At 40.3% G+C, this 57671-nt stretch carries 59 protein-coding genes and 1 tRNA gene (1 of these 60 running past the window's edge); 42 read left to right on the forward strand and 18 right to left on the reverse strand.

Annotation, left to right across the window (positions count from 1 at the left end; genetic code table 11):
- The coding region (locus ACTB00_RS06860) for a hypothetical protein (protein WP_463299172.1) at positions 1-342 on the reverse strand (342 nt) is incomplete at its 3' end.
- A gap of 441 nt (positions 343-783) precedes the next feature.
- Between ACTB00_RS06860 and ACTB00_RS06865 the strand changes: the two genes are divergently transcribed.
- The 8 genes from ACTB00_RS06865 to ACTB00_RS06900 all read left to right on the forward strand — a co-directional run bounded on the left by ACTB00_RS06865 (position 784) and on the right by ACTB00_RS06900 (position 7783).
- Positions 784-990, forward strand: coding sequence for a DUF2061 domain-containing protein (locus ACTB00_RS06865; RefSeq protein WP_463299173.1), 207 nt, complete (start codon positions 784-786; stop codon positions 988-990).
- A 55-nt stretch (positions 991-1045) separates the two neighbouring features.
- Positions 1046-1996 (forward strand): sensor histidine kinase, encoded by a 951-nt coding sequence (locus ACTB00_RS06870; protein ID WP_463299174.1) that lies wholly within the window; start codon positions 1046-1048, stop codon positions 1994-1996.
- Positions 1993-2637 carry a response regulator gene (locus tag ACTB00_RS06875; protein WP_463299175.1) on the forward strand — a complete coding sequence of 215 codons (645 nt, stop codon included), beginning with the start codon at positions 1993-1995 and terminating at the stop codon, positions 2635-2637. Before ACTB00_RS06870 ends, ACTB00_RS06875 begins: the two co-directional genes overlap by 4 nt.
- Before the next feature lie 113 nt (positions 2638-2750).
- Positions 2751-4067 carry an alginate export family protein gene (locus tag ACTB00_RS06880; RefSeq protein ID WP_463299176.1) on the forward strand — a complete coding sequence of 439 codons (1317 nt, stop codon included), beginning with the start codon at positions 2751-2753 and terminating at the stop codon, positions 4065-4067.
- A gap of 23 nt (positions 4068-4090) precedes the next feature.
- On the forward strand, positions 4091-5029 hold the full coding sequence (locus tag ACTB00_RS06885; protein ID WP_463299177.1) for a PstS family phosphate ABC transporter substrate-binding protein: 939 nt from the start codon (positions 4091-4093) through the stop codon (positions 5027-5029).
- A gap of 225 nt (positions 5030-5254) precedes the next feature.
- On the forward strand, positions 5255-6097 hold the full coding sequence (gene pstC / locus ACTB00_RS06890) for a phosphate ABC transporter permease subunit PstC (protein WP_463299288.1): 843 nt from the start codon (positions 5255-5257) through the stop codon (positions 6095-6097).
- Positions 6094-6948: a PstA family ABC transporter permease gene (locus tag ACTB00_RS06895; RefSeq protein WP_463299178.1), complete on the forward strand. Its 855-nt coding sequence runs from the start codon at positions 6094-6096 to the stop codon at positions 6946-6948. The genes pstC and ACTB00_RS06895 overlap by 4 nt, the downstream gene beginning before the upstream one ends.
- Positions 6949-7012: 64 nt before the next feature.
- A complete protein-coding gene (locus ACTB00_RS06900) occupies positions 7013-7783 on the forward strand; it encodes a phosphate ABC transporter ATP-binding protein (protein WP_463299179.1) in 771 nt (256 codons plus the stop codon).
- Positions 7784-7985: 202 nt separating this feature from the next.
- Here ACTB00_RS06900 and ACTB00_RS06905 read toward each other — a convergent pair.
- A tRNA-Pro gene (locus tag ACTB00_RS06905) sits at positions 7986-8059 on the reverse strand.
- A gap of 227 nt (positions 8060-8286) precedes the next feature.
- Between ACTB00_RS06905 and trxB the strand changes: the two genes are divergently transcribed.
- Positions 8287-9285, forward strand: a complete 999-nt coding sequence (trxB, locus tag ACTB00_RS06910) for a thioredoxin-disulfide reductase (protein ID WP_463299180.1) — start codon at positions 8287-8289, stop codon at positions 9283-9285.
- Between the two features lie 82 nt (positions 9286-9367).
- Here the strand turns inward: trxB and ACTB00_RS06915 are convergent, their stop codons facing one another.
- Complete coding sequence (locus tag ACTB00_RS06915) at positions 9368-10612, reverse strand: aminotransferase class I/II-fold pyridoxal phosphate-dependent enzyme (protein ID WP_463299181.1); 1245 nt, start codon at positions 10610-10612, stop codon at positions 9368-9370.
- A gap of 159 nt (positions 10613-10771) precedes the next feature.
- Between ACTB00_RS06915 and ACTB00_RS06920 the strand changes: the two genes are divergently transcribed.
- From ACTB00_RS06920 to recN, 5 genes are read left to right on the forward strand one after another with little or no spacing between them, the layout of a single operon-like run.
- Positions 10772-11578 (forward strand): outer membrane protein assembly factor BamD, encoded by an 807-nt coding sequence (locus ACTB00_RS06920; protein ID WP_463299182.1) that lies wholly within the window; start codon positions 10772-10774, stop codon positions 11576-11578.
- A 6-nt stretch (positions 11579-11584) separates the two neighbouring features.
- Positions 11585-11920 (forward strand): DNA-directed RNA polymerase subunit omega, encoded by a 336-nt coding sequence (locus tag ACTB00_RS06925; protein WP_463299183.1) that lies wholly within the window; start codon positions 11585-11587, stop codon positions 11918-11920.
- Positions 11921-11935: 15 nt separating this feature from the next.
- Positions 11936-13144: a bifunctional phosphopantothenoylcysteine decarboxylase/phosphopantothenate--cysteine ligase CoaBC gene (coaBC, locus tag ACTB00_RS06930; protein WP_463299184.1), complete on the forward strand. Its 1209-nt coding sequence runs from the start codon at positions 11936-11938 to the stop codon at positions 13142-13144.
- Positions 13145-13190: 46 nt separating this feature from the next.
- Positions 13191-14102 carry a type IX secretion system protein PorD gene (gene porD, locus ACTB00_RS06935; RefSeq protein WP_463299185.1) on the forward strand — a complete coding sequence of 304 codons (912 nt, stop codon included), beginning with the start codon at positions 13191-13193 and terminating at the stop codon, positions 14100-14102.
- Positions 14103-14119: 17 nt separating this feature from the next.
- On the forward strand, positions 14120-15772 hold the full coding sequence (gene recN / locus ACTB00_RS06940; RefSeq protein WP_463299186.1) for a DNA repair protein RecN: 1653 nt from the start codon (positions 14120-14122) through the stop codon (positions 15770-15772).
- A gap of 61 nt (positions 15773-15833) precedes the next feature.
- Here recN and ACTB00_RS06945 read toward each other — a convergent pair whose 3' ends face one another.
- On the reverse strand, positions 15834-16994 hold the full coding sequence (locus tag ACTB00_RS06945) for an iron-containing alcohol dehydrogenase (RefSeq protein ID WP_463299187.1): 1161 nt from the start codon (positions 16992-16994) through the stop codon (positions 15834-15836).
- Positions 16995-17141: 147 nt separating this feature from the next.
- Between ACTB00_RS06945 and ACTB00_RS06950 the strand changes: the two genes are divergently transcribed.
- The 3 genes from ACTB00_RS06950 to ACTB00_RS06960 all read left to right on the forward strand — a co-directional run bounded on the left by ACTB00_RS06950 (position 17142) and on the right by ACTB00_RS06960 (position 19412).
- Complete coding sequence (locus ACTB00_RS06950; RefSeq protein ID WP_463299188.1) at positions 17142-17726, forward strand: hypothetical protein; 585 nt, start codon at positions 17142-17144, stop codon at positions 17724-17726.
- A gap of 116 nt (positions 17727-17842) precedes the next feature.
- Positions 17843-18547, forward strand: a complete 705-nt coding sequence (locus ACTB00_RS06955; protein WP_463299189.1) for a head GIN domain-containing protein — start codon at positions 17843-17845, stop codon at positions 18545-18547.
- Between the two features lie 208 nt (positions 18548-18755).
- Positions 18756-19412: a tetratricopeptide repeat protein gene (locus tag ACTB00_RS06960; RefSeq protein ID WP_463299190.1), complete on the forward strand. Its 657-nt coding sequence runs from the start codon at positions 18756-18758 to the stop codon at positions 19410-19412.
- An 84-nt stretch (positions 19413-19496) separates the two neighbouring features.
- On the opposite strand, the gene ACTB00_RS06965 is transcribed toward ACTB00_RS06960, so the two are convergent.
- Positions 19497-20549 carry a M20 family metallo-hydrolase gene (locus ACTB00_RS06965; protein ID WP_463299191.1) on the reverse strand — a complete coding sequence of 351 codons (1053 nt, stop codon included), beginning with the start codon at positions 20547-20549 and terminating at the stop codon, positions 19497-19499.
- A gap of 141 nt (positions 20550-20690) precedes the next feature.
- On the opposite strand from ACTB00_RS06965, the gene ACTB00_RS06970 reads away from it, so the two are divergent.
- From ACTB00_RS06970 to ACTB00_RS06995, 6 genes are read left to right on the forward strand one after another with little or no spacing between them, the layout of a single operon-like run.
- Positions 20691-20990 carry an ArsR/SmtB family transcription factor gene (locus tag ACTB00_RS06970; protein WP_463299192.1) on the forward strand — a complete coding sequence of 100 codons (300 nt, stop codon included), beginning with the start codon at positions 20691-20693 and terminating at the stop codon, positions 20988-20990.
- 57 nt (positions 20991-21047) lie between these two features.
- The gene (locus ACTB00_RS06975; RefSeq protein ID WP_463299193.1) at positions 21048-21287 is read left to right on the forward strand and encodes a thioredoxin family protein; all 240 of its coding nucleotides are present in this window, start codon (positions 21048-21050) and stop codon (positions 21285-21287) included.
- A gap of 2 nt (positions 21288-21289) precedes the next feature.
- On the forward strand, positions 21290-21676 hold the full coding sequence (locus ACTB00_RS06980) for a nitrophenyl compound nitroreductase subunit ArsF family protein (protein ID WP_463299194.1): 387 nt from the start codon (positions 21290-21292) through the stop codon (positions 21674-21676).
- Positions 21677-21678: 2 nt separating this feature from the next.
- Positions 21679-22380, forward strand: a complete 702-nt coding sequence (locus ACTB00_RS06985) for an aromatic aminobenezylarsenical efflux permease ArsG family transporter (protein WP_463299195.1) — start codon at positions 21679-21681, stop codon at positions 22378-22380.
- Positions 22377-23399: a permease gene (locus tag ACTB00_RS06990; RefSeq protein WP_463299196.1), complete on the forward strand. Its 1023-nt coding sequence runs from the start codon at positions 22377-22379 to the stop codon at positions 23397-23399. The genes ACTB00_RS06985 and ACTB00_RS06990 overlap by 4 nt, the downstream gene beginning before the upstream one ends.
- A gap of 14 nt (positions 23400-23413) precedes the next feature.
- Complete coding sequence (locus ACTB00_RS06995; protein ID WP_463299197.1) at positions 23414-23779, forward strand: putative zinc-binding protein; 366 nt, start codon at positions 23414-23416, stop codon at positions 23777-23779.
- Positions 23780-23847: 68 nt separating this feature from the next.
- Here ACTB00_RS06995 and ACTB00_RS07000 read toward each other — a convergent pair whose 3' ends face one another.
- The 4 genes from ACTB00_RS07000 to ACTB00_RS07015 all read right to left on the reverse strand — a co-directional run bounded on the left by ACTB00_RS07000 (position 23848) and on the right by ACTB00_RS07015 (position 29164).
- Positions 23848-25860, reverse strand: a complete 2013-nt coding sequence (locus tag ACTB00_RS07000) for a protein-disulfide reductase DsbD family protein (RefSeq protein ID WP_463299198.1) — start codon at positions 25858-25860, stop codon at positions 23848-23850.
- Positions 25861-25985: 125 nt separating this feature from the next.
- Positions 25986-27032 carry a response regulator transcription factor gene (locus ACTB00_RS07005; RefSeq protein ID WP_463299199.1) on the reverse strand — a complete coding sequence of 349 codons (1047 nt, stop codon included), beginning with the start codon at positions 27030-27032 and terminating at the stop codon, positions 25986-25988.
- Positions 27033-27096: 64 nt separating this feature from the next.
- Positions 27097-28647: an Rne/Rng family ribonuclease gene (locus ACTB00_RS07010; protein ID WP_463299200.1), complete on the reverse strand. Its 1551-nt coding sequence runs from the start codon at positions 28645-28647 to the stop codon at positions 27097-27099.
- A gap of 229 nt (positions 28648-28876) precedes the next feature.
- Positions 28877-29164: an HU family DNA-binding protein gene (locus ACTB00_RS07015; protein WP_159521808.1), complete on the reverse strand. Its 288-nt coding sequence runs from the start codon at positions 29162-29164 to the stop codon at positions 28877-28879.
- A 131-nt stretch (positions 29165-29295) separates the two neighbouring features.
- Between ACTB00_RS07015 and mutY the strand changes: the two genes are divergently transcribed.
- The 10 genes from mutY (at position 29296) to ACTB00_RS07065 (ending at position 39788) form a co-directional block, all read left to right on the forward strand.
- A complete protein-coding gene (gene mutY, locus ACTB00_RS07020) occupies positions 29296-30357 on the forward strand; it encodes an A/G-specific adenine glycosylase (RefSeq protein ID WP_463299201.1) in 1062 nt (353 codons plus the stop codon).
- A 129-nt stretch (positions 30358-30486) separates the two neighbouring features.
- The gene (locus ACTB00_RS07025; RefSeq protein WP_463299202.1) at positions 30487-30933 is read left to right on the forward strand and encodes a single-stranded DNA-binding protein; all 447 of its coding nucleotides are present in this window, start codon (positions 30487-30489) and stop codon (positions 30931-30933) included.
- A gap of 18 nt (positions 30934-30951) precedes the next feature.
- Positions 30952-32271, forward strand: a complete 1320-nt coding sequence (gldE, locus tag ACTB00_RS07030) for a gliding motility-associated protein GldE (protein WP_463299203.1) — start codon at positions 30952-30954, stop codon at positions 32269-32271.
- A gap of 27 nt (positions 32272-32298) precedes the next feature.
- A complete protein-coding gene (gldD, locus tag ACTB00_RS07035; RefSeq protein WP_463299204.1) occupies positions 32299-32862 on the forward strand; it encodes a gliding motility lipoprotein GldD in 564 nt (187 codons plus the stop codon).
- Positions 32863-32865: 3 nt separating this feature from the next.
- Positions 32866-33492 carry a 4'-phosphopantetheinyl transferase family protein gene (locus tag ACTB00_RS07040; protein WP_463299205.1) on the forward strand — a complete coding sequence of 209 codons (627 nt, stop codon included), beginning with the start codon at positions 32866-32868 and terminating at the stop codon, positions 33490-33492.
- A 67-nt stretch (positions 33493-33559) separates the two neighbouring features.
- Positions 33560-35068 carry a glucose-6-phosphate dehydrogenase gene (gene zwf, locus ACTB00_RS07045; protein WP_463299206.1) on the forward strand — a complete coding sequence of 503 codons (1509 nt, stop codon included), beginning with the start codon at positions 33560-33562 and terminating at the stop codon, positions 35066-35068.
- Positions 35069-35101: 33 nt separating this feature from the next.
- Positions 35102-35830: a 6-phosphogluconolactonase gene (gene pgl, locus ACTB00_RS07050; protein WP_463299207.1), complete on the forward strand. Its 729-nt coding sequence runs from the start codon at positions 35102-35104 to the stop codon at positions 35828-35830.
- Positions 35831-35856: 26 nt separating this feature from the next.
- Positions 35857-36261, forward strand: a complete 405-nt coding sequence (locus ACTB00_RS07055; RefSeq protein ID WP_463299208.1) for a DUF1801 domain-containing protein — start codon at positions 35857-35859, stop codon at positions 36259-36261.
- A gap of 250 nt (positions 36262-36511) precedes the next feature.
- Positions 36512-38233, forward strand: a complete 1722-nt coding sequence (locus ACTB00_RS07060) for an ATP-binding protein (RefSeq protein ID WP_463299209.1) — start codon at positions 36512-36514, stop codon at positions 38231-38233.
- A 277-nt stretch (positions 38234-38510) separates the two neighbouring features.
- Entirely contained in the window at positions 38511-39788 is a 1278-nt protein-coding gene (locus tag ACTB00_RS07065; RefSeq protein ID WP_463299210.1) for a plastocyanin/azurin family copper-binding protein, read from the forward strand.
- A gap of 61 nt (positions 39789-39849) precedes the next feature.
- Here the strand turns inward: ACTB00_RS07065 and dpp5 are convergent, their stop codons facing one another.
- Together dpp5 and ACTB00_RS07075 are read right to left on the reverse strand one after the other, a co-directional pair.
- Positions 39850-41940 carry a dipeptidyl-peptidase Dpp5 gene (dpp5, locus tag ACTB00_RS07070; protein ID WP_463299211.1) on the reverse strand — a complete coding sequence of 697 codons (2091 nt, stop codon included), beginning with the start codon at positions 41938-41940 and terminating at the stop codon, positions 39850-39852.
- 152 nt (positions 41941-42092) lie between these two features.
- Positions 42093-42773 (reverse strand): NigD-like protein, encoded by a 681-nt coding sequence (locus tag ACTB00_RS07075; protein WP_463299212.1) that lies wholly within the window; start codon positions 42771-42773, stop codon positions 42093-42095.
- A 240-nt stretch (positions 42774-43013) separates the two neighbouring features.
- Between ACTB00_RS07075 and ACTB00_RS07080 the strand changes: the two genes are divergently transcribed.
- The 6 genes from ACTB00_RS07080 (at position 43014) to ACTB00_RS07105 (ending at position 46525) form a co-directional block, all read left to right on the forward strand.
- Positions 43014-43520 (forward strand): thioredoxin family protein, encoded by a 507-nt coding sequence (locus ACTB00_RS07080; RefSeq protein WP_463299213.1) that lies wholly within the window; start codon positions 43014-43016, stop codon positions 43518-43520.
- A 144-nt stretch (positions 43521-43664) separates the two neighbouring features.
- The gene (locus tag ACTB00_RS07085) at positions 43665-44960 is read left to right on the forward strand and encodes a BaiN/RdsA family NAD(P)/FAD-dependent oxidoreductase (protein WP_463299214.1); all 1296 of its coding nucleotides are present in this window, start codon (positions 43665-43667) and stop codon (positions 44958-44960) included.
- A 29-nt stretch (positions 44961-44989) separates the two neighbouring features.
- Positions 44990-45199 carry a copper homeostasis protein CutC gene (locus ACTB00_RS07090; protein WP_463299289.1) on the forward strand — a complete coding sequence of 70 codons (210 nt, stop codon included), beginning with the start codon at positions 44990-44992 and terminating at the stop codon, positions 45197-45199.
- A gap of 191 nt (positions 45200-45390) precedes the next feature.
- Positions 45391-45627, forward strand: a complete 237-nt coding sequence (locus tag ACTB00_RS07095) for a DUF3098 domain-containing protein (RefSeq protein ID WP_463299215.1) — start codon at positions 45391-45393, stop codon at positions 45625-45627.
- Positions 45603-46166 (forward strand): RNA polymerase sigma factor, encoded by a 564-nt coding sequence (locus ACTB00_RS07100; RefSeq protein ID WP_463299216.1) that lies wholly within the window; start codon positions 45603-45605, stop codon positions 46164-46166. Before ACTB00_RS07095 ends, ACTB00_RS07100 begins: the two co-directional genes overlap by 25 nt.
- 11 nt (positions 46167-46177) lie before the next feature.
- Positions 46178-46525, forward strand: coding sequence for a hypothetical protein (locus tag ACTB00_RS07105; RefSeq protein WP_463299217.1), 348 nt, complete (start codon positions 46178-46180; stop codon positions 46523-46525).
- Between the two features lie 90 nt (positions 46526-46615).
- Here the strand turns inward: ACTB00_RS07105 and ACTB00_RS07110 are convergent, their stop codons facing one another.
- The gene (locus ACTB00_RS07110; protein ID WP_463299218.1) at positions 46616-49585 is read right to left on the reverse strand and encodes a glycosyltransferase family 117 protein; all 2970 of its coding nucleotides are present in this window, start codon (positions 49583-49585) and stop codon (positions 46616-46618) included.
- Between the two features lie 209 nt (positions 49586-49794).
- Between ACTB00_RS07110 and ACTB00_RS07115 the strand changes: the two genes are divergently transcribed.
- The 3 genes from ACTB00_RS07115 to ACTB00_RS07125 all read left to right on the forward strand — a co-directional run bounded on the left by ACTB00_RS07115 (position 49795) and on the right by ACTB00_RS07125 (position 52387).
- A complete protein-coding gene (locus ACTB00_RS07115; RefSeq protein ID WP_463299219.1) occupies positions 49795-50793 on the forward strand; it encodes a YhdH/YhfP family quinone oxidoreductase in 999 nt (332 codons plus the stop codon).
- Between the two features lie 94 nt (positions 50794-50887).
- Positions 50888-51655 carry a 23S rRNA pseudouridine(2604) synthase RluF gene (gene rluF, locus ACTB00_RS07120; RefSeq protein WP_463299220.1) on the forward strand — a complete coding sequence of 256 codons (768 nt, stop codon included), beginning with the start codon at positions 50888-50890 and terminating at the stop codon, positions 51653-51655.
- 279 nt (positions 51656-51934) lie between these two features.
- Positions 51935-52387, forward strand: a complete 453-nt coding sequence (locus ACTB00_RS07125) for a cold shock domain-containing protein (RefSeq protein WP_321289320.1) — start codon at positions 51935-51937, stop codon at positions 52385-52387.
- Positions 52388-52491: 104 nt separating this feature from the next.
- Here the strand turns inward: ACTB00_RS07125 and ACTB00_RS07130 are convergent, their stop codons facing one another.
- The 6 genes from ACTB00_RS07130 to leuC form a co-directional block, all read right to left on the reverse strand.
- Complete coding sequence (locus ACTB00_RS07130; protein WP_463299221.1) at positions 52492-53157, reverse strand: 3-keto-disaccharide hydrolase; 666 nt, start codon at positions 53155-53157, stop codon at positions 52492-52494.
- 127 nt (positions 53158-53284) lie between these two features.
- Entirely contained in the window at positions 53285-54349 is a 1065-nt protein-coding gene (gene leuB / locus ACTB00_RS07135) for a 3-isopropylmalate dehydrogenase (RefSeq protein WP_463299222.1), read from the reverse strand.
- A 14-nt stretch (positions 54350-54363) separates the two neighbouring features.
- Positions 54364-54861: a hypothetical protein gene (locus ACTB00_RS07140; protein ID WP_463299223.1), complete on the reverse strand. Its 498-nt coding sequence runs from the start codon at positions 54859-54861 to the stop codon at positions 54364-54366.
- 12 nt (positions 54862-54873) lie between these two features.
- Positions 54874-56418 (reverse strand): alpha-isopropylmalate synthase regulatory domain-containing protein, encoded by a 1545-nt coding sequence (locus ACTB00_RS07145; RefSeq protein WP_463299224.1) that lies wholly within the window; start codon positions 56416-56418, stop codon positions 54874-54876.
- A gap of 7 nt (positions 56419-56425) precedes the next feature.
- Positions 56426-57013, reverse strand: a complete 588-nt coding sequence (gene leuD, locus ACTB00_RS07150) for a 3-isopropylmalate dehydratase small subunit (RefSeq protein WP_463299225.1) — start codon at positions 57011-57013, stop codon at positions 56426-56428.
- Positions 57014-57055: 42 nt separating this feature from the next.
- On the reverse strand, positions 57056-57671 hold the final stretch of the coding sequence (gene leuC / locus ACTB00_RS07155; RefSeq protein ID WP_463299226.1) for a 3-isopropylmalate dehydratase large subunit. Its footprint extends 785 nt past the window's final position; only the last 616 of its 1401 coding nucleotides appear in the window; its start codon lies beyond the right edge, outside the window — the gene reads right to left on this strand; the stop codon is at positions 57056-57058.

A 57671-nucleotide genomic window follows, 5' to 3' on the forward strand; every position in this document is an offset into this window, starting at 1 on the left:
GTCTGCCGCAATCCGGTTGTCGGAAACCAGTTTGAAGTCGATTTTACTTTTGGGCTGGAGGTTATTGAGCACAAGGTTCAGGTTCTCACGGTCCGTTTCTGAAAAGCCCAATTCTGAAATGACGATACCATTCATGTTGGATCGGATAAAATGAAAGCACGAGTTGAGTTCATTGGCTTGCAAACGTTTTGCTTCGTAGTACGCCCCCATTAAGACCAGCAGGATGAAGAACACAACGCTTGAACCAATGGAATACATAATCGCTTTTTCGGCCGAATATCCCAGTCCCCATAACACCGTCAAGAAAAATGCCGTCAGGAAAATCCAAATTGAGACGATCATGGAGGTATGGTTTCGAAGGATCCTGTAATAAAGCAGCTTCCTGATCCTTAAATCCAACAGGTACAAAATCTACCCGGCTTTGCGTATTAGTGCATCCATTTTCGGTTCTCTTTGTTTTCAACAGCCCTGGTTACGAAGGATTAAACTTAATAAATAAAACAAATGCTGTCAAATGAAAATTCCAATGGTAGTGTGGGTTGGTGGATTTTGGGTGGAATTGATCTAAGAAATTGAAATTACATATGATCAACCGGAAATAAGTTTACAAATATTGCCTTTTACGAGTATCAACTGCGCACAAACGCTTAGGTGGGAAATAAGGTTTTAATCTTATATTTTGGTCGCCGTAGTAAGCTAAATTTGTAAAAACGGGCAAAATCTATGTCCACTCATTTTCAAAAGAAAGGCTGGACAGACTTGCAAAAACAAAATATTAAAAACATGTCTAAAACGATCGAATCAAGAAAAAGGAGCATTTTAAAAGCAGTTTCGTACCCGATTATTTGTATCATATCCATGATGGTGATTACCGTATCAATAACAAAAGATGTTAAGCAGTCGATTTATATATCGATTGTTTTTCAAGCCATTCAAACGGCATTGTATTATCTTCATGAACGGTTGTGGGCACGTTTGCCCACTGTTTGATAATTTTTATTGTCCTAAATTTGCACCTTGGCCTGATCACTTAATTTTTTTAGACATGTTGAAAATTGCCCTGTATCTTTCCATGCTCTTTCAGTTGGGAGCCACGATTTATGCCATCAGCTTAATTCGCCGGACGCGGTACAACGTCTCATGGATATTAATCTCATCGGGCTTTGTGTTGATGGCAATCCGGCGCTTGTTTGATTTTTCGAGTCTTTTTTGGGAATCGAAACTATTTCAACAAGAAGAAATCAACAGTTGGATCGGGGTACTCATTTCTGTATTGTTATTCATCGGGGTTATTTTCATTAAAAAAATATTCAATCTTCAGGATCATATTGAACAGCTGCGCCTTGACAATGAGAAAAAAACCCTTGCAGCCGTAATTGAAGCAGAGGACAAAGCCCGTCAGGCCTTTGCCCGGGAACTACACGACGGACTGGGCCCTGTTTTATCATCCATCAAAATGTGCTTGAGTGCCATTGATCCCGACAGCATGGAACAACCGAACAGACGGATTATTGAACGATCCTGCCTGGCCACCGATGAAGCGATTACCTCCCTTAAAGAAATATCCAACCTCTTAAGTCCGCATATCCTTGAAAACTACGGTTTAATTAAGGCAATCAAAGCAACTGCCAACCCGCTTTTGGAAGGAACACAAATTCAGTTTGAGATCAATTCGAATATCAGTGATCGTCGGTTTCACCGCAACCTGGAGATTAATGTTTACCGGATTGTGTGCGAATTGATCAACAACAGTGTAACGCATGCTGACCCCCGCTACATCCGGGTCGATATCGTGGAAGAGCAGCAGGTTATTTTATTGACCTACAAAGATGACGGTTCCGGCTTTGATCTGGACAATCATTTGCAAGACAAGGTGATTCCGGGGATGGGGCTGGAAAACATTTTCTCAAGAATTAAACTATTGAAAGGCCAATATCAAATTAATACCTCGCCTGACAGTGGTTTTATCATCACTTTAAAAATTCCGGTTGAATGAAAAAACTGAAGCTTTTTTTGGTCGATGACCATGACTTATTCCGTGAAGGATTAAAATTCTTATTGTCCGAATGGGACTTGATCGAAGAAATTTATGAGGCGGAGAATGGTCAGCAGTTTATTGAAAGTCTTCGGCAGCGTCCGGTTGATCTCGTTTTGCTTGATATTGAAATGCCGGTAATGAATGGAATGGAAGCGGCTAAGTTGGCCAGGGAAATTGATCCGGAATTGAAAATCATTGCGCTTTCCATGTATTCGGATGAAAATTATTATACCAGTATGATTGAGTCAGGCGCTGATGGTTTTCTGCTGAAAAATTCAAAATTTGCCACCGTAAAAAGAGCCATTGAAGAGGTTGCGGGCGGGAAGAATTATTTTTCTCAGGAAATTGTTCAACTGTTGGTCAGGCATCTCAATAAGCAGGATGTAGCAAAAGATAATCCGGTGATAACCGACAGGGAAATGGAGATTTTGGGCTTGATATGTCGTGGACATTCCAATATTGAAATTGCCGAAGCGCTTCAAATTAGCAAGCGCACGGTTGACAAGCATCGTCAGAATTTATTGGATAAAACCCAATCGAGAAATACGGTGGCCTTGGTTCTTTATGCAATAAAAGCCGGATATTTTAATGTTCGGTAGCTCTTTCACTCATTCCGCTACGCAAAATTACGTAAGCCGAGTTTAGGCTTTAAGGCTGTTCCGGTAGTTCTTGCAAGCAGGTAGTTTTGTCATGGAACAATTAACAAATTACCATGATAACAAAACGTACCCTGAAAGAAAACATCAAGCGAATCGGAAAAAAACAAAAGCATGCGATACGAACAGGTTGCTTCCTATTCGTTGGCATAACGTTTTCAACACCTCTTTTTGGCCAATTTCAAATTGATGCACAGTTTCGAAATCGCTTTGAACTGCGCGATGGCTACCGTAAGCTGGCAAACGATGGAGCTACGCCCGCCGTTTTTATTTCGCAACGGACACGCCTGTCGTTCAGTTACGAAGCGGAAGGGCTGAAAGTGAAGTTTACGCCACAAGATGTCAGGGTGTGGGGCGACGAACAACTGGCTAGCTCCACCGGCGTATTGGGCGACAACGCGTCGCTTGACCTTTTCGAAGCTTTTGTGGAGATTAGGACAGGTGCCGGGGGGTGGCTTTCGGTAGGCCGCCAGCAACTGGTTTACGACAACCAACGAATTTTAGGAGCCCGTAATTGGAACCAGAACGGAATAGCCTACGATGCCATCGTTTATAAATGGCAAGCTGAAAACCGTGCCTTCCACCTGGGAACTTGCTGGAACTCTACAGGCGAAAATACGTCTGACAACTATTACGACCCCACGCGTATCAAGTCACTAAGTTATATCTGGGCCAAAAGCAGCCTGTCCGAAAATTGGGATTTGTCTCTTTCTCATGCGACTTCGGGTGTAACGAAATCTGAAACCGACAACACCCTTTACTTTCGTCAAACGACCGGAGTTTATTCAACTTATAAAAAGGGTGATTTGAGCCTGTCGGGAAATATCTATTACCAATTCGGGAAAAACCAATCGGGGAACAACGTAAGTGCCGTTTTGGTTGATGTCGAATCTAAATACAAACTGGGAAAATTATCGCCGGGGATTGGGCTCAGCTACCTTTCGGGAAACAACAAAGCCGGTAGCAGTCAGCAAACCGATCATCTGTTTGATGTCCTCTATGGTGCACGCCATCGCTTTTTTGGGGGAATGGACTATTTCCGAAGTATTGATTCGCATACCAAGGAAGGTGGCTTGGTTGATTATTATTTCTTCCTCGATTACAAATTATTGAAGAACACCAGCCTGAGAAATACCGGTCATTATTTTCAATTGGCACAAACGAACCCGGCCACTCCGGATGACAGAAACCTGGGGTATGAAAACGACCTGGTGCTGAAATACCAATTTGCCGGCTGGGGAGCACTGGAAAGTGGCTATTTATTCGATCTGCCTACCGGCTCGCTAAAAACGATTCAGGGAGTTGAAGATGATAAGTTCTCACAGTTCTTGTACGTGCAACTAACAGTCAGCCCGTCACTTTTCAAAAATTAAAAAACAATCATAAAATAAGAGATATGAAGAATAGAAACTTAAGCTTGTTTTTGGCCATCGCCATCGTTTTTTCAGCTTGTTCATCAGGCCAGAAGAAAGAGCAAACCATCAGTCTTTCCGGGGCGTTTGCACTCTATCCGCTGGTAATTAAGTGGAGTGAAGAATACCAAAAGGAAAACCCGGAAATCCGGTTCAATATTTCTGCCGGTGGGGCGGGCAAAGGAATGGCTGACGCTTTGTCGGGTACGGTTGACCTGGGCATGTTCTCGCGCGAGATTGTCCAGGAAGAGATTGACAAAGGTGTTTGGTGGGTTGGCGTTACCAAAGACGCGGTTATCCCGACCATTAATGCGAACAGCCCGGTGTTGAGCGCCATTCACGCACGCGGGCTTACCCGCGATGAGTTCCGTAAAATCTTTATTTCGGGTGAAATAACCAACTGGAACCAACTGCCGGGGGTTTCTTTGGATGAGAAGATCAACGTGTTTACCCGATCCGATGCCTGCGGTGCAGCCGGTACCTGGGCGGCCTACCTGGGCGGCAAACAGGAAGACCTGAAAGGCGTGGGCGTATTTGGTGATCCTGGATTGGCCGATGCGGTGGTCAAGGACGAAAAAGGAGTGGGTTTCAACAACACAATTTACCTGTATGACATCAAAACCGGAAATAAAAATCAGGGGATTGAAGTCATCCCCATCGATGTGAATGAAAACGGGAAGATCGATCCTAACGAGGCATTCTACAGCAAATTTGATGAAATACTCGCTGCCATTGCCGAAGGGCAATTCCCGTCGCCACCAGCCCGCGAGTTGTACCTGGTGTCAAAAGGCAAACCGAAGAAACAAGCAACGATCGACTTTTTGAAGTGGGTGGTCACCAATGGACAAGCTTTCGTTTCCGAAGCTGGCTATGTGCCCCTCACAAAGGCACGACTGGACGAGCAGGTTAAAAAGCTGAACTGATCTTTTACCAAGTAACATTAGGGCCCGGAGTTCCCAGGCTGAGAGTTCCGGGCCTCGTACGCTATTTTGCGTATTGGATTCCAGTATATCGACGCATTTGGTTTTATAAAACATGATATACTTTTGCCGATTGTAACTTCTTAATAAAAAAGCGAATCGTTTCGTTTCAAATTGAATTATATGAACAAAATCAGGAGATTGACAGATACTATCGCCAATGTATGGATGAGGGGAGGATTGTATTTATTACTGTCCATCCCCGCGCTGATTGCGATAGGGCTTTACTGGAAGGCGGCCCTAATCTTGGCGCACCATTCGCTTACTGAGCTGATCTTTTCAGCAAAGTGGTTCCCGATGAGGGGCGAGTTTGGGTTTATGCCTTTTATTTACAGTTCTACTTACGTCACCGTTTTGTCGTTTATCCTGTCGGCTCCTTTATGCTTGTTCGCCGCGGTTTACCTCACCCAGTTTGGCAAAAAAAGACTGCTCAATGTGATGTTGCCAGTCATCGACATACTGGCGGGAATCCCATCGGTTGTTTACGGAGTATGGGGCGTAGTGGTCATTGTTCCGGCAGTTTCAGACTATGCGGCCCCTTTTTTCGGGACTAGCAGTTCCGGTTACAGCTTACTTGCCGGAGGTATTGTTTTGGCAGTCATGTGCATTCCTTATATGCTGAACATGCTCATCGAAGTGTTTCATACTATTCCGGTGGGTATGAAGGAAGCGTCGTTATCGTTGGGGGCAACCCATTGGGAAATGGTGAAACATGTCATCTTCAAAAAAGGCTTTCCGGGTATTATATCCGCATTTGGACTGGGCATTGCCAAAGCTTTTGGCGAAACCATTGCCGTGCTGATGGTGGTTGGCAACACGCTCGACATTTCCGTGTCGCCCTTCAGTCCGGGGTATCCACTTCCGGCCCTGATTGCCAACAACTATGGCGAAATGATGTCGATACCAGACTATGATTCGGCGCTGATGTTTGCCGCCTTGTTACTGTTTGTGATCATTTTAGTTATCAACCTTTTTTTCAGGTATTTCATCCATAAAACGGAGCAGTTATGAGAAAGTGGAAAATCATAGAAGAACAAATTTTCAAGGTCATCTCTTTTCTGGCTGCCTATTCGGTTATTGCCATTTTATTATTCCTGCTTTTTGTGGTGTTCAATAAGGGTGTTGGAGCTTTGTCGTGGGATACCATTTCCAAACTCCCCAAGGGGGGCTATTATTTTGGTGGTGAAGGAGGGATACTCAATGCGATTATTGGCTCCTTCTACCTTTCGGTTGGCGCTACGGTGCTGGCCGTCTTTATCGGGCTGCCGGCAGCCTTGTTTATCAACGTACAACTGATCAGGATGAAACGGGTGCAAAATACCATACGGTATCTGCTGGATGCGCTATGGGGCATTCCATCCATTGTTTACGGGGCTTTTGGATTCGCGGTCATGCTGTTTTTTGGTTTGAATGCCTCACTACTTGCCGGGATCATTACCGTTGCGTTACTGATCACTCCGATCCTCGTGCGGGCTTTCGATGAAGTGCTTAAAACCATTCCGGTGGAGTTGCAGGAGGCCTCTTTTTCATTGGGGTCAACCCGGACCGAAACCGCATTGAAAGTGTTGTTCAAACAAGGCTTTGCGGGCTTTATTACGGCTTTGTTATTGGCTTTTGGCCGTGGAATTGGCGATGCAGCCTCCGTCCTCTTTACGGCAGGCTACACCGATAATATTCCCATTACCCTTGATGAACCGGTCGCCACACTGCCGCTGGCTATCTTTTTTCAGCTGAGTTCACCCATTGAAGAAGTCCGCCAACGGGCCTATGCTGCTGCAGTCGTTCTGACCATCTTTATTCTGGTTATCAGTGTCTCCGCGCGACTGTTATCCAAACGGTATTCAAAAAATATAATTAAATAGAACGATGATGTTTACAGAAAAGTTATTCAAACAGATAAGTGTACACTCCAAATCAAAATTGAAGATGAGCAAGACGGGCATCGAAAAACCAATTATTCAGATCAAAGGCTTAAGTGTAAAAACCCGCGATAGTGAAATTCTGAAAAATATTAACCTGGATATCCCCCGAAATAAGATTGTGGTTCTGTTGGGGCCATCAGGCTGTGGCAAAACCACTTTGTTAAAAAGTTTGAACCGGTTAACCGATTTACACAAGGAGCTGATCGTCAGTGGAGAGGTGTTGATTGAGGGGAAAGATATCCTGAAAGCCTCACACGATCTCCCCATTATGCGGCAAAAGATGGGATTGCTGTCGCAGCGGCCGTTTCCTCTGCCCGTTTCAATCTACAAAAATGTGTCCTATGGTTTAAAGCTGAAGGGAGTCCGCAACAAAAAGCTTATTGCACACGCCGTGGAGTCGAATCTGAAGCGGGTGGGCTTGTGGAACGAAGTGAAAGACCGTCTGAACAGTCCGGCCACCAGCCTTTCTATTGGTCAGCAACAACGTCTTTGTCTGGCCCGTGGGCTGGCCGTAAAACCGACAATCATCCTGGCCGATGAGCCCACCTCAGCCTTGGATCCCATCTCTACCAAGACCATTGAAAAACTCTTTAAAGAACTAAAGGAGCACTACACCATCATTCTGGTAACCCACGTGTTACGGCAGGCCGTTCGTTTGGCCGACCATGTAGTATTTATGTATTATGGCGACATTATTGAACAGGGGCATCCGGATGAAATTCTGAAAAATCCGCAAACGGAAATCCTGAAAAAGTATTTGATTGATGGGAATTGAAGATAGAACCATAAGTTTACAAATCGATTTTCAAAAGTCTCCTTACATAAAAAGTTGGTGTGGATTAGATACCATCAGATTATTAACACCAAAAACATTCATTTTTGCAATCATTTTTATTTCTATTTGTTGTACCCATGTTGTACCCGTGCCAAAAAAAGAAGGAGCTAGATATTGATCTAACTCCTTGATTATTAACAAGTCGGGATGACAAGATTTGAACTTGCGACCCCTCGCCCCCCAGACGAGTACGCTACCAGACTGCGCCACATCCCGATTATTCCTGCTACCTAAAACCAAGCATATAGCTGATTTTACTGAAGCGCATGCAAAAGTATATAAAGCGACGAATTCTACAAAATTAATTTAGCCTATTAGAAATTATTTTTCGATAGGCTGCATCTATCACATCTTCATTATTATTGATTGATCAAATGTTGTAAATATCTAGATGTTGTGTAATTTTGCTAACCAGATAATAAAAAACACTAAGATACAAAGTCATGTTTAAATCATTAGATCTTAACGAAAACGAGAAACAAAACACAGAGCCTACAGGCGATGCTGAAAGAGTGAAATGCCTGATTATTGGTTCGGGACCGGCTGGGTACACAGCTGCCGTTTATGCGGCCCGCGCAAATTTAAATCCTGTGATGTATGAAGGTCTTCAGCCGGGAGGTCAGTTGACCACAACAACCGAGGTTGAAAACTATCCGGGCTACCCCGAAGGAATAACCGGCCCGGTCATGATGGAAGACTTTAAAAAGCAAGCTGAACGTTTTGGAACTGATGTTCGCTTTGGTTACGCTACCAAAGTTGACTTCTCCGGCGATATCCACAAAGTCTGGATTGATGGTAAAAAATTAATCGAAGCTGAAGCGGTAATATTAGCAACCGGAGCAACTGCTAAATACCTGGGACTGGAAGATGAACAAAAATATGCCGGTGGAGGCGTTTCAGCCTGTGCCACATGCGATGGATTCTTCTACCGAGGTAAAGATGTAGCTGTTGTTGGTGGTGGCGACACTGCGGCCGAAGAGGCGCTCTACCTTGCGGGCTTAGCTAAAAAAGTATATTTGGTTGTACGTCGTGATGTGCTAAGAGCATCAAGAGTGATGGCTGATCGTGTGAAAAAAACACCAAACATTGAAATTCTTTGGAAACACCAAACCAAAGGCCTAACTGGAGACGGTGTGGTTGAAGGAGCAATTTTAGTAAAGAACCAAGGTAAGCCTAACGAAGAAGAAATTAAAATTAAAATTGATGGATTCTTTCTGGCTATCGGTCACAAGCCTAATTCTGATTTTGTAAAAGACTTTCTTGAAACCGATGAAGTTGGCTATATCAAAACTGAAGCAGGGACCTCAAAAACCAATGTGCCCGGGGTGTTTGCCTGTGGCGACGTAATGGACTCGATTTATCGCCAAGCGGTAACTGCTGCCGGATCAGGCTGTAAAGCTGCAATGGATACAGAAAGATACCTATCTGAAAAACACGCATAGTACTTAAGTACCAATTAGATACAAAAAAAGCCGGTTGAAAATCAACCGGCTTTTTTATATGTATAGTCTTAAGTTTCTATTTCTAAGCCATATCAGGCACTTCCGTACCTTGATATTCTCCAGCCTCAAGTTTATCTCTAACTTCTTTGAATGCTTTAATAGTCATGTCAACATCGTCCAAAGTATGCATAGCGGTAGGAATCAAACGGAGAATAATTTCACCTTTCGGAATGACAGGATAAACAACTACCGAGCAGAAAATGCCGTAGTTTTCGCGTAAATCCATAACAACTTTAGTTGCCTCTACTACCCCACCCTTCATATAAACAGGAGTTACCGGCGAGTTTGTGCGCCCTAAATCAAATCCAGCTTCTTTCAAGCCTGATTGAAGACCATTAACAACAGTCCATAATTGCTCGCGTAGTTCGGGTTTTGTTCTTAGCAATTCCAAACGCTTCATTGAACCAACCACAATCGGCATTGGCAATGATTTTGCAAACGTTTGAGAACGCATATTGTAACGGAGGTAGTTACAGATATCTTTTTCGCAAGCGATAAATGCGCCAATTCCGGCCATCGCTTTTGCAAAAGTACAGAAATGAAGATCAACCTGATCTTGTACACCAAAATGTTCGGGCGCTCCGGCTCCTGTTGGCCCCATTACTCCGAACCCGTGAGCATCATCAACCAACAACCGGAAGTTGAACTCCTTTTTCAAAGCTACAATCTCATCTAACTTGCCTAAGTCTCCTGACATACCAAAAACACCTTCCGTAATAACCAAAATACCACCACCCTGCTTTTCAGCAAGCTTTGTAGCACGGGTTAACTGCACTTTTAGGCTTTCAATATTATTGTGTGGGTAGACATAGCGTTTACCCATATGCAGACGTACTCCATCCAAAATACAAGCATGTGCTTCGCTATCGTAAACGACCACATCGTTACGACCACAAACAGCATCGATAATTGACACCATGCCCTGGTAACCAAAATTCAAAAGAAAAGAATCTGGCTTTCCAACATAAGCTGCAAGTTGCTTCTCCAATTCTTCATGCTGACTGGTTTGCCCCGACATCATTCGGGCACCCATCGGATAGGCTAATCCCCACTCTTTGGAAGCTTCTGCATCCACCCTGCGAACCTCAGGATGATTAGCTAATCCAATATAATTGTTTAAACTCCAGGTTAAAACCTCTTTTCCCCTGAAATTCATTCTGGCACTGATTTCACCCTCTAACTTTGGAAACGCAAAATAGCCATGGGCTTTTGCCATGTGCTTGCCTAAGTCACCTTTATTTGATCGAAATTTTTCAAAAATATCCACTTCAAAAAGCTTTAAAAATTAACTCTGCAAATGTAATTTTTTTTAATAAGTCTACAAATTTGTTAATTTATATTAAACCAAGTCACTACTTAAGCAATTCTTGCGTAATTTGCCGCAGATTTTTAATGAAAAATGTATCTTTGCGCCATGTTTATAAAAATGAAGAATTTTCCCCTTTTTGCATTGTTTGTTATTGTTATTGCAACTTCGTGTAGCGATTACAACAAAGTACTAAAAAGTACCGACTACGAGTTCAAATACAAAAAGGCTCTTGAATACTATGAAGACGAGGAATTTGTTCGTGCTTCACAACTTTTAAATGAGCTGGTTAATATTTACCGTGGCACCAGCCGTGCTGACGAGGTGTATTACTATTACGCCAAAAGTCATTTCGGAATGCGGGACTACTTAATGGCGGGACATTGGTTTCGAACCTTAGTTAAGGATTTTCCGAAGAGTAAGTATGCCGAAGAAGCTCAATATATGATTGGGTACTGCTTTTATATGGATTCTCCCAAACCACGACTTGATCAGCAAGTATCACAAAAAGCGATTGACGCGTTGCAACTCTATGTGAATCTTTACCCCAACAGCGACCGTATTGAAGAGGCTAATCGGTTGATTATTGAACTTCGGGACAAATTGGTTTACAAGTCATTTTTAAGTGGCAAATTGTATTATGATTTGGAAAATTACAAAGCTGCCGTTGTTGCTTTAACCAATTCGCTTAAAGATTTTCCGGACACGAAGTACCGCGAAGAGCTAATGTTTATGCTTTTGAGAGCGAAGTACCTTTTGGCTGTCAATAGTATAGAAGAAAAAAAAGAGCAACGTTTAAGCGAAGCTTTGGATGAATATTTTACCTTTGTCGATGAATTTCCGGAAAGTAAAGACCGGAAAGATGCTGATAAGTTCTACGAAGAGGTAGCAAAATTATTAAATTATAACGAAGAGGCTAATTTATAAATAAATATGGATTATAAGAAAATCAAAGCAGAGAACTCAACAGTTCCAAGAGATTTAAACGATTTAGAAGACCAAACCGGAAACGTATACGAAACCGTAATGATTCTGGCTAAACGATCAAATCAGATCGCTTCAGAAATGAAAGAAGAATTGAACCAAAAGCTTCAGGAATTTGCATCTTACACCGATAATTTGGAAGAAGTATTTGAAAACCGCGAGCAAATTGAGATCTCAAAGTATTACGAACGTTTGCCAAAGCCTACTTTAATTGCTTTTGAAGAATTAAAACAAGCTCAAATTTATCATCGTAATCCTGCGAAAGAAAACCGTAAAGGACTTTAAAAAGGGACAGCCTTCATGAGGCTAAAAAATAAACATATCATATTAGGGATAACCGGAAGTATAGCTGCCTACAAGGCGGCTTATCTTTTAAGGGGCCTAGTGAAAGAAGGTGCTGATGTTCAGGTTGTGATGACCCCTGCCGCCAAAGAATTCATTACACCGGTCACCATGTCTGCACTTTCAGACAGGCCGGTGGCATCTGAATTTTTTGCTGCAAATGATGGCACCTGGCATTCGCATGTAGACATGGGACAGTGGGCTGACTTAATGCTCGTAGCGCCCGTTACAGCGGCAACGCTTGGTAAAATGGCGCATGGAATTGCCGACAACCTACTGGTAACAACATACATGTCGGCCAAATGCCCGGTTTATCTGGCACCCGCCATGGATTTGGATATGTTTAAGCATCCTTCGACTTTAAAAAATCTGGAAATCCTTCAATCGTATGGTGATGTGATTCTTGAACCGGGAGAAGGAGAACTGGCCAGTGGCTTGCACGGAAAAGGCCGAATGCAGGAACCGGAACAGTTGGTTGAAGAAGTTATCGCTTTCTTCAACTCAAAAAAAAAACTTCTGAATAAAAAGGTGCTGGTAACTGCCGGACCTACCTACGAAAAAATTGATCCTGTTCGTTTTATTGGGAATTATTCATCTGGCAAAATGGGTTTTGCTCTGGCAGAAGAATTGGCGAACCAGGGTGCTGAGGTTACTTTAATAGCCGGTCCTGTTGATTTAGAAATTTCTGATTTTAACATTCATCGGATTGATGTAGAGTCTGCCCAGGAAATGCACGCCGCTTGCCTAAGTTATTTCCCAGAAATGGATGCTGCCATCATGTGTGCCGCAGTAGCCGACTACCGACCTAAAGCTGTTGCAGATAAAAAAATTAAACGCAAAGCTGATGAGATGAATATTGAGCTTGAAGCTACTACCGATATTGCTGCAGCTATTGGAAAGCTGAAAACAGATAATCAGCTATTGGTTGGTTTTGCTTTAGAAACAAACGATGAAGAGAAAAATGCTGGGAGCAAAATGAAAAAGAAAAATTTGGACTTCATTGTGCTAAATAGCTTACAAGATCAAGGAGCCGGCTTTGGTGTTGACACCAACAAAATTACGATCCTGTCGAAAGACAATAATGCTCAGGAATTTGAGTTAAAACAAAAGAAGGAAGTAGCAGCCGACATTGTGGAAAAGCTTTCGCAGGAATTGCAAAAGCTGTAATACTTCCGCAGAATTTGATTATTTTTACTCCTTAGGTATTTTTATTATGAAGAAAATCAGCGTTGTATTTCTATTTGTTTTACTGATCGTTGCGTCATCCTTTGCTCAAGAACTTCGCTGCAACATTAGTGTTTCGGCACAACAAATAAAGGGAGCAAACCAAAATGCGTTTCGAACCATGCAAGCCGACTTGTATGAGTTCATGAACAATACAAAATGGACCGATCATGTTTATTCGATGGACGAGCGGATTGAATGTAGCATCTACATCCGTCTGACCGAGCAGGTTTCATCCAACGAATTTAAGGGTAGCATTCAGGTTCAGTTACGTCGCCCAATTTTCAACTCCGACTATGAAAGTCCACTGCTCAACATTAAAGACAATAATTTTCACGTGGAATATGTGGAATTTCAGACTATGGAATTTAACGAAACTTCGAATCGTGATAACCTGACTAATATTATGGCCTACTACGCCTATATTATTTTAGGGATGGACTACGATTCGTATTCGCCAAATGGAGGCACCGAGTATTTCCAAAAAGCACAACAAATTGTAAACAACGTACAAAATGTGCGCTATTCAGGCTGGAAAGCATACGAAAGTGAAAGGAACCGCTACTGGCTGATTGAAAATCTGTTGAATAAATCATACTCATCATTTCGTGATTGCACCTACCAATATCACCGACAAGGCTTAGATCGAATGTCAGATCAAATTGAAGAAGGACGAGCCCAAATTGCGGAGTCACTAAAGTCAATTCAAAAAGTTTTCCGGTCACGTCCTTCATTGTACATTTTACAGATTTTTTTCGATGCGAAATCGGATGAATTGGTAAACGTGTTTTCAAAATCGTATCCCGATGAACGAAACCGGGTTTTGGCAATCCTAAACGAAGTCGATCCATCGAACGGAAGCAAATACGAAAAAATAAAAGAAGCAGCTGAAGAGTTTTAACACTTAAAAACGCCCCCTTGCTACAAACACTTTATATTAAAAATTACGCACTAATCGATAAACTATCGATTGAATTAAACACCGGCTTCAATATTATAACCGGCGAAACCGGTGCCGGCAAGTCTATTTTGCTGGGAGCGCTGGGCTTAATTCTTGGCCAACGTGCCGATCTAACGGTATTGCGCGATAAAAATAAGAAGTGTACTGTTGAAGGTAGTTTTGATATCAAAAACTATCAGCTGTCCGATTTTTTTGATCAGCATGAATTGGACTATGATGATCAAACCATTTTGCGACGTGAAATTACACCTGCCGGAAAATCAAGAGCTTTTATAAATGACACTCCTGTTAACTTAAAAACGATTCGGGAGCTGGCTTTGCAACTTATCGATATCCACTCCCAGCATCAGAACCTGGAATTGGGGAATCGGCTTTTTCAACTAAAATTGGTTGATCTGGTAGCCCAAAATAGATCCATCCTGGAAAAATACCAACAATCATTTCGATTGTATTCAACGACCAAGTCAACATACAATAAACTTATTGAGCAAGCCGATCAAGCCAGAAAGGACTTGGATTATTTTGAGTTTCAATTCAGTCAACTTGATGAAGCGAAGCTAAAACCAGGCGAACAGGAAGAACTGGAAGCCGAACAAAATCAGTTGGAGCACGCCGAAGAAATCAAGCTCACCTTTGGTCAATTGAATGATGCGTTAGAAGGCGATGAAATTGGATTACTTTCCAACTTAAAAGATCAGGTAAATCGCTTAAGTAAAATGAGCGATTTCTTACCGGAGGCCAAAGAGCTTCATCAGCGACTGGAATCGTGCTATCTGGAGCTGAAAGATATTTCGGATGAAAGTGCCGGTGTTGCCGAGAAAGTTGAACATGACCCAAGTCGTATTCAGCTGGTAAACGACAGACTCGATGCCATTTATTCACTTCAACAAAAATTCAATGTCGCTACCGTTGATGAATTGATAAAAGAGCATGATGAATTGGATTCAAAAATCAACCAGATTGCTTCGTTCGATGATGAGATAGCAGAACTGGAAGACCATCTGAATAAGCAAAAAACTGAACTTAGCCAAGTCTCCGAGGAGTTGACAACAAGCCGCAAGTCAGTCACTCAGGTTTTTGGTAATTCGGTTGTTGAAATGCTTCAGAAACTAGGAATGACCAATGCTGTCTTTCAGCTAGATTTTGAGCAAACCCCACAGCACACGATTACCGGGAAAGATGAAGTTCGGTTTTTATTCAGCGCAAATAAAAGTGCTGCTCCTCAAGAGATTTCAAAAATCGCATCGGGAGGTGAAATGTCTCGATTAATGCTGGCACTGAAAAGCCTGATCACTGATAGTAAATCGTTACCGACCATTGTTTTTGACGAAATTGACACGGGAATATCGGGCGAAATTGCCGTGAAAATGGGTGACATTCTGAAGACCATTTCTACACGCATGCAGGTCATTAATATTACCCACCTACCGCAAATCGCAGCCAAAGGCGATCATCATTATCAAGTTCATAAATTTGATGAAGGGGAAGAAACCTATACTTCAATAAGAAAGTTGAATGATAACGAACGCATTGATGAACTGGCTCAAATGCTGAGTGGCGACCGCAATTCGGATACCGCACGCAAAACTGCACGCGAATTATTGAACTAAAAAAAAGGCTCCACTTTTTATTGTAAGTGAAGCCTTCTCCTATTCCATTTAACGTACCGAATTAATAGCGCTGCGCCAGTATCTCCTTAATTTCAGCAGGGCCAATATCTCCTTTTTCGCCAAACTTAAATCCTCTTTCTTCAAAGCGGGTTGAAATTCGGTCAATGGTTTCCTTGGGCACATCATAATCTGACAGGTTTGTTTTAATACCCACCGATTCGAAAAAAGCAATCGTCTTTTCAATCGTCTGATCAATCCGCTCATCAACACTTCCGTCAGTTATATTCCAAATACGCTCTCCGTACTGCAAAATTTTACCTTGTTTCTCTTTACGACGAATATCCATCATGCCGGGCAAAACAACTGCCAGCGTTCGGGCATGATCAATACCATGATAAGCCGTTAGCTCATGACCAATCAGGTGTGTTCCCCAGTCCTGCGGCACACCAACTCCAATTAGTCCGTTTAAAGCCAAGGTTGCACTCCACATAAAATTGGCTGCTGCTTCATAGTCCTTCCTATTTTCTAAAACCTTGGGGCCTTCTTCTATTAAGGTTATCAGAATACTTTCAGCAAAACGATCCTGAATAGGCGAATTGACGGGAAAAGTCAGGTATTGTTCCATCACATGCACAAAGGCATCAACCACTCCGTTGGCTACTTGCCTGTCGGGCAATGAAAAAATCACCTCCGGGTCAAGCACCGAGAATTGCGGCATAACGACCGGCGAGCCAAATGCAAGTTTCTCTTCTGTTTCCGCTCGGGTAACCACTGCATTTCCATTCATTTCAGAACCCGTTGCCGGAAGAGTCAACACGGCACCAATCGGCAAAGCTTCGGTCACACTAACTTCATTGCTTTTAGCACAAATATCCCAAGGATCATCGCCTTCATAAAGTGCAGCAGCAGCAATAAATTTCGTTCCATCAAGTACCGATCCGCCGCCTACAGCCAACAGATAATCTACATTCTTATCTTTCACTAAAGAAACGGCTTTCATCAATGTTTCGTAACGCGGATTTGGTTCAATGCCACCAAATTCAATAACATTCATTTCCTGAGTAGCCGCTTTTACCTGATCGTAGACACCATTTTTAAAAATGCTTCCACCTCCATAGGTCAGCAAAATAGTTTTGTCTTTCGGAATTTCCTGTTTGATTTTGGCAATCTCCCCTTTTCCAAATATTATTTTAACCGGATTTTTAAAATTGAAATTATACATCTCGTTTTCATTTTTTGGTTTGTATCTCAAAAATACAAAACCTATTACAGAAACACTGTTAATAAACTTAAAGCTTTAAAAAAAAGAAAAAGGATGTTACCCTCACAAAATACTGGTTCTCAATTATAACTTTTCTATTTTTGCCACATGGAAAATACAGATCTGAAAGAAAAAATTTGTTCGCTAAAAGATGAGGAATTAATAAGCTTATTGCAACAGCGCAATGGCTACCGAAAAGAAGCGATTGAAATAGCCGTACAAGAGGCGCAGAATCGAAAGATCATTGATTCGGAGGAAGACTTAAAAGCTGAACGTTTTCAGCCTGCACCCAAGCCTCCTCGATCGTTTTTTCCTCACCTCAGTACTGAAAGCCAAGTCACAAAAATATTTACCAGCCTGATACGAATATTATACCTTATTGCTATAATTCCAATTTTTTTTGGCGCCCTAAAAATTATTGAATCTCAAATTCTTGACGGCATATTTCTTATAAGTTCAGCAGCATTGTGGATTGGGATTAGTGTCCTGCTACAAAAGAAACCAAGCATTCAACTCCCTTTCATACTAGCTATTATTTTCAGCATCGTAGTGGCATTTACTTTTTATCGGGAACCCTTCTCCATCTACTTTAAATTATCAGATTGGATTGTTGTTTCCATAGCCATTTCGCTGGTTTTATATATATTGGGCTACCTCTATGTCCTACAGAATCGTAGAAACGAATCTCGTTAAACTCACATCTCTAAAACTTCATTCACCCGTAAAAAACAGACTTTCATCGAATAAATAATCTCTTCAGTTTCCATTTTAGCTAGTTTTGTTTTATCCAAACTGAAACAGAACAAGCGATGAAAACAATTCCGGTCCTTTTACTTCTATTATTGGCAACTTTTACGTCGCCAACAAAACTGATGGCCTCTCCACAGTGGGACGATGACGACGTTCAAACATACGACATTGCAAATTTCAACCGTATTGAGATTGAAGGTGGTTATAAAGTAATTTTAAGACAATCTGACAAGCCTGCCTTACGCATAAAAGCTGACGAAGAAGATTTTGAGTACATTGATGTTAACAGCGACTATGAAACACTGTCGATCAAACTCAAAGAGAAACATTTCACCTTCGAAAGCATGGTTTTATATATTGAGTTTGTTGAACTGAATGAAATTGAAATTGAAGGTGGAGTAAAACTTGAAACAAAAGGATATGTTGAGCTGAACGATTTTACACTGCATGTTGAAGGAGGAGCGAAAATTGAAATGGGCATGAAAGCCAATCATTTTAAAGTTGTCGGCGAAGGTGGAGTTAGTTTTGATTTTCGAGGAATTACAAAATCAATGGATGCCCGGATTTCCGGAGCAGGAAATTTAGATGCCGATGAATTAAAATCAGAATCAGTCACCATCGAAATTGAAGGGGTTGGAGGAGCATCGGTTTATGCCACCGACTATTTAAAAGCTACGATTGAAGGAGTTGGAAAAATACGATACAAAGGAGATCCGAGAGTTGAGAAAAATATTGAAGGCATTGGTTTTGTAAGTCCTGATTAGTCTTTAGATTAATTAGTAAATCGGTAAACAGGAGGCGTTGAGCTTCCTGTTTTTTTATTGAAATAAACTCTGGAAATCAGCCTCAACAAAAAAGCGGTATCAATTTTGTCTAGGTTTTTAAATCATTATTACTATTTTTGGGGGAATCCGTTAGAAATAAGTAAGAATTTAACTTTATTTTATTATAAAACTGAAAGAGGATAAAATTATGAAGCGATTTTTTTTAGTAATTGTATTTTGCCTGGGGATGATTGCAGGTTTTGCACAAGATGCGGTTGATGCCGTTCAATTGAAAAATGAAGGCAATGATGCACTAAGGGGAAAAGATTACAAGAAAGCCCTCGAGTTATTTGAGAAGTCATTAGCAAATTGGGGCGAGGAAGAAACAGACAATGCAATGGTGTACAACGCTGGGTATTGTGCCTATAAAACAAAAGAGTACGAAAAAGCAGCCAAATTTTTTGGGCAATCTATCGATAGTAAGTACAAAACTTCTACTGCCTATTTGTATAAGGCCAACTCACTTCTAAAAAGTGGTGATGAAAAAGGTTTTGTTGAAACGCTGGAAACCGGTATTGCTGCAAATCCAAATAGTTCGAAAATGAAAAGCATGCTTTCTAAGTACTATTTAAAAGAAGGAAATGCGTTTTACAAAGAAGGTGCTGCGATCCTAAAACAAGCTGCTACAGATGTTTCCGCGGGAAAATATAAAACAACCGACGATCAGTACGCCGAAGCAACAGCTAAAGCTAAAGCAGAGTTTAAAAAGTCATTACCTTTATTCGACAAAGCGTTGAAATTAACTCCAAACAACGACACTGCGAAACAGCTAAAGGCTGCTGCAACACAAGCCATCAACGGATAATTTTCCTATTCGAATAATGATATTAAGCTGCCTTCGGGCAGCTTTTTTTTGCACATTTAAATCGTTCAATTAAAACGTAGTGTGTTAATTACCAAGCTGGAACCCATCCAGCAAGGCCACATAAATTTTAAAGCCGTCCTCAATTTCGGATAGTAAAATGTATTCATCAGGTGTATGAGAACGGGCACTATCGCCAGGACCTATTTTTATTGAACGAAATGGCATCACCGCCTGATCTGAGGTTGTGGGTGATCCGTAATAAGTCAGTCCTAATTCCAACCCACGCTTAACAATGGGATGATCCAATTCAATCCCTGAAGAGTTTAAACGGAACGAACGTGCTTTGACTTCCGATTCAATCAAGGAATCAATAATCTCGAATGCTTCCTGGTTTGAATAATGCTCATTGGTTCGCACATCCACTACGAAAGTGCACTGATCAGGCACGACATTGTGTTGCGTTCCGGCACTGATCTGAGTAATCGACATCTTTACATCACCCAAGACTTCTGAAGATTTCTCGAATTGATAGTTACGCAACAATTGAATATCATCCAACGCTTTGTACAGTGCATTCTCTCCTTCGTTACGGGCGGCATGACCGGTTTGTCCGTGTGCCGTGCCGTCCAATACCATTAAGCCTTTTTCGGCAATCGCCATTTGCATTTGAGTTGGTTCTCCAACAATGGCCAGATCAACTTCTCCCAACTCGTCAATCAAGCTAGCCATGCCATTCGGACCTGAAATTTCTTCCTCTGCCGACGCAGCATAAATCAAGTTAAATGGTAAATCAGCCTGTTTATTGAAATGAATAAATACGGCTAATAACGTGACCAATGAAGCACCTGCATCGTTACTTCCCAGTCCCCACAAGCAATTGTCCTTCAGCTCGGCACCAAACGGGTCTTTAGTCCAGCTTTTCCCGGGGCGAACCGTATCCACATGTGAGTTGAGCAAAATAACCGGAAGACCATCCTTCCAGTTTGCATTTTTTGCCCAGGTATTGTTTGTCTTGGTTTGAAATGGAATTCCCTTTTCTGTTAAAACCTGACGAACCAAATTCGCAGCGGGCTCTTCTTCTTTGCTAAACGATTGGGTTCTGATTAAGGTCTGTAAAAGCTCGATATATTCTTTCATGAATAGGAGTTATCAATTTTTCTTCAGCAAACTGTGTGCTGTAAAAATATGCTTTTTCCGGCAGTTGAAATAATAAAACAAAAAACTTAATGTGATCTAAAAGATTATTTCATACCTTTGTTCGTAATTTAACGAACAGCAATGATTGAGCAAGAAATAATCACTGAAGAACAAAAACTGGCAGCCCGCTATGCTAAAGCGATGGGCCACCCAATACGAATGTACATTCTTGAATTGCTCACCAAGCAAGCATGCTGCTATAGTGGTGACTTGTCGGAGATTCTTCCTATTGCAAAATCGACACTATCACAACACCTGAAAGAGCTAAAAGATGCCGGATTGATTCAGGGAGAAATTGAGGCCCCAAAAATTAAGTATTGTATTAATCGGGAAAATTGGGGAAAAGCAAGACAACTATTTAAAAGCCATTTTAACATCTAAAAAAAATTTAATTATAATGTTCGTACTTTTACGAACTGATAATAAAAATAAAAAACCATGGAAATCAAAGTATTAGGAACCGGATGTGCTAAGTGCAAAACGGTTGAAAGAACGGCTCACGAAGCTGTTAACGAAATCGGAGTGCAAGCCAACATTGAAAAAGTAGAAGATATGCTTAAAATCATGCAATACGGTGTCATACGTACTCCTGCATTAGTCATTAACGAAAAAGTTGTTTTAAGCGGCAAAGTGCCTTCAAAAAAAGAAATCATCGAACTTATCACCAAAAATCAATAATCATGAAAACTGTATTCTTAAGCCTTTTATTAATGGTGGGAGTAAGCTGTTTTGCACAAACAGAAACTTCTGCTGAGAAACAAGAAGATTCGAAAATTGAAGCGTTTTATTTCCACAATACGCGCCGTTGCGAAACCTGCAAAGCTGTTGAAAATGTTTCTTCGGAAGCATTAAAGACCATGCAAATTCAACTCAAGTCACTCAATATTGATAAGGATGAAAATATGGCTATTGCAGAAAAGGTCGGAGCTGGCGGACAGGCTTTGATTATTACTAACGGAAAGAAAAACATCGATCTGACCAACAAAGGATTTATGTATGCCCGAAGCAATCCAGACAAATTGAAAGCTGCGATTGAAAAAGCGGTGAAAGAATTGGACAACGAATAAACATGGAGCTTTTACAAAGCATACTTGAAAATACCAATTATGCCGCATTGTCAGCCTTAATTCTGGGTTTGATGACGGCTATTAGCCCCTGCCCGATGGCCACAAACATAACCGCAATTGGCTTCTTAGGCAAAGATGTTAGCGACAGGAAACGGGTATTTATCAGCGGGTTGGTATACACATTGGGAAGAGCTTTTTCGTATACAAGTCTGGCTTTTATCCTTTTTTTGGGTGCCGATCAACTGAAGTTCTCGAGAATTTTTCAACAATACGGCGAACGCATCTTAGGGCCACTTTTGGTACTGATTGGGTTGGTCATGCTTGGAATAATTAAATTGAATTTTCCGGGATTCAATAAGCTCAGTCAAAAATTTGAAGCTAAAGAAAAACACAGCTTTTGGGATGTTTTCCTGGTTGGTGTTTTGTTTGCTTTGGCTTTCTGTCCATACAGTGGTGTTCTTTACTTTGGAATGCTAATTCCTATGACAATTCAATCGGCCTCCGGCTTGATTCTTCCAGTAATATTTGCGATTGCAACAGCCCTGCCCGTGATAGTATTTGCCTGGCTAATCGCTTTTGCCATTGCAAAAGTTGGCTCCATATACAATCACCTCAAGGTAATTGAAATTTGGTTCCGTCGAGTCGTTGCCACCCTGTTCATCGGTATTGGCATTTATTACATCATCATTATTTGGTTTTCATGAAAAACAAAAGAACATACCTCTTACTTCTCGGCCTTCCGATTTGGATATTGATATACGTAAATATGCAATGGTTTGCTGACCTGATTACTCATGACGTTTTTCATATGAATCCGGAAGCTCATTTGACACAGGCAGTCAACTTTTTCTTGTTCGAAGTACCCAAGGTGATCCTGCTGTTGATATTGATCATTTTTATTATCGGCATCATCCGAAGCTACTTTTCGGCCGAGAAAACACGAAAGGTACTGGAAGGCAAATCGCTATTCACGGGCAATGTAATGGCTTCTCTTTTAGGAATTGTTACACCGTTTTGTTCCTGTTCGGCTATTCCGCTATTCCTGGGTTTTGTTGAAGCAGGAATACCTATTGGAGTTACTTTTTCATTTCTGATTGCGGCTCCGCTGATCAACGAAGTAGCCTTGGTGTTGCTTATTGGTCTGTTTGGCTGGAAAGTAGCTGTCATATATGTTGTCTCAGGCTTGCTGATCGCGATTATGGCTGGGTTCATCATTGAAAAACTCCACCTCCAAAAATACGTGGCTGAGTGGGTTTACCAGGTAAAAGCAACCCAACTGGAAGAAGAAAACGCAAACCTCACTTTTCAACAACGAATTCAAGCGGGTTGGGATTCGGTAAAAGAAATTATTGGAAAAATCTGGATTTACATTTTGATTGGTATAGCGATTGGTGCAGGAGCACATGGTTTTGTCCCCAACGATTTTCTATCCTCGGCACTTGGTAATCAAAATTGGTATTCTATTCCACTTGCTATCTTGGTTGGCATTCCGCTATACTCCAATGCGGCTGGCATTATTCCAATTGTAAGTGTGCTAATTGAAAAAGGTGTATCACTGGGCACTGCTCTAGCCTTTATGATGTCTGTAATCGGACTCTCTCTCCCTGAAGTAATCATTCTGAAAAAAGTACTAAGATGGCAACTGATCGCAGTCTTTGTGCTTGTAGTCGCTTCCGGAATTATACTAATTGGCTTTACGTTCAACTACCTGATATTCACTTAAAATAAAAAAAAATCATGAAAAAGAAAACTTGTTCATGTGATGAACACACATCTAAAACAGTATTTGCCTGTTCCGGCGCAGCTGATCTGGGACAAATCTCTGACTTGGTAGCCCGCAAGATGCATCAAAATGGCGATCGGCAAATGAAATGCCTGGCTTTTGTTGGTGCCGGTATTGAAAACATGATTAACTCGATAAAGGACTCAGATATGCTGATCATTGATGGCTGCCCGCTTGATTGCGGAAAGCTCACGATGGAAAAAAATAATCTGGACAAATACACTCACGTGCGACTTACTGATTTTGGCTATGTGAAAGGAGAAACGCCAGCCAATCCACACCATGTAGAAGAAGTTTATTGTAGAATGATGAACAACTAAAATGAAACGAAAAAAAAGTAGCGGTTCAGTTTTCGCCGAACCGCTACTTTAATATACAATAGCAAAATCTAGTTTCTTTCTTTAAATTCTTCCATCCCTCGATCCAAAAAGTCGATAAAATTATCCGGATTCAAGTCGTAGGCCTTTGGATCAACCAACAAGTCTCCGTTATTATCTAAAAGTACATAGTACGGTTGAGCATTTACACCAAATCGTGTAATTTGAAAATCTGCATATTTCTTACCTAAAGTCTTCTTTACTTTTCCGTCGTAGGTTGAAGTCACCCACTCACTTTCAGGTAATTTACTTTTATCGTCTACATACAAAGCAATAATCACAAACTCATTTTTTAATCTTTCCAACACGCGTGGATCAGACCAAACATTAGCTTCCATCTCGCGACAGTTTACACAACCATGCCCTGTAAAATCAATGAATACGGGTTTATTTAAAGCCTTTGCACAAGCCATTCCCTGCTCGTAGTCAAAATAACCGTCGAGCCCATGTGGTAAATGTAGAAACTCCGCAAATTTAGGATCTTCACACTGCTCATTTCCTTCATGAAAACCAATTGTACCCCCCGTAGCACCAACCAATTTAACCTCATCGCGAATAATTTTATGCAAGTCAAAATCGTGGGTTGTTTGTGGTGGCAAGTAACCGGAAATCGCCTTCAATGGTGCTCCAAACATTCCGGGAATTAAATAAACCACAAACGAAAAAGTTATAATTGCCATCATCAGCCGAGGTACCGAAACAAATTTCACATCACTATCGTGCGAAAACTTCAATTTACCTAATAAATAAAAGCCCATTAAAATGAAAATGACAATCCAAAGTGCCAGATAAACTTCACGATCCAATATTCCCCAATGATAGGTCTGATCGGCAATGCTTAAGAATTTAAGACCAAGTGCCAGCTCCAGAAATCCAAGAACCACCTTCACCGAATTTAACCAACCACCTGATTTCGGCAAATTATTTAACCATCCCGGGAATAAAGCAAATAAGGTAAATGGCAAAGCAAAGGCTAATGCAAACCCAAACATTCCTACAATCGGCTTCAATACTGCTCCCCCAGCCGACTCAACCAAAATAGCTCCAACAATGGGTCCGGTACAGGAGAAGGAAACCAAAACTAAGGTCAGCGCCATAAAAAAAGATCCCAAAAACCCACCTCTATCTACCTGTTTATCTGACCGATTAACCAACCAACTTGGTAAAGTTATTTCGAACATACCAAAAAAGGAAAAGGCAAAAACAACAAAAATAATGAAGAATAAGGTATTAGGTAACCAGTGGGTACTCAACCAATTGGCTGCATCCGGTCCAAACACTACGGCTACAAGAGTACCGACAATCGTATAGATTGCAATAATCGAGAATCCATAAAAGGCAGCATGTAGTCTGGACTTCAATTTTGATTTTCCACTGTGCATGAAGAACGACACCGTCATCGGTATCATCGGGAAAACGCAAGGAGTTAGAATCGCTGCAAACCCTGCTAAAAGCGAAAAGAAGAAAAATAACCAAAGTGTCTCCGTGGAACCCTCTTGCCCTTTATCTGTTAATATTTTAGTTGTATTCGATTCAACATTTATTTTACTCTCTCCGACCGACTGCTCTTTTGAATTATTGAACGTAAATGAAAAATCAACTTCTGTTGGAGGCAGGCATGTTTCGTCATCACAGCACATAAACTCAACATAGCCGTTTATGGTAACCGGTTCATCTGTCTTCAATTTCACATTTTGGACAAACTCTGCTTGGTGACTAAAGTATCGTAAAACCATCTGAAATGTTTCATCAAACTGTTCAGTGGGTTCTGGTGTTTTCTGCAAATCACCTACAAACGCAAACTGGGTCGTATCTTCATAATTAATTGAAGTTGCGACAGGACCTCCTTCCGCCAGGTAAGTATCGTATAAATGCCAACTTTCTTCTATGGTTGCTTTAAAAATTAGCTGAACCTGATCTCCATCTTGTTTTGAATCGAAAGACCATTTTACAGGTTCCAGTATCTGACTAAATGATGTGAAGGAGATAATCAGGAAGGTGATGATTAAACTAAGTTGCTTCATTGCGTTTGAATTTGTATTTATTTGTTCAATACAAATATAAGCATGCAAATTGGGAAATGACTTATTATTTAAGGTTTCAACCCGGAGGCAATTGGATTGAAATAGGGACTAGACCCCCAGGAATATTAGTTTTGCCAGTCGCTATAGAGCTTAATAGCCTCTTTGCGATTAGCAACATTTAACCTGCGGTATAAGCTATTAATATGGGTTTTTACCGTGCTCAATTCAATAAACAGTTCGCTTGCTATTTCTTTATTGCTTTTTCCGGATGCTAAACGTTCCCAAATTTTAAATTCCTTGTCGGTAAGTACAGAGCGATAATCAATCACTTCCTTTTTATTAAGAGATCGACGTATTCTAAAAATCCACCATACTAACAACAGGATCACCAATCCCTCGCCTGCGATAATCCAGTCGCGCCAAGGCTTTGTAATTCGTGGAATTTCGCAAACCAGATCACGGTAACCAACCAGGTTTGTTAGCATATCGTCATAAGCGTAAGTATAAATATGCGACGGAAAATCCAATTTCAACCGATCCTGGAAATTGAAATAAAACTGGCTGTTTCTCAAAAAGTCAGTTTTAGGATCAACAATATGATATATCGCAAACAAAGCGACCAAGGAACTTTCGCAGCTGTCTACAAAATTTTGAATATACCTGTTAAGACTTTGCGATTGAAAATCGCGCTTTGCAATGGTGTTTATTGAATTCAGATGTTGCTGTTTCTCAAAATAGCTTTTCTCAAACTGACTCATTTTGGAGTTTATCTTTGCCCCTCTTATAATCAAAGAATCAAAAACAGATTTATTGTCAGAACTCTCTATCTCTACTATCGAAGAATTATTCAACAACAAGTGCGCAAAATTACGCACCGACCCGGTAATAAACTCAACGGCAAAAAGATTATTCCGAACAATGTAAATACGATAAAACCGGGGTTCTTCAGGCAAATCATTTCCGGTCAATAAAAACTGGCCATCCGCGTCAATCAGTGCTTCATTAATAATAAACTCCGGTGAAGCGACAAACAAGTTTTCCGGCGCATTGATTGAGGCCAGATAAACCCGAGGCTGCCAATCATTTGACAGATGCAGTTTTCCTGAAATTTCGTATGCTCCAACAAACGATGACAAGAATAAAAACAACAGTATGTATAAATACCTCGACATAGAATGACCCAATTAATTTAGCCCTAAAAATAAGAAATCCCGAACAAAGTCCGGGATTTCAATATTAAAGAATAATTTCTTCTAAATTATCGTCATAAAAATGATATTCCAAAAAGCTGTAGGCATTAACCGATTCAACATTGATTCTTTTGAAATATTTAAAAGCCCACTTCCTTTTAATGGAATGAATTCCTTTAGTCAGAAATGCTGCTACATACGGATGAACTTTCAAGGTCAAACTCTTTTTATTTAAGTCTTTAAAAATGTAGTTGACTTTGCTACTTAATTCATCGGTAAAGAGAATACTAGGCGTAATTTTTCCAGTGCCTTTGCATGATGGACATACTTCAGCTGTGTCCACATGTTCTTCGGGTCTTACCCGTTGGCGAGTGATCTGCATCAAACAAAACTTACTTAACGGAAGTATGTTGTGCTTGGTACGGTCGACTCCCATCGCCTCTTTCATACGTTCGAAAACCCTTTGGCGGTTTCCTGATTCATGCATATCGATAAAATCGATAACAATGATACCTCCCATGTCTCTTAACCTCAACTGTCTTGCTATTTCCTCAGCTGCTGCCAGGTTAACTTCCATCGCATTGGTTTCCTGATCCACTCCGGCTTTTGACCGATTGCCGCTGTTAACGTCAATCACGTGAAAAGCCTCTGTATGTTCAATAATCAGGTAAGCTCCGTTTTTAAACGAAACCGTTTTACCAAATGACGCTTTAATTTGCTTATCGACCCCAAAATGTTCAAAAATGGGTTGTCCACCGGTGTAGGTTTTAACCATTTTCTTTTTTTCAGGAGCAATCGTTGCAATATAATCTGCAACGTCATCAGAAACAGCTGTATCGTTAACAATGATGCTGTTAAACGTTGGGTTATAAATATCTCGTAATAATGCTGTTGTTCGATCGATCTCTCCGACTACTAAAGCTGGGGCGGTAGCTTTTTTAAGTTTCTGGAAAGTAGTTTCAAATTTAGCAACCAGTCTTTTCAATTCCTGGTCTAGTTCTGCTACCCGTTTTCCTTCGGCAACAGTTCGAACAATCACACCATATTTCTTCGGCTTAATACTTTGAATTAATTTTTTCAGCCGGTTTTTTTCTTCGGTTGAGCTAATCTTTTGCGAAACACTAACTTTGTCGCTAAAAGGCATCAACACTAAATTTCGTCCAGCTATTGAAAGCTCTGAAGTCAATCGAGGCCCTTTAGTAGAAATTGGTTCTTTGGCAATCTGAACCAAAATATTCTGGCCTGTTTTCAATACTTCTGTTACTTTGCCCTCTTTATTGATATCGGGCAAGGAATGAATTTTAGATAATGAAGAAATACGGTTCTTTTTGGAACTGGCAATTTTCATAAACTTATTTAAAGTTGAAAATTGGGGTCCCATGTCGAGATAATGCAAAAATGCATCCTTTTCATAACCAACGTCGATGAATGCAGCGTTCAAGCTCGGCATAATTTTTTTCACTTTGGCTAAATAAATGTCGCCAACTGCAAATTTTGCTCCGCTTTTTTCCCTGGTAAGTTCAACTAGGCGTTTATTTTCTAATAAGGCAATAACGACTTCTGAGGGAGAGACATCAATAATTAGATCGCTACTCACAACGTTATTTTGATTTTAATAATAATTTATCTTTTTAGCTAGTTAATAAACGGATTAAACCTAAAGCACTTTTGCACTTTAGGTTTAATCATTAATTTCTCTTAATAGCTACTGCTAAAAAAAGGCGTCAGACTATTTCTTTTTCTTGTGTCTGTTTTTACGCAATCTTTTCTTACGCTTGTGCGTAGCCATCTTATGTCTTTTTCTTTTTTTTCCGCTTGGCATAACTTTATTTTTTTACTTCGTCTTTAACTTGAGCAACAAACGTTTTGGCTGGTTTAAATGCCGGAATGAAGTGCTCAGGAATAATAATTGTTGTATTCTTTGAAATATTTCGTGCTGTTTTCTCAGCTCTCTTTTTTACGATAAAACTACCGAAACCACGAAGATAAACATTTTTACCGTCAGTAAGTGAGTCTTTTACTGTTTCCATAAAAGCCTCAACAGTTTTTTGAACAGTCACTTTTTCGATTCCCGTGTTCTTGCTAATTTCATTAACAATATCTGCTTTAGTCATCTCTTAAAATATTTAGTTTTCAATAAATTATATAATTCCCGCTAATTGGTCTGCAAAAATAAAAATTATTTAAAAACTATAAACACCTGAAATGATTTATTTTTGCAATCTATAAAGATTTTAAAGCAGTTATGAGAAAAATTGGCAATTTAAGGGCTCAATTTCTGAAATGGTACGAGGAAAACAAAAGAGATCTTCCATGGCGTGAAACGACCGACCCCTATACGATATGGCTATCTGAGATAATTTTACAACAAACTCGAATTGATCAGGGATTAGCCTATTTCATGCGGTTTGTAGAAAAATTTCCAACAGTCGATGATTTCGCATCAGCCCCTGAAGATGATATTTTAAAATTATGGCAAGGATTGGGCTATTATTCGAGAGCCAGAAACATGCACGTTGCTGCAAAAGCTATTGTGAACGAATACAACAGTCAATTTCCAGGCGACCATAAAAAGCTGCTTAATTTAAAAGGAGTGGGCGACTATACTGCAGCCGCAATTGCTTCCATCGCTTTCAATTTACCATATGCAACCGTTGACGGCAATGTATACCGGGTATTATCACGAGTTTTTGGAATCGAAACTCCGATCGACAGCAGTCAGGGCAAGAAAGAATTTTCGCTATTAGCCAACCAACTCCTGGACCACAACCAGCCTGGAAATTTCAACCAGGCCTTAATGGAATTCGGCGCTCTTCAATGCAGCCCTAAAAAACCAAATTGCGAAAACTGCCCTATTAATAATATGTGCGTCGCATTTAATAATGATACGATCGAAAAACTTCCTGTGAAAAAAGGAAAGGTTAAAATCAGAAATCGCTATTTTAATTATTTGGTTATTGATCACGGCAAATACACCTTTCTGAAAAAACGAACAGAAAATGACGTTTGGAGGAACTTGTACGAATTCCCGCTGACTGAAACGAAAGAAAAAACGGAACTTGATCAGTTACTAGAAAATGAGCAAAAGTACTTTCCCGTAGCTTCACATTTTCTCGTCAATAACGAAAGTAGCTGGAAAAAGCAGGTACTTAGTCATCAACATATATACTACCGCTTTATATACCTACAAATAACAGATAAAAAAAATATCCCTTCTGGTTTGATTAAGGTGAATAAAAAAGATATTTTTAACTTTGCAGTTCCCAAGCCAATTGAAAAAGAACTGGAAAAATACGATTGGCATTGATGCGTTCATGGTGAATACGTTACACTTCATCCAGAAAAACGTAGCGTTCATGAAATTTTTTAAAAAGATTCTCTTTCAGAGGAAGAATTTTTGTAAATTTATTATTGTTTAATTTTAAAAACCGTAATTATGTCAGTAAACAAAGTTATTTTAGTAGGAAATGTAGGTCGCGATCCTGAAGTTAGATATCTGGACAAGGATGTGGCTGTCGCAAACTTCCCACTTGCTACCTCTGAAAGTTACACCGCTAAAAATGGTGAAAAAGTAACATCAACCGAATGGCACAATATCGTTATCTGGAGAGGCTTGGCAAAAGTGGTCGAACAATACGTAAAAAAAGGAGACCGCCTTTATATTGAAGGGCGTATACGTACTCGCTCGTGGGAAGATAAAGAAGGAAACAAGCGCTATACAACAGAAATTTATGGCGACAACATGGAAATGTTGGGTGGCCCTCGTAATCAACAAGGAGGCAATGACAACCAAAACCAGTCTTCGTCCGCACAAAACGACAAAGGAAACAGTGTTAACGAACCTGATTTTAGTCCGAACGAAGAGGACGATTTACCATTTTAAAAACTTAAAATAAATTAATTGGAAACAGACCCTTTACCGATACTCTCAGCAATCAATTGGGATTTTCAGACATATCCCTTGACGCCTGCTGTCATATTTAGCCTTGTTTTAATTTTATTATTGCTTTTATCATCAGCTTTGATTTCAGGATCTGAGGTAGCCTATTTCTCGTTAAGTCCGCAAGACAGAGTAAAAATAAAAGCATTTAAAAGCAAGCACAATGATACGATATTAGAGCATTTAGACAACCCTGAAAAATTGTTGGCTACGATCTTAGTAGCCAACAATTTTGTTAACATTGGGATCGTAATCTTGTCTGCTTATACAACTGAAAAAATCTTTGACTTTTCATCAGCACCAACACTGGGGTTCGTCTTTCAGGTTGTCGTTATTACTTTTGTGCTACTACTTTTTGGAGAAATTATTCCAAAAGTATACGCATCAAGTAACACGCTGAGCTTTGCCCGCTTAATGGCTATTCCACTAGATGTGCTTGAACGGATTTTTCGTCCAATCAATTCAATTCTTATTCATTCAACAAAGTTTGTCAATAAACACTTTCAGAGGCAAAGTCAAAACATTTCTGTTGACGAACTTTCTCAGGCTCTGGAACTAACTCTTGAACATGACCATGCTGAAGACAAAGAAATACTAGAAGGCATTGTTAAGTTTGGCAATAAAAATGTTGTTGAAATTATGCGTTCCAGAGTTGATGTTGAAGCATTGGAACTGAAAGATTCCTATTCAAAAGTAATTAACCTGATCAATGACTCGGGCTATTCGCGTATTCCCGTCTACTCCGGTTCATTCGACAATATTAAAGGAATTCTCTACATTAAAGACCTGCTGCCCCACATCAATAAAAAAGAAAACTTCAAGTGGCAAACCATTATTCGTCCTCCTTTTTATGTGCCTGAGACCAAAAAAATTGATGATCTTCTGGAGGAGTTTCAAAAAAACAAAGTACACATGGCCATTGTGGTTGATGAGTACGGTGGTAGTTCGGGCATTGTAACCCTCGAAGATATTTTGGAAGAAATAGTTGGCGAAATAGCGGATGAATTTGATGAAGAAGAAAACTATTTCACAAAAATTGCCGACAACAAGTATCTTTTTGATGGCAAAATACTGCTGCACGACTTTTTTAAAATTACAGGAACCGACGACCACACTTTTGATAACTATAAGGGAGACGCTGATACTCTGGCCGGATTAATCCTTGAATTGAGAGGTGAAATACCGATTGTACACGAAAAGATCACTTGCAAAAATTTTGTTTTCTTAATTGAATCGGTTGATAATCGTCGGATCAAAAAAATCAAAGTTGAAATAAATTAACTTTGCACAAAAAAAAGAGCGCGTAGCATGTACCGTATATTCTTTATCGTTTCTATTTTACTGCTAATTGGTTGTCAAAAAGAATACACACCAAAACCTCGCGGTTACTTTCGGATTGATTTTCCGAAAAAATCATACAAGAAACTAGAGAAAGACCTTCCCTATTCTTTCGATATTCCCAGCTATTCGATTACCCGACGAGTAAACGAATCAGGTGCTACTCCGAAGTGGGTCACAATAAGCACTCCTGAAAATAAAGCAGACATCCATATCAGTTACGACGAGCTTGACCACAACCTACTCAAACACATTGAAGAAAGTCGCAAACTTGCTTACGATCATTCGATAAAAGCGGATGCAATTAGTGAACGCATCTACATAAATCCAAAGGAGAATGTTTATGGAACAATCTATAATATTGAGGGCAATGCCGCCTCTCCCATTCAGTTTTTTTTAACCGACAGTACAAAACACTTCTTGCGTGGGGCGCTCTATTTTAGGGAAGTCCCTAACATAGATTCACTTCGTCCGGTTATTGAATTTTTTCGTCCTGATATTATTCGATTGATTGAAACGACAAAGTGGAAATAGCCGATGCCCCTAATTCTGGAAAAACATATCGACAAAGGCTTACTGCTTCTTTGGGAGTTGACCGAAGACTTAGAGTGGTTTAAAAATCAATTTCCACATTTAGTCGATGACGACACCTTTAAACAACTAAGAAACGAAAAGCGACAGAAAGAATGGCTCGCGGTAAAAATGATGCTAAAACACCTTGGGTGCACTGACTTAAATCATTTTTACAATCAAGCAGGCCAGCCTCAATTACATCATCCAAAATTTAAAAAAATCAGCATTAGTCACTCCAGCCAACTTGCCGGTATTCTTATCCATCCCAATCAAGAAGTAGGACTTGACCTTGAAAGCCTTGACCGAAATTTTAAAAGTATTGAGCGCAAATACCTTTCACCCAAAGAAATTGAACTGGCTCAAAAAACAGCTAAAAACTATGCCTTGTTTTGGTGCGCCAAAGAAGCAGTCTACAAAACTGCCGGAATCCCGGGCATCAGTTTTTCAACCCAAATTCTACTCGAATTAAATCAGCAGAACAAACTAACTGCAAAACTACTGACACCTGAGCTGGCAAAAACTTACGAAATCAGCTATTTCGAATATAAAAATCAACTTGTTGTTTACTTGCTTGCGAATAATAAAGGTTGAAAAATATCGATAAACAATAGAACTTCAAGGGCTCAAACTTGTTATGCCTGACAAAAACAATAATGCAATGAAACAAGCAGAATCACATATACTCGTTATTTTTGGAGCTTCGGGAGATTTAACTAAGCGTAAGTTAATCCCCGCTTTAATGGAACTGGAAAAACAAGATCTACTTCCGGACGATTTCGCCGTGCTTGGCGTTAGCCGAACCGAATTATCCGATGATGATTTCCGGGAACGAATGATGGAGTTTTTATCTGAAAAAGACGATGAAAAGCTTTTAAAAAAGTTCCTCAATCGACTTCACTATCAAGCAATATCAACAGGCGAATCATACGATTACCCGGTTCTAAGAGATCGGCTTTTTACCATTGCCAAAGAAAAGGGTATCCCCGAAAATTTTATTTTTTACCTGTCCACACCACCATCGCTTTACGAAATTATACCACAAAATCTGGCAAGCGTGGAGCTGAACAGTTCTGCCGACGGATTTCGTCGCCTGATTGTTGAGAAGCCCTTTGGAACAGACCTGGAATCGGCAAAAGAGCTTAATAAAAATCTGTTAAACTATTTTGCTGAGGATCAAATCTATCGTATCGATCATTATCTCGGGAAAGAATCTGTTCAGAACTTATTGGTAACACGTTTTTCAAATGGCATTTTTGAACCAATCTGGAATCACAACTTCATTCATCATGTCGAAATTACCTCAGCCGAAAGCCTGGGAGTGGAAAACCGTGGAGGTTATTACGACCACTCCGGCGCAATGCGCGACATGGTGCAAAACCACTTACTTCAGTTGGTGGGAATGGTCGCTATGGAGCCCCCCGTAGTCGTTGAAGCAGATGCCATTCGAAATGAGGTTCTGAAAGTCTTTCAATCCCTGCGACCGATTAAAGAAGACGAAGTTGAGAAACACGTAATTCGCGGACAATATATTGAATCGCACGTTAAAGGAAAACTAGTTAAGGGGTATCGGCAGGAAGAAGGAGTAGATCCTGAAAGCCGAACTGAAACCTTTATGGCAATGAAGTTTTTCATTGATAATTGGCGTTGGGCCGGGGTTCCGTTTTACATCCGTACCGGAAAAAAACTCCCCACTCGTGTAACGGAAGTCGTCATTCATTTCAAAAAAACACCGCACCATTTATTTGGTAGCGAACACGACTCAGAACAGCAGGCGAACCAGCTGGTTATCCGCATTCAACCTGACGAAGGTATCTTGCTGAAATTTGGCATGAAAGTTCCTGGAGCAGGTTTTCGGGTTCAAACCGTCAATATGGATTTCCATTATGATGATTTGGCCGACGTACGCTTGCCTTCGGCTTACGAACGGTTACTACTCGATTGTATGCAAGGCGATGCCACACTATACTCACGCGGCGATGCTGTTGAAAAAGCATGGGAATACGTTCAACCGATAATGAATGCCTGGGAAAACAACAAAGACATTCCGGTTTACGGATATCCGGCAGGTACATGGGGGCCAGATGTTGCCGACCAATTGGTGAAAGGGTCACAATGGCGATATCCGTGCAAAAACCTTTCGAACGACGGCACCTATTGTGAATTGTAGTTTTCAAAAAAATAACGCCTAATTCTCTCGACCATGAATGAAAACAAAGAAGTAAAGATTTTCCCGAACGCACAGGATCTTGCAGAAGCCTTCGCATTTGAGCTTTTCCAAATGACTAGAAGCAGCAAACAACGACTTGACATTGCTCTTTCGGGAGGTAGCACACCGAAATTACTCTTTAAAGTTTTGGCCAATCAATATGCTGACAAAATTCCGTGGGAGAGAATTCACTTTTGGTGGGGCGACGAGCGCTGCGTTTCGCCCACCCACGAAGACAGTAATTTTGGGATGACTCAAGAATTTCTGCTTTCAAAAATCAATATTGATGCGGACAACATCCATCGGGTGAAAGGAGAATTACCACCGGAGGAAGCCGCAGCCGATTACATCCTTCAAATTCAATCAAACCTCAACGAACGGGAGGATTGGCCTGTTTTTGATCTGATCATACTTGGCATGGGTGATGACGGACACACAGCGTCTATTTTTCCGCATGAGATGGAATTACTTACATCGGACAAAATTTGTGAAGTGGCCACACACCCCGAGAGCGGGCAGAAACGAGTGAGCCTTACCGGAAATGTAATTAATAATGCCAACCGCATTTATTTCTTAATATCGGGAAAAGCAAAAGCAAAACCACTTTCGGCGATTATGAACAATCTGAAAAGCGCGAATAAGTTGCCAAGCTATCACATCGAACCAAAACAAGGACAAATAATCTTCTTCCTTGACAATCCGGCTGCCTCAGAAATCTCGTAATTTAATATTGAGAACGCTTTGGGACAATGAATAAAATTCAGCCATTTAAATTTAAGTCGATTGATGAGTTTCTTGACTTTTTGCCTGAGCATGAGTTAAGAGTGGTTGAAGCTTTGCGACAAATCATATTCGATTGTATTCCGAGTTGCAAAGAAAAGTTGGCCTATAATGTACCGTTTTATTCCTGCCGTTCCAATATTTGTTTTATCTGGCCATCATCAATACCGTGGGGCAATGTTGAAAAAGATGCTGTTGTGCTCGGTTTTTCAAAAGGCAGCTTACTAAATGATGAACTGAACTACCTTGAAAGTAATAGTCGGAAAAAAGTGCGCGCGAAACACTTCTTTTCTGTTGACGAAATTGAATTAGACATCGTAAAAACATACCTATTTGAAGCTCACGAAATTGACAATCATCAATTCAGAAAGTAAAATTGCCATCTCCATCAATCAACACTCGCGAAAGACCAAACACGGATAAAAACCTAACAGTCAGACGATCACACCTACCCACGCAATATGTACCCAGATTAAAAAGTAGCCAACATTCTGATTGTTAATATCATTGTGAATAAGATTTTGCTCTTCAACCAGTCAAAAGCAACAATAAATCGTAATTTTAGTATCAGAAAGAATAAATTCAAACATTTGATTATTAACGCTAGCTGTCAATCTTAAGTATTTGGAACAAAACCAGAAAATACAAATCTCACAAACTAGCATAATCAAAAATGCTTTTGAAGCTGCCCAGATTGGTATTTGGCATTGGTCTATTGACTCCAACGAACTTATTATAAATGAAGCTTACGCCAAAACAATTGGATACAGTTGTAAAGAACTGGCTCCATACAATGGCGATTTATGGACAAGCATTTGTCATCCTGACGATCAAGAGACTTTAATTGCTGATCTCAATGGTCTTCCCCAAGCATCAAAAAAACATTTTGCATTTCGGGCAAGACTAAAGCATAAAAACGGATCATGGATTTGGGCACAAGTCAATGGAGGTGTCTCCGGATACAACTCTGATGGTAGCCCGACAGAGGTCAGTGGCACGTTGACTGACATTTCAGAACTATACCAATCAAAAAACACCCTGGATTATAGATTGCAAATTGAAAAAATAGTCTCAACTATTTCAGCTGACTTTGTTGGATTTCAGCCAAAAGATCTAGATAAACACATTAATAAAGCAATAAAAAAAATTGGTGAATTCCTGGATGTTGACCGTTGTTATGTTTTTCAATTCGAAAATCATAACTCCATTATGAACAACACGCATGAGTGGTGTAATAAAGGCATTTCTTCTGAATTAAAGAACCTACAGAACATCCCTACTTTGGCATTCCCCTGGTGGATGAAAAAATTAAATAAGCTGAAGCATATTAACATTAAGCAAGTTAAAAGATTACCTAAATATGCTGCTGCTGAAAAGGATATTTTATTAAGCCAATCAATTACCTCCTTACTCGCTGTTCCCATTCATTATAGAGAAGTTTTACTGGGTTTTATCGGCTTTGACTCTATTTCGAAAAGCAGAGAATGGCCTGAAGCTGATATTCATTTATTGAAAACGATTGCACATACAATTGCAAATGGATTAAATGCAAACGCTAGTCAAAAGGTTCTTATTGAAGCAAAAGAGAAAGCAGAAGAGAGCAATAAAATAAAGTCGGCGTTTCTAGCTACAATCAATCACGAACTTCGTACACCTCTTCATCATATTCTTGGTTTTAGTGAGTTAATGCGAATGAATAAGATTCCACCAAATGAGATCAGTAATTTTGCTGATAAAATTCACAGGAGTGGAAACCACCTTCTACAAATTATTGAAGATATATTGAACCTCGCATTAGCCGACAGTTCGTTTGTGAAGGTAAGAAAAGAGAGCTTCAAAGGAATGGAAATGTTCCTTCAACATAAAACTCTTTTAGAAGAACTGGTTCGATCGTCGAATAAGGAAAATCAAATAGAACTTGTCTACAAACCGACCCCAAATCTTGTCAATCAAAAATTTATAGCCGACAATAATAAAATCAACCAAGTCATTGTTAACCTGATCAAAAATGCCGTCAAATTTACGCGTTCAGGACAAATTGAGTATCATGCTAATATCAGTAATAACACATTGCTTTTGAAAATAAAAGACACCGGAATCGGAATTCCTCATCACCAACAAAAATTGATTTTCGATTTTTTCAGACAAGGAGATGACAACTCAACGCGCGCTTATAGTGGAATTGGTGTTGGACTAGCCATATCCAAAAGGATTACCAATATCATGGGTGGCGAATTATCAGTTCAGTCGATTCAAGGAAAAGGAAGTACGTTTACTCTCAGCATCCCGGTAGAAGTTATTTCTGCAGTAAAAGCCGAAACAGCGAACGAACTAAGCCACCAATAGGAACCTCTGTATTTTTCGGGCTCATTTTCATTTCGTCCCCCAACAAGCATTGCGAATCTACCGGAAATAATCCTCAACAATAAAATTTTATTGGACTCACCCAATGTGTTAATCTTAAAAAGAAAGATCGCAGACCCCTGATTCTCTGAAAAGATTATCAAAATCACGCATTAAAGGAATAAAAGATATTTTTTTATCCTACAAGGCAGCACTTGCAACTTTTGCTCCGTATCAATAAGTAAGTAGAGATCATTACACGAATTTAAAATTAATGCTTATGAAAACATTATTTACTTCTGAAAAGTACCTTAGAAATGCACTAACTCTTTTTTTTCTTCTTCTGACGGTTGGCACCTATGCTCAAACCCGGCACGATATTGAAGTTACAAGCAACGTATTTACTCCCACTAGTTTAACAATTGACGTTGGGGACACTGTTGTCTGGACAAATACTCAAGGCTCTCACAATGTAAATGGAAAACAATCCAGCTATTCGTCCAATCCTGAATCTTTTGGAAATGATGTAGGAACCGGATGGATCTATTCGCACGTGTTTACAATTGCCGGCAATTACGATTATCAGTGTGATCCCCATCTGGCTTTAGGAATGACTGGAAAAATTATCGTAGAAGAAATTCAGCAACCCACAAACAAACTGACGGTGAATTTTACCGGAATGACTCCTCATGTGGGACAGGAACTCAAACTTGCGGTTGTGAATAAAACAACCGGGAATGAATTAGCAAGAACCAGTGAAACCGTATCTGAAAGTTTTTCGGTGGAAATATTGGGAATTGAAAATGATGAGTCTTACTTCGTTGATTTCTTCTCTGATCATAGTGGCAATGGAGCATACGATGCGCCGCCTACAGACCACGCCTGGCGAATGGAACTCAATGATGTCGACGGTGACGAACCACTCGATTTTGCTCACAACACCAACTTTACCGATATCAAGTGGATGAACAAATTGACTGTCAATTTCACTGGAATGACTCCGCATGTAGGACAAATGTTAACCCTGTACTTGCTGGATGTACAAGCCGGAACATACATCGACACCATTGAGGTTACGGACATACCTGTTGAATTTTCTCTGTCATCGTATAAACTCGAAGTTGGAAAATCGTATGAACTTGATTTCTTTGCTGACCACAATGGTAATGGAGGGTACAATTCTCCGCCCACCGATCACGCATGGAGAATGGAACTTAACGATGTTCAAGGAGATACAACGGTAGTTTTTAGTCACAATACAAACTTCACCGACATCTCAATTGCCACATCTGCAGATGATTTAAGATACGAAGACAGCGATTTAGTTGTCTATCCAAATCCAAGTTCTGAATATGTCTATCTGACATCAAACAGATTCAAAATAGATGAAGGCAACATCAGTCTATACAATTCATTAGGAACTAAAATTCAGGCATCTCTGGTTGGTATGCAGTCGAACCGAATTGGCTATCATGTTCAACATCTTAAACCCGGACTTTACCTGTTTAAGGTTGAAACAGAATCAGCAACACTAGTTCGAAAATTCATCAAAAAATAGAAAAAACAACAAGAGCTGCGTAATTCGCGGCTCTTGTTGTTTTATGCTGTTAACTTAGCTTTTACTTCAACCATTTATCTAACCATTGCTTAAACACGCGTTGCCATAGGATACCATTTTGAGCACTACTCACCCAATGACTTTCGTCCGGAAAATAAAGAAACTGAGCGGGAATATCTCTTAATACGGCAGCATTAAAAGCTCCCATACCTTGCGTGTAAGGAATACGAAAATCTTTCGCTCCGTGAATAACTAAAATCGGAGTATCCCATTTTTCGATGAATAAGTGTGGTGAAAATGAATAGGATCGTTGCGCCGCTTTATTCTCTTTATCCCAGTATGGACCGCCAATATCCCAATTTTCAAACCACATTTCTTCGGTGGTCACATACATCTGATCAAAATTGAAAATACCACAATGTGAAATAAAGGCCTTAAATCGTCCTTCATGATGACCGGCCAGATAATTAACAGAAAAACCGCCATAGCTCGCTCCAACAGCCCCTAAGCGATCTTCATCAACAAAAGGCTCCTTGGCAACATGATCGATTGCGGAAAAATAATCCTGAATATTCAAGCCGCCATAGTCTTTGCTGATTTGCTCCAGCCATTCCATGCCAAACCCGGGTAAGCCACGACGGTTTGGTGCAACAACAATATATCCATTGGCCGCCATCATCTGAAAATTCCATCGGTACGACCAAAACTGGCTAACAGTTCCCTGCGGTCCTCCCTGGCAATACAGAATGGCCGGGTACTTTTTATTCGGATCGAAATGAGGCGGGTAGATCACCCAAACCAACATATCTTTATCATCAACCGTTTTTATCCAACGTTCTTCCACTTTGCCCATTTCCAGTTGATTGAGCAAACCTTCGTTGACTGATGTTAACGGCTCATCTTTCCCATTATTCGGGTCAACCAGATACAATTCTGCTGGCTGCGACATGGATACTTTTGCCGCCAGCAATCGACCAGTTGGAGTTTCAACAACCGACTGGTAATTGTGCACACCATCCGTTAGTCGAGTAATTTTTCCATCCGTTAATGTTAATTGATAAATTTCATCGGTGGCATGAATATCGCTGATGAAAAAAATAGTTTCCCCATCATCTGCCCAACTCAAATGAGTGGCATTTTGTTCCCATCCTTTTGAATAATTGATCTTTTCCCCAGTCGCCAGATCCATCACAAACAAACGGGTTTGATCCGACTCATATCCATCGCGTTCCATGCTGGTCCATGCCAATTTTGTTCCATCAGGCGAAAAAACAGGGCTTTTGTCGTATCCTTTATTCTCCTCGGTTAAATTCCTGGTTTCGCCAGTTTTCAAATCGTATTGGTACAAATCGGTATTGGTTGAAAGAGAATAAGCTTTGCCCGTTAGCTTTTTGCACGAATAAACGATCTTTTTACCATCAGGACTCCAAACCACTTGGTCTAAACCATCAAATGGCTTATCGGGACTATCAAATTTTTCGCCCTCCAAAATATCAGTTCCTTTGGTTATTTCGCCCGCCCCATACTCTGCAACAAATATGTGATTGTAAGTATAATCGTGCCATCGGTCCCAATGTCTGTACATCAAATCGTCCTCCAACCGGGCATCAGCTTTTGGGAGGTCCGGAAACATGTCGTGAATGTCTTCATCCAGCTTCACAGCCTTTGCATAAAAAATATGCGTTTGATCGGGTGCATACTTAAAACCGGAGATTCCTCCTTCAATTTGGCTAATTTGCTTTGGCTCCGAACCATCGGGATTCATCTCCCAAAGTTGTGTTTCATCATTTTCAGCATACAAATAACCAATCTTTTTGCCATCAGGTCGCCACCGAGCACCTGATTCTTTTAATGCAGTATTGGTGAGTTGCTGTAGTTCGCCACCTGCAACAGGAATCGTATACAACTCACGGTATGACTTATTTTCCTCAATCTGATAATAAGTAATATCGAATAAAACAGTCTGCCCATCTGGCGACAACTCCGGGTTTCCAACACGACCAAACGACCACAAAACCTCCGGTGTCATCACATCTGATTTCAACTCCGGTGTTTCCGGCACATATGTTTTCTTTTCTTCTGCCATCGAATTTTGATTTATTCCAAGATAAAATAATACTGTCAGAACAGGCAAAGTAACAATTTTCTTCATGGATATATAGATTTTTCAGTGGGTGGGGAAAATACACTTTTGAAAAGAATAATAAAATGATTCCTTAATGCAAATCTCGTTTTTTCAAAAAAAAGCACCCGCTTCATAAAGAAACGGATGCAATCATCTTAATCAATTGACGTAATCACCCATCAATATCGATAAGTTCCTTCGTATTCGTAGGTTTCTCCTTCATAGTCTTTACCGGTAACTTTGTAGGTTACTGAATCCTGACCGACTAACTGTAATGCACTTAAATCGAAGGTTACAAAAGCCGACATCTGATAACCAGGTTCATCATCATTGTCATTGTGTCTCAATTCAAGTTGAATTGGCTCGTCAGCTGAAGTAAATTCGCCGGGCTCCTTAACCAGATTCACGTAGTGTGTTAAGCCGCTTCCGTAATATTCCAACTCAAAAGTTAGCATGTTGTTAGCAGCCCAAACATCTTCCACGTGTACCGGATCATTTCCAATGCTATCTTCAGTTTCCTCAGTAATATCAAGAATACCCTTAAATAGAATTTTTTGCACTGAATTAACCCGCACATAATACTCCTCATGCTCATCGTCAACCAACTTCTCATCGAGGATCGTGAAATTAACCAAGACACGCGTACTGTCCTCGTCTTCGTCCCAATGATAGTAACCATCTGCCGGGAAAAGCTCTTCTCCATCATCCATTTTAATTGTGTAGCCGGATCCATCAACATCGATAATTCCAAATCCAACCCAAAAGTTTCCCAGAGAATACCCCTCATCATCATTCATGTCGCAACCAAACACTAAAAGTGCCAAAATGGCAACTAAGCTAAAATTTAAAAGCTTTTTCATTTTTTCCTCTCCTTTTTCAAAATTTAATTGTTCAGTTACTAGATAAATGCATGAACCTTTTGGTTGCGTTAGATGTAAAAAAAATACTTGAATCTGATGAAACTCATAAAATTTAGAATGGCATGATGATTGATATGCACATTTCTATATATTTGCATTAGTTATGGAGTCAAATAAGAAATTACAACGATATACGTCTAATGAAATAATAGAAAATATATGAATAAAAATAGAAATAAAATGAAAAAGCTGTTAGTTATAGTCGCATTAGCCGCAATTACAACAGTCGGTTGTGCAACAGAAACCCGTGACAACAACAAAGAAACAGGGGTTGAAAAGGCTTCGAGTCTATCGAAAAACGATGATGGTGGAACAAGTTTAATTGGGAAAGACCAATTTGTCAAGAAAGTATGGAACTACGAAGAATCACCCGAAGAATGGAAATTCCTGGGTGACAAACCCGTGATTATCGATTTTTACGCAGATTGGTGTGGTCCATGTAAAATTGCATCGCCTATTCTGGAAGAGGTTTCGAATGAATATGCCGGAAAAGTAAAAGTATATAAAATTGATACTCAAAAGGAACGGGAACTGGCAGGAGTATTTGGCATTAAAAGCATCCCTGCTTTTCTATACATTCCGGTAGAAGGAAAACCTGTCATGATGGCGGGTATTGGAAGAACAAAAGAAGACACGAAAAAAATGTTTATAGACAACATTAATAAATATCTTCTTGCCGAAGAATAATATTCAACACCGACATATTAATGAAAGCAGCCTCCGGGTTGCTTTTTTTTTGCTTATACAATAGTTATCTATTCACATTAGTTAAAGTCCTTCTGCTATAGTTAACCGAAAAGGCTTAATTTTACGGGCTTATAATTTGAATTGATGGCAATAAAAACACACAACACGACTTACGATTTAATTGTAATAGGAGCAGGTCCGGCAGGACTCATTGCTGCAGGACGAGCAGCCGAATTAGGAGCCAAAGTGCTTGTAATCGAGAAAATGAAATCGGCAGGGCGTAAGCTTCTGATTACAGGAAAAGGGCGATGTAACATTAGTAATGATGCTCATCAATCAAGCTATTTCAAAAACATTTTTCCGAACGGCAAATATCTCAAATCAGCATTTGGCGCGTTTTTTTCCAGCGAAATTATTAACCTACTAAACAGCGAAGGCGTAGAAACCACCGTTGAGCGGGGGGGACGCATCTTTCCGACCAGCAACAGCGCTTTGGAGGTGCTTAATGCTTTAATGAATTGGGTGAAAAAACGTCAGGTAGAAATAATCTATTCGTCGAAAGCAGAAAAGATAACGACTGAAAATAACGCAGTAACAGGAGTATCTATTGCCAGAAAAGGAGAAGTCGAAACCATTTCTGGAGTGGCTGTCATTATTTGCACAGGAGGCAAATCCTATCCGGCAACAGGTTCAACAGGAGACGGCTACGAACTAGCTCGCCAGCTTGGACATTCAATTCAACCTACACGCCCGGCCTTGGTTCCACTAGTGACTTCAGGAAGTTTAGCTGCAGATTTACAAGGTTTAAGCCTAAAAAATGTAAACGCCAGTGTTTGGGTCAACAATAAAAAAGTGAAGGATGAATTTGGTGAAATGCTCTTCACGCATTACGGATTGACAGGACCAATTATTTTAACGCTGAGTCGCTTGGTTGTTGATGAAGTGGATAAAAAAAGCAACGTTCAAATTACGATCGACCTAAAACCTGCATTGGACGAAAACAAACTCGATGCCCGGTTAATTCGTGATTTGGCTTCAAACGGGAAAAAGCAAATTGAAAATATTTTCAAAGAATGGCTCCCCTCTAAAATGATCCCGGTCTTTCTCGATTACCTGAAACTCGATGGTAAAAAACAAGGCCATCAGATAAACTCAAAAGAACGACGAAAAATAATGCTTTTGATGAAAAACCTGCCTTTTGAAGTAGTTGACTACCGAGGATACAACGAGGCAATTATTACAGCAGGAGGAGTTAGCACATCCGAAATTGATGGCAAAACGATGCAGTCAAAACTCATCAAAAATTTATTTTTTGCTGGAGAAGTGATGGATCTGGATGCGAATACCGGTGGTTATAATTTACAAATCGCCTATTCTACGGCCTGGCTGGCAGCAAGTTCTTTCTTAAAACTAGCTCAAGTAGAACATGCTCAAAATTAATCATCATCATACTACTAAAAGAAGCCCGTATCGGAAGCTATGCCGAAGCCCTATCCGCTCAAAAAGCTGGAGCTGATCGCATTGAACTATGCGAAAACCTAGCTATGGGAGGAACTACCCCATCATTCGGAACGATCAAAATCACCATCGTTGCGGCCGGGAAAGTCACTAAAGACAACCTGTATTCGTTGAACCAGTCGATTCATACGAATGAATTTCATGGGAAAAAAATTGTGTAATACGAAGATTCTTCTTTTTAACCGGAAGCAGCACTAATATTTGGAAGATAATCGTTTCGGTATCGGTTTTCGCTCTTCTGCCCGCCTCATGATAATCAGTTAATTCAATTCTGTTTTCATTTTATCTTCGTCTGAATTGAACCTTCTTATTTTCGCGTGTACTGTAGAGAACAACACTAATTACAAGCGATATGTTATTCGACAGGAAGAAGTATTTGTGCCTAATTTTTGCCCTTCTTTTACTAACTTTAGCTTACGTTCTCATGAGCGGACCGGATAATCATCAACCCAATAAATTTGATGAACACATTTTCAGTTTTCGAAGAATCACCCTGGCCCCGCTAATTATTATTGGAACGTACTTGAGTTTAATTCTTCTGATTTTAAAACAACCGAAAAAAAGATGTTCGGAAGAGAAAAGAAAATAAAAAGCGACGAAAAGTTGATGCAGAGTATCCGACACGGCGATCAGGAAGCGTTCAACGAACTCTATGAGCGCTATAAAGACTGCCTGTACTATTATTTCTTTCGCATGTTGAATTCGGAGTCGCAAGCGAACGATTTTTTACAAGATCTGTTTTTGAAAATTATTGAAAAACCGGGACGTTTTAATCCTGCTTACCCATTTAAAACCTGGGTATTTTCGGTAGCATATAACCTTTGTAAAAATGAATACCGCCGCAGGGAAGTTCGTAAGGAAACTCATCACGGTGACAAGCATGTAAACCCTGTTTTACCAGAGTCAATTACGGAAGAAAAATTAGTCAACTCAATTTTCAAAAGTCTGGATTCGCTAAGTCCGGAGCATCGATCGGTATTTATTATGCACTACCGCGAGGGATTTCCGATAAAAGAAATCGCAGGAATGCTTGAAACTGCGCCTGGAACTGTTAAGTCGAGGCTTTTTTACACGCGAAAGTATTTAGCTGAAAAATTTCAGCACTTAAAAGGTGAAATTGAATTTTAAATCCAAAAGCAATGAGTGAAAAACATATAGAAGAACTGATTCGGCGAGATCATGTTGGTGAACCTTCACCCAAAGTGGGATATCGCATTAATTATGTTTTTATGTTGGAGTCAGTCCGAAATAAAGTCAGACAAAATTCATTCGGCGGTTTCTTCGGATGGATATTTTCGTTGCAAGGACTTGGAGCCAAAGCTGTCGTAGCCTCTGTGCTTTTTGCCTTCGTAATGATCAAGCCAGAGCTTAAATCAACCAATGGAAACACTCCACCAATTGACTCCACACAAGTTCAACAAAATTTAGTTTTGGATTCTACCTTATTTCATACGGATTCCAAATCAGCAAACGATCGCGTTCTTTAATCACAAATAAAGCTTACATATTACAAAAAGCTCGTCTTTTCAATAAGGCGAGCTTTTTGTTTTTCAGGGACATGTTGTTTTTAACTCTTGCTAATTATCAAACAGAGCCAAGTATCCCGCCAATTTGTCTTTCATATCATGCGATGATGCTAACTGATTTTCCTCAGCTCTACTTACTAAATTCTGATATAAATAAAGTTTCAATTGAAGGTCGCGCGATAAACCGACACGCTTGGGATTCTCCATATTTAGATAATAATTGATCCACTCCTCCAAATTTTCGCTCAACTGCTTTAGGTCCGATTCTCCAACCTGCTTCTCCCCCATTTTGAAAAACAGATCGTTCATTAAAACGGAGTAATAGTCCAATGGCCAATTTCGAAACGATATAATCTCCCGGGATTTATTGATTACTTCGAGTGCTTCCTCATTTCTATTCTCATTAACCAAAGCTTGAGCCAGTCGATAAAAAGAAAGTCTAATTTGTGCCGAGGCAAACAAACGTCGATGGTGCCAGTCGAAATACACGTCAGCATCTTCCATGTTTTCCCAATTACATTTCTTCATCAAGTTGGTATACAAGCGATCAGTATCTACAATCCCGGTATCAATTACTGAATTACTTTTCTGGTAGTCAGGCACCAATCGGTACACCAATCCGTCATAACTCAGGTGATCCTGCAATCCGTATTCGATAGCATCGGAAATCGAAGTAAAACAAATGGGACGCTCAGCTGCATTCGAACTCAAAATATCCCAGAAGGCCAACTCATTTCGCATGAGGTATTTCTTGTCGGTTCCAATTGGAATCCTGTTATCACCCACAGGCAAATACATTTCTGAAACGGGAATGAAATTAACCCGCTCGCCCGACTGTAACCTAACCTTGGTTTGAGAACTGTCGTTTGCCACAAAATCCAGCACCTTATCAATAGCCTGCTCTTTGCTGATTCGCGGTACAATTGGCAAATAATCAACTTCACCTTTGCTATACTTTTCCACCGGAATGGTCAATTTCACTCCTTCATTTTCGTATATTTTGTGATGAATTTGTTTCATGTACCACCCCGCATTTAAATAGGGCATGACCACAATGCGCACATCCTGCCGAATCCCTTCCACTTCTTGACAATACCACAACGGATAGGTGTCATTGTCGGCATGTGTAAATAAAATGGCATTGGGCTCGCAACATTCCAGATAATTCCGGGCCAAATCACGTGCTGTATATCTGCCCGAACGATCATGATCATCGTAGTTTTGTTGCAACAAAATGCCCGGACCGGCGGCCATTGTTATCAGTCCAACTATGACCAACGCAGAATTAGTTCGAAATCTTTCTTTCAAAAAAACGAAAAAAGCGAATGCGCCTACTCCAACCCACAAGCTAAAAACGAAAAAGGAACCCACATAAACGTAGTCACGTTCCCGCGGTGTAATTGGAATTTCATTGAGGTAAACAACCAAGCCAATGCTCATGATCCCAAAAAGTAAGATCATTTCCAGAAAGGTCTGTTTATCTTTTCGATAATGAAAAAACAGGCCAACCAAGCCCAACAACAAAGGCAAAAAGAAATAGCTATTGTGTGCTTTGTTTTGCTGAAGTTCTTTCGGGTAAGTTGATAAATCTCCCAATCGAGCCTGATCAATCCAGGATATACCAGATTGCCAGTTGCCATTCTCCACGCCGCCAAACCCCTGAATATCGTTTTGTCGGCCAACAAAGTTCCACATCAGGTAACGCCAATACATATGTCCAAATTGGTAGCGCCAGAAATACTGCAAATTTTCCATAAATGTTGGTATTGTCGTTTGCTTTGCCTCACCCGATTTGGTTCGAATATGTACTTTCTTTCCTTTTAAATCAACCCATTTGGCACACCTTTTTAAATGCTGCTCTTCCCTGCTATTCATGCGTGGGAAAAAACTCGTTGTTCCGGGTTCATACTTAATATCCGGGTTTAGCTTAATCGGATAATACTGTTCTCCATCGTACTCATAACTGGTTCGGTCGGTATACGACCGTGCAACTGAACCGTATGTTGCGCCATATAGAATAGGGCGGCTACCATAATTTTCACGATTCAGGTAATTGATCAGTTCAAACGTTGTTTCGGGGTTTCCCTGGTCGACTGGCGGATTGGCGGCAGAACGAATAAAAGGAACAAAATACGAGGTGTAGCCAACCAACAAAAATAAAACACAAAGTAAGCCCAGATTGAGCCCGGCCTTTTGTTTTTTGTGCGAATAAAAAAGGCCAGCCGACAAGGCTGCAGCCAGCAAAATTACATAAACATAAAAGCCACTATTTACCGGAAACCCAAGTTGATTGACCGCAAAAAGTTCCACCGGACCAGCGAGTGAAAAAATACCGGGAATAAAAACCTTCATGAGAATGATGATGAACAAACCAGAGCCTGCCAAAACGAAGAATATCCCTTTTAGCGAAGAACGATACTTTTTAAAATAGATGATTAATGCCACTGTTGGTAACACCAGCAAATTGAGCAAGTGCACGCCAATGGACAAGCCTGTGAAAAAGAAAATCAGCAAAATCCAACGATTTGCAGTTGGCTGGTCGGCTTCGCGTTCCCAGCGGGTAGCAGCCCATAAAACTAAAGCTACAAACAAGGATGACAAAGCGTAAACTTCGGCTTCAACCGCCGAAAACCAAAAGGAATCGGTAAAAGCAAATGTTAAGGCACCAACTGCCGAAGCCAACAAAACTGCCGCGCGGTTTTCTAGTGTAAACTTCTCCATCAGCCAAGCTGAAATCCAAAACAACAGCATCACTGTTCCGGCACTTGATAAAGCCGACACCCAGTTGATCAGCAAGGCTACTCGCTCCACATCTCCAAAACTGAGCAGTGAGAACACCCGCCCCAACAGCATAAACAAAGGGGCTCCCGGCGCATGGCAAATTTCAAGTTTATAGGCCGAAACCAAAAATTCGCCACAGTCCCACAAACTCAAGGTGGGTTCAATGGTTAATCCGTAAACAAGCAGAGAAATCAGGAAAACAGTCCATCCGAGGAGCATTTTAGATTTTTGATAATTCATGGCGGTTTGTTTTCCTATTGATACACGCCAAATTGGAAAGGTTCAACAACCGAACGAACATTAACCTAAGTGTTCGTCCTAAAAAAAGGCCATTCATTTAATCGTGCAGCAGTGCAATCCCTTGGCTGCGATTGAATGATAAACTATTAGTTTTTGTTTTAGATTTTATTTGTTTTGATATTTGCACATGAATAATAACGGAGAAAACGATGGACGACCAATCAAAATTTAAAGCCTTTCGAGTGAAAGAAGAAAACGGCAATTATCTTGGTTCAATTCAAGAAATGCCCTTTGAACCTTTAAATAAGGATGAAATACGTGTCAAGGTGCAATACAGCTCATTAAATTATAAAGATGCACTTTCAGCATCCGGTAACAAAGGAGTAACCAAAAATTACCCACACACCCCCGGGATTGATGCCGTTGGAACAATTGCAGATTCAGACAACGCTTCTTTCAAAACAGGTGATCAAGTAATTGTTACGAGTTATGACTTGGGGATGAATACCAATGGTGGATTTGGTGAATACATTCAAGTTCCCTCAGATTGGGCAGTAAAGCTACCCGAAAACCTATCGATGAAAGAGGCCATGATATACGGAACAGCTGGCTTAACAGCTGGCATGTCAGTACATCGTCTCACGGAATTAGTTAAACCTGAAGATGGAAAGATTATTGTTTCGGGCGCTACCGGAGGTGTGGGAGCACTAAGTGTATCGATTTTGAGCAAATTAGCTTATGAAGTGGTCGCCATTACCGGAAAGGAAAACGAACGAGACTACTTACACAAATTAGGAGCAAAAGAAGTAATCCTGCGACAGGAGTTTGAGAACTTAGATCGGAAACCGTTATTGAAGCCCATGTATGCCGGAGGAATTGATACCGTAGGCGGAGTGATATTGGAGAACGTCATTAAGTTGACAAAGCCGATGGGAGCTGTGACCTGTTGTGGCAACGTGGCCTCACCCAAATTAGAATTGACTGTTTTCCCTTTTATTCTGCGAGGCGTCACCCTCGTAGGTATCGATTCGCAGAATTATCCGATGAAATACAGAGAGATCGTCTGGGAAAAGCTTGCACAAGACTGGAAACCAAAGCAGTTATCTAACACAAGTACTGAAATAACGCTCGACGATCTGCAGGGAAAAATCAAATTGATGCTCGAAGGAAAATTAAAAGGAAGAACAATCTTGAAAATTGACGAATAACATGCGCTGCAAACACAACTTGATTATAGCGAAAACACGTGCAGCTATTCAAATACCAGATCAAAATACATGTTAATTATTTCAACGATATTGCATGACTGAAATATCTTTAACCCGAATCAACAAATACTTAAGCGAAGTTGGATACTGCTCTCGACGGGCAGCTGACAAGTTGATTGAAGAGGGTCGGGTTACAATTAATGGGAAAGTCCCGGAAATGGGAACAAAAGTTTCTGCCATCGACGAAGTACGGGTCAATGGCAAATTGATTTCGGCACCAAATGATTCTCCGGTTTACATCGCCTTTAATAAGCCGGTGGGTATTGTTTGTACAACCGATACCAGGGTAGAAAAAAATAACATTATCGACTACATCAACTACCCCAAACGCATTTTCCCAATCGGACGATTAGACAAGCCTAGCCAAGGTTTAATCTTATTGACTAATGACGGCGATATCGTCAATAAAATTTTACGAGCACGTAATCATCATGAAAAAGAATATCTGGTAGCTGTTGATAAACCAGTTACCAAAGATTTTATTAAGCAGATGAGCATGGGGGTTCCGATCCTAGATACCGTAACCCGTAAATGTTTTGTGGAAAAAACCGGCAAGTTTTCGTTCCGCATTATCCTTACTCAGGGACTCAATCGGCAAATTCGCCGGATGTGCGAATACCTGGGATTTAATGTCACCGAACTTCAGCGAATTCGGATTATGAATATTACATTGGATACACCCGTTGGAAAATGGCGCTATTTAACAAACAATGAGTTAAAAGAAATCAATCGACTGGTCGCAGATTCGTCTAAAACCCACAAAAGTGAAACGCCGGATAGCGGTTCGAAAAGTCACAACTAGATAACATGCGAAGGAACTTTAAACTGAAATTATAAATCAAACAAATAAAATTGTAACTTTAGCCGAAATTTCAGATCAAAAATTGAGGTTCGAAAGACTATTTCAAGTTGCTTCGCTTATAGACCGCAGCCCTTTGGATGATCCTAATTTTTAAAACTTCTGAAATAATCCTTGTTATTACTGTAACAAAAGGAAAATTACACAGTAAAAGTCTGAACGAGGTTTTGCTAAAGTAAAACTTAAAAAATAGTAACATTTATAATTGGAGAATTTTAATTTATGGGTAGATCTCAAGAAACATTTAACAAAAAAGAAGTACGGAATAAAAAAGAAAAGAAGAGAAAAGAAAAAGAGAAGAAACGCTTAGCCAGAAAGGACGGCGATAAGTCGAACAGCCTGGACGACATGATCGCCTATGTTGATGCGAATGGCAATATTACCGATACTCCACCCGATCCGACACAAAAAGAAGAAATCAACATCGAAGACATCGAAGTTAGTGTTCCCAAAGCTGATCCGAATGCAAAAGAAGATCCGGTAAGAAAAGGAACTGTTTCATTTTTTAACGACTCCAAAGGATACGGTTTCATTCGTGATTCTGAAACCAAGGAAAGTGTGTTTGTACACATCAACAATGTAGAAGGAGAAATTAAAGAGGGAAACCTTGTTAGCTTTGAAGTAGAAATGGGTCAAAAAGGGCCAACAGCTGTAAAAGTTAAGCAGATAAAATAAAGAGATCCTGCTCTGTTTTTTTTTGGGAAAGAGCAATTTCTGAAAACATATAAAAAAGGCTTTCTCTGTAAAAAAGAAAGCCTTTTTGTATTGGCCAAAATTCGTTATTCCAGTTCCTTTAGCTTGATATTTTTCCAAGCTACCTGAAACGGTCCGCGCTGCCCAACACCATGAACCTGCAAGCCAATAAATCCTTTCGGATGAGATTCAAATTTCTCTTTGTCAACCAAGTCTGAAATTGGTTCTCCATTAATCCATGTTTGAATTCTTGCCCCATTTGCAACAATCCGATAGGTATTCCACGCTCCATCTCTAAACGTTTTATGAGGGATTAGTTCTTCTTTGGGAGTCATCCATCCACCACAAGCTTCGCCATAAATATAGCCGGCCTCTGCTCCTTTTTCGCCGCTGGCTTCAATTTCAACCTGTGGGCCATTAACCCGACCAAACTTCTCGTCTCCTTCTGGTTCTTTTGTCGTTGAACGGATTTGTACGCCGGAATTCAATTCATTATCCAATAATTTTACATCGAATTCCAATTCAAAATTGCCATAGTCCTTTTGCGTACATAGAAATGAGTTAGGACTGTCTTTAGTTGTTGTTCCAACGATCATCCCGTCTTCAACTATATAGGTTGCCTGACCATTTTTTTGGATCCAGCCATCAAGATTTTCACCGTTAAACAAAGTCACCCAACCCTTTTGTTGCGCAAAGGATGCAAATGCTAGAAATAAAAACAATGCTGTCAACACAGCTTTCAAGTTTCTCATGGTTTAATTTTTAGTAGTTTAGAATTGTAAAACTATACAAAAGAACCCTCAGGAACTAAAATTGTTTTAAACAAGAGAGGCTTTCCAAATTGGAAAGCCTCTCTTGTTATTTCGTGTATTTTATAATTTATGCTTTGCCAATATAGTTAGCAATCCAATCGCCAACTTCCGAAGTTTTGAACGCTTTACCTTCAGCAATATCTTCGGTAACAACTTTCTCAGCCAACGAAGCGTTAACTGCATCGCGAATCAATTTTCCTTCATCCATCAGGTTGAAAGCATATTCGAACATCATCGCTGCAGAGAGGATGGTTGCAATGGGATTTGCAATATCTTTTCCGGCAGCTTGTGGGTACGAACCATGAATAGGTTCAAATACCGAAGTATGGATCCCTATAGATGCAGATGGAAGCAGACCAAGAGAGCCGGTAATTACACTGGCTTCGTCTGTCAGTATATCACCAAACATGTTTTCGGTAACCATCACATCAAAGTTTTTAGGCCATTGAATAATCTGCATGGCAGCATTATCAACAAACATGTATTCGGTTTTTACATCCGGATAGTTGGGTGCCATCTCCTGGGCAACCTCGCGCCACAAACGTGAGCTTTCCAATACATTGGCTTTATCTACAACGGTCAACTTTTTGTTACGTTTCAAGGCAAACTCATAGCCTAACTTCAAAATCCGTTCAATTTCGGCACGGGTATAAGTACAGGTATCGAAAGCTGTGTTTCCATCATCTTTACGGCCCTTTTCACCAAAATAAATACCTCCGGTCAACTCACGAATAGCCACAAAATTGGCTCCTTCAACCAACTCGCGACGAAGCGGTGATTTGTGCAATAGCGACTCGAAAGTTTCAACCGGCCGAATATTGGCGTACAAACCCAATTTTTTACGCATCAACAACAAGCCTTGTTCCGGACGCACCGTTGCTTTGGGGTTATTGTCGTACTTTGGATCACCAATCGCTCCGAACAGCACCGCATCAGATTGCATACACAATTCGTGTGTGTCATCTGGATAAGGCTCACCAACTTTATCGATGGCCGTTGCTCCGGTTAAAGCGTATTTGTATTCTAATTCGTGATTAAATTTTACTGCAACGGCTTTCACCGCTTTCATGGCCTGCTCTGTTATTTCAGGACCGATTCCGTCTCCAGGGAGAACCGCAAGATTCAATTTCATTTTTATTTATTCTGTTAATTATTCCTATTTATACCAGATCTGATAACTGATATCAATCGTTCATTTTCAACCATTTTTGAGTTATGACATCCTACTTTTTGACATACTCCCACACAATGCTGATAGGAGTTATCTTTGGTCGTAAAAAGTGTCAACATATGATTGTGGCATATGTAACAGCTTGAATAAATTGGAATTTTCACATGGCATTCCGGGCAAAACATTTCAAGCAAATCGCCATTTTTGAATGTGATATCAATACTCATTTTGGAGTAATCTCCAAATTTAGGGCTTAAAACTAAAAAGCCTTCATCTCCCCCATTTCTTATCACCTTAACTTTAATTCCGGGGTGGTCACTAAATTTACTGTTTTCATCAAGTAGCGAATGTCCATTCGGACAGTAGCATTTTTCAATAATAACAGTTTCTTTAATGTTAGCTGATCGTCTTTGTGGACGAAAGAATTTGTTTTTAGGAAAATGAATTTTCCCTTGTTTGGAGAATCTGGTCATGGGGCTTATTTTTTAAGTGTTCGTATGCTCCAATAAATTCAACATACGAGTTGTAGCTTTAATAGCTGCTGCCGTTTGATCAGAATCCAGCCCCCGGGTTTTAAACTCCCGATCGAGCTGCCAGATAATTACCGATTCTACTAATGCGTCAGTTTTTCCTCCCGGAGGAATTGTTACGCTGTAATCCAATAATTTTGGGAACGGCTTTTTCAACCGACGATAGATGTTTTTCAATGCATTCATAAAAGCATCATACTGACCATCTCCCGACTCAGTTGATTCGTATGTTTTTCCATCAATCTGTATGCTGAGCGTTGCTGAGGGCTTTAAACCCATGGCGTGCGACAGCGAATAATTATTGATGAGAATCTTTTGTTCTAAACTCTCTTGAAGAACGTCAGCAACAATATACGGTAAATCTTCGGCAGTTACGGTTTCCTTTTTATCGCCAAGGTCAATAATCCGGTTCGTAACCATTTTCAGGGCCTCAGTCGACAATTCAATGCCCATGTCTTCTAGGTTTGCTTTAATGTTAGCTTTTCCTGAAGTTTTCCCAAGAGCGTATGACCGGGTACGTCCAAACCGTTCCGGCAACAAATCATTGAAGTACAAATTATTCTTATTATCACCGTCGGCATGCACTCCACTACACTGGGTAAATACAAACTCCCCGATTAATGGTTTGTTGGTTGGAATTCTGATTCCTGAAAAAGTCTCTACCAATTTTGAAACCCGGTTTAACATGCTTTCGTTCACCTTCGTTTCCATTTTCAGGTGATCTTTAATTGTTGCAATCACACTTGAAAGAGGTGCATTTCCTGCGCGCTCTCCTAGCCCATTTACGGTTGTGTGTACACAGCGGATACCAGCTTTAATCGCGTGAAAAACATTTGCAATTGCTAAGTCATAATCGTTGTGTGCATGAAAATCAAAGTCAACATCGGGGAACGATTCAATCATTTCCTTACAATAGATGTATGTTTCATCCGGATCTAAAATCCCAAGAGTATCCGGCAACATAATGCGTTGAATTTTCATTTCTTTCAACTTGCCGACCATGAAGTGCACATAATCCTTAGAGTTTCTCATTCCATTTGACCAGTCCTCCAAATAAACATTTACTGCAATACCCAATTCGTCAGCGTAATCTACCGATTTTTGAATATCTGCAATATGTTCTTCCGGTGTCTTTCTCAGCTGTTGGCTGACATGTTTGTAAGATCCTTTACACAGTAGATTAATCACCTTTCCCCCTGCCCTGTCAATCCAGTCCAGTGAGATTTTCCCATCTACAAAGCCCAAAATCTCAACGCGATTAAGATAGCCAAGTTGACTAGCCCAAACCATAATCCGACGGGCTGCTTCAAATTCGCCTTCAGAAACACGAGCTGACGCAATTTCAATACGATCAACTTTTACACTTTCCAACAGCACTTTTGCGACACTTAACTTTTCAGTATCCGTGAACGACACCCCCGAAGTCTGTTCTCCATCCCTCAAGGTTGTGTCCATTATACTAAGTTCCTGGTCTTTTACTTCAACCATTTTTCCCGTCATTACGCGTTTATTTATTTTCAAATGCTTCGATATCTTCTTTCGAGTCAACAAGAAAATCTATATCATCCAATCCATTTTGCAAACAGTGTTTTTTATATGGATTGATTTCAAATTCTTCAGCCTCCCCGGTAGCCAGCAGGGTAAATTTTTGTTTCTCCAAATCCACTTCAAATTCGGTGGATGGATCACTTTCAATTGCTTTAAATATTTTCTCCAAAAAAGCTGGAGTAACAACAACCGGCAACAGCCCGTTATTCAGAGCATTGCCCTTAAAAATATCAGCAAAAAAGCTGGAGACAACTACCCGGAAACCAAAATCGTAAATCGCCCATGCAGCATGCTCACGGCTCGATCCACTTCCGAAGTTTTTACCTCCAACTAATATTTTTCCGGTGTACTTAGTGTCGTTCAACGGGAAGTCAGTTATTGGCTGATTTGACTTGTCGTATCGCCAATCGCGAAACAGATTATCGCCAAATCCTTTACGCTCCACAGCTTTTAAAAATCGCGCTGGTATTATCTGGTCGGTGTCCACATTCTCCACAGGCAACGGAACTGCCGTAGAAGTTAATGTTACAAATTTATCGTATGCCATTTTATCTTTTGAATTTTAAAATTAATGAAAGCCCACTTTCGATTACATCAATTCCCGTGGGTCTGTTATCACTCCGGTTACTGCAACGGCGGCTGCTGTCAATGGACTGGCCAACATCGTGCGGGCACCTGGCCCCTGACGGCCTTCAAAATTTCGGTTTGACGTAGATACCGCGTATTTTCCTTCCGGAATTTTATCATCATTCATTGCCAAACATGCCGAACAACCGGGCTGACGAAGCGCCATCCCTGCATCTTCGAAAATTTGATCCAGTCCTTCAGCAAGAATCTGTTTTTCAACGGCTTGTGAGCCCGGAACCAACCAAACATTAACATTGTCGGCTTTTTTCTTCCCTTTTACAAATTCAGCAAAAGCTCTGAAATCTTCAATACGACCATTGGTACAACTTCCAAGAAATACGTAATCCACCTTTTTGCCTGTCATTGCATCTCCCGGTTGGTAATCCATGTACTTCAACGACTTCAGGAAAGTTGTTTTATCAGTTCCTTCCATTTCGCTACCAGTAGGAATTGACTGAGTAATTCCGATTCCCATTCCCGGATTTGTTCCATAGGTTATCATGGGCTCAATGTCCGCCGCATCAAAATGATACTCCGTATCAAATTTCGCTCCGTCATCAGACTTCAACGTTTTCCAA

This window comes from Sunxiuqinia sp., assembly GCF_055140945.1.

Bases quoted from the DNA above. Each gene is read 5' to 3' on its own strand.
- ACTB00_RS06865 (WP_463299173.1), top strand. From the start codon at position 784: ATGTCTAAAACGATCGAATCAAGAAAAAGGAGCATTTTAAAAGCAGTT.
- ACTB00_RS06870 (WP_463299174.1), top strand. From the start codon at position 1,046: ATGTTGAAAATTGCCCTGTATCTTTCCATGCTCTTTCAGTTGGGAGCC.
- ACTB00_RS06875 (WP_463299175.1), top strand. From the start codon at position 1,993: ATGAAAAAACTGAAGCTTTTTTTGGTCGATGACCATGACTTATTCCGT.
- ACTB00_RS06880 (WP_463299176.1), top strand. From the start codon at position 2,751: ATGATAACAAAACGTACCCTGAAAGAAAACATCAAGCGAATCGGAAAA.
- ACTB00_RS06885 (WP_463299177.1), top strand. From the start codon at position 4,091: ATGAAGAATAGAAACTTAAGCTTGTTTTTGGCCATCGCCATCGTTTTT.
- pstC (WP_463299288.1), top strand. From the start codon at position 5,255: ATGAGGGGAGGATTGTATTTATTACTGTCCATCCCCGCGCTGATTGCG.
- ACTB00_RS06895 (WP_463299178.1), top strand. From the start codon at position 6,094: ATGAGAAAGTGGAAAATCATAGAAGAACAAATTTTCAAGGTCATCTCT.
- ACTB00_RS06900 (WP_463299179.1), top strand. From the start codon at position 7,013: ATGAGCAAGACGGGCATCGAAAAACCAATTATTCAGATCAAAGGCTTA.
- trxB (WP_463299180.1), top strand. From the start codon at position 8,287: ATGTTTAAATCATTAGATCTTAACGAAAACGAGAAACAAAACACAGAG.
- ACTB00_RS06920 (WP_463299182.1), top strand. From the start codon at position 10,772: ATGAAGAATTTTCCCCTTTTTGCATTGTTTGTTATTGTTATTGCAACT.
- ACTB00_RS06925 (WP_463299183.1), top strand. From the start codon at position 11,585: ATGGATTATAAGAAAATCAAAGCAGAGAACTCAACAGTTCCAAGAGAT.
- coaBC (WP_463299184.1), top strand. From the start codon at position 11,936: ATGAGGCTAAAAAATAAACATATCATATTAGGGATAACCGGAAGTATA.
- porD (WP_463299185.1), top strand. From the start codon at position 13,191: ATGAAGAAAATCAGCGTTGTATTTCTATTTGTTTTACTGATCGTTGCG.
- ACTB00_RS06945 (WP_463299187.1), bottom strand. From the start codon at position 16,994: ATGTATAATTTCAATTTTAAAAATCCGGTTAAAATAATATTTGGAAAA.
- ACTB00_RS06950 (WP_463299188.1), top strand. From the start codon at position 17,142: ATGGAAAATACAGATCTGAAAGAAAAAATTTGTTCGCTAAAAGATGAG.
- ACTB00_RS06955 (WP_463299189.1), top strand. From the start codon at position 17,843: ATGAAAACAATTCCGGTCCTTTTACTTCTATTATTGGCAACTTTTACG.
- ACTB00_RS06960 (WP_463299190.1), top strand. From the start codon at position 18,756: ATGAAGCGATTTTTTTTAGTAATTGTATTTTGCCTGGGGATGATTGCA.
- ACTB00_RS06965 (WP_463299191.1), bottom strand. From the start codon at position 20,549: ATGAAAGAATATATCGAGCTTTTACAGACCTTAATCAGAACCCAATCG.
- ACTB00_RS06970 (WP_463299192.1), top strand. From the start codon at position 20,691: ATGATTGAGCAAGAAATAATCACTGAAGAACAAAAACTGGCAGCCCGC.
- ACTB00_RS06975 (WP_463299193.1), top strand. From the start codon at position 21,048: ATGGAAATCAAAGTATTAGGAACCGGATGTGCTAAGTGCAAAACGGTT.
- ACTB00_RS06980 (WP_463299194.1), top strand. From the start codon at position 21,290: ATGAAAACTGTATTCTTAAGCCTTTTATTAATGGTGGGAGTAAGCTGT.
- ACTB00_RS06985 (WP_463299195.1), top strand. From the start codon at position 21,679: ATGGAGCTTTTACAAAGCATACTTGAAAATACCAATTATGCCGCATTG.
- ACTB00_RS06990 (WP_463299196.1), top strand. From the start codon at position 22,377: ATGAAAAACAAAAGAACATACCTCTTACTTCTCGGCCTTCCGATTTGG.
- ACTB00_RS06995 (WP_463299197.1), top strand. From the start codon at position 23,414: ATGAAAAAGAAAACTTGTTCATGTGATGAACACACATCTAAAACAGTA.
- ACTB00_RS07000 (WP_463299198.1), bottom strand. From the start codon at position 25,860: ATGAAGCAACTTAGTTTAATCATCACCTTCCTGATTATCTCCTTCACA.
- ACTB00_RS07005 (WP_463299199.1), bottom strand. From the start codon at position 27,032: ATGTCGAGGTATTTATACATACTGTTGTTTTTATTCTTGTCATCGTTT.
- ACTB00_RS07015 (WP_159521808.1), bottom strand. From the start codon at position 29,164: ATGACTAAAGCAGATATTGTTAATGAAATTAGCAAGAACACGGGAATC.
- mutY (WP_463299201.1), top strand. From the start codon at position 29,296: ATGAGAAAAATTGGCAATTTAAGGGCTCAATTTCTGAAATGGTACGAG.
- ACTB00_RS07025 (WP_463299202.1), top strand. From the start codon at position 30,487: ATGTCAGTAAACAAAGTTATTTTAGTAGGAAATGTAGGTCGCGATCCT.
- gldD (WP_463299204.1), top strand. From the start codon at position 32,299: ATGTACCGTATATTCTTTATCGTTTCTATTTTACTGCTAATTGGTTGT.
- ACTB00_RS07040 (WP_463299205.1), top strand. From the start codon at position 32,866: ATGCCCCTAATTCTGGAAAAACATATCGACAAAGGCTTACTGCTTCTT.
- zwf (WP_463299206.1), top strand. From the start codon at position 33,560: ATGAAACAAGCAGAATCACATATACTCGTTATTTTTGGAGCTTCGGGA.
- pgl (WP_463299207.1), top strand. From the start codon at position 35,102: ATGAATGAAAACAAAGAAGTAAAGATTTTCCCGAACGCACAGGATCTT.
- ACTB00_RS07055 (WP_463299208.1), top strand. From the start codon at position 35,857: ATGAATAAAATTCAGCCATTTAAATTTAAGTCGATTGATGAGTTTCTT.
- ACTB00_RS07065 (WP_463299210.1), top strand. From the start codon at position 38,511: ATGAAAACATTATTTACTTCTGAAAAGTACCTTAGAAATGCACTAACT.
- dpp5 (WP_463299211.1), bottom strand. From the start codon at position 41,940: ATGAAGAAAATTGTTACTTTGCCTGTTCTGACAGTATTATTTTATCTT.
- ACTB00_RS07075 (WP_463299212.1), bottom strand. From the start codon at position 42,773: ATGAAAAAGCTTTTAAATTTTAGCTTAGTTGCCATTTTGGCACTTTTA.
- ACTB00_RS07080 (WP_463299213.1), top strand. From the start codon at position 43,014: ATGAAAAAGCTGTTAGTTATAGTCGCATTAGCCGCAATTACAACAGTC.
- ACTB00_RS07085 (WP_463299214.1), top strand. From the start codon at position 43,665: ATGGCAATAAAAACACACAACACGACTTACGATTTAATTGTAATAGGA.
- ACTB00_RS07095 (WP_463299215.1), top strand. From the start codon at position 45,391: ATGTTATTCGACAGGAAGAAGTATTTGTGCCTAATTTTTGCCCTTCTT.
- ACTB00_RS07100 (WP_463299216.1), top strand. From the start codon at position 45,603: ATGTTCGGAAGAGAAAAGAAAATAAAAAGCGACGAAAAGTTGATGCAG.
- ACTB00_RS07105 (WP_463299217.1), top strand. From the start codon at position 46,178: ATGAGTGAAAAACATATAGAAGAACTGATTCGGCGAGATCATGTTGGT.
- ACTB00_RS07110 (WP_463299218.1), bottom strand. From the start codon at position 49,585: ATGAATTATCAAAAATCTAAAATGCTCCTCGGATGGACTGTTTTCCTG.
- ACTB00_RS07115 (WP_463299219.1), top strand. From the start codon at position 49,795: ATGGACGACCAATCAAAATTTAAAGCCTTTCGAGTGAAAGAAGAAAAC.
- rluF (WP_463299220.1), top strand. From the start codon at position 50,888: ATGACTGAAATATCTTTAACCCGAATCAACAAATACTTAAGCGAAGTT.
- ACTB00_RS07125 (WP_321289320.1), top strand. From the start codon at position 51,935: ATGGGTAGATCTCAAGAAACATTTAACAAAAAAGAAGTACGGAATAAA.
- ACTB00_RS07130 (WP_463299221.1), bottom strand. From the start codon at position 53,157: ATGAGAAACTTGAAAGCTGTGTTGACAGCATTGTTTTTATTTCTAGCA.
- leuB (WP_463299222.1), bottom strand. From the start codon at position 54,349: ATGAAATTGAATCTTGCGGTTCTCCCTGGAGACGGAATCGGTCCTGAA.
- ACTB00_RS07140 (WP_463299223.1), bottom strand. From the start codon at position 54,861: ATGACCAGATTCTCCAAACAAGGGAAAATTCATTTTCCTAAAAACAAA.
- ACTB00_RS07145 (WP_463299224.1), bottom strand. From the start codon at position 56,418: ATGACGGGAAAAATGGTTGAAGTAAAAGACCAGGAACTTAGTATAATG.
- leuD (WP_463299225.1), bottom strand. From the start codon at position 57,013: ATGGCATACGATAAATTTGTAACATTAACTTCTACGGCAGTTCCGTTG.